The 57,671-nt window shown below is 60.9% G+C and carries 48 protein-coding genes (1 of these 48 running past the window's edge); 35 read left to right on the plus strand and 13 right to left on the minus strand.

Annotation, left to right across the window (positions count from 1 at the left end):
• Positions 1 to 189: 189 nt before the first annotated feature.
• Entirely contained in the window at positions 190 to 1,383 is a 1,194-nt protein-coding gene (locus H7B90_RS28525) for an oxalate decarboxylase family bicupin (RefSeq protein WP_185139299.1), read from the minus strand.
• 548 nt (positions 1,384 to 1,931) lie between these two features.
• Here H7B90_RS28525 and H7B90_RS28530 point away from each other — a divergent pair.
• On the plus strand, positions 1,932 to 2,744 hold the full coding sequence (locus H7B90_RS28530) for a hypothetical protein (RefSeq protein WP_185139300.1): 813 nt from the start codon (positions 1,932 to 1,934) through the stop codon (positions 2,742 to 2,744).
• A gap of 107 nt (positions 2,745 to 2,851) precedes the next feature.
• On the opposite strand, the gene H7B90_RS28535 is transcribed toward H7B90_RS28530, so the two are convergent.
• Both H7B90_RS28535 and H7B90_RS28540 read right to left on the minus strand, forming a co-directional pair.
• The gene (locus H7B90_RS28535) at positions 2,852 to 3,337 is read right to left on the minus strand and encodes a hypothetical protein (protein WP_185139301.1); all 486 of its coding nucleotides are present in this window, start codon (positions 3,335 to 3,337) and stop codon (positions 2,852 to 2,854) included.
• Between the two features lie 229 nt (positions 3,338 to 3,566).
• Positions 3,567 to 3,953: a hypothetical protein gene (locus H7B90_RS28540; RefSeq protein ID WP_185139302.1), complete on the minus strand. Its 387-nt coding sequence runs from the start codon at positions 3,951 to 3,953 to the stop codon at positions 3,567 to 3,569.
• 105 nt (positions 3,954 to 4,058) lie between these two features.
• Between H7B90_RS28540 and gloA2 the strand changes: the two genes are divergently transcribed.
• Entirely contained in the window at positions 4,059 to 4,445 is a 387-nt protein-coding gene (gloA2, locus tag H7B90_RS28545; RefSeq protein ID WP_185139303.1) for an SMU1112c/YaeR family gloxylase I-like metalloprotein, read from the plus strand.
• 10 nt (positions 4,446 to 4,455) lie between these two features.
• Here the strand turns inward: gloA2 and H7B90_RS28550 are convergent, their stop codons facing one another.
• Positions 4,456 to 5,223 carry a MerR family transcriptional regulator gene (locus H7B90_RS28550; protein WP_185139304.1) on the minus strand — a complete coding sequence of 256 codons (768 nt, stop codon included), beginning with the start codon at positions 5,221 to 5,223 and terminating at the stop codon, positions 4,456 to 4,458.
• A gap of 128 nt (positions 5,224 to 5,351) precedes the next feature.
• Here H7B90_RS28550 and H7B90_RS28555 point away from each other — a divergent pair, with 128 nt between their 5' ends.
• From H7B90_RS28555 to H7B90_RS28580, 6 genes are all read left to right on the plus strand, one after another.
• Positions 5,352 to 6,584: an MFS transporter gene (locus tag H7B90_RS28555; RefSeq protein ID WP_185139305.1), complete on the plus strand. Its 1,233-nt coding sequence runs from the start codon at positions 5,352 to 5,354 to the stop codon at positions 6,582 to 6,584.
• Between the two features lie 34 nt (positions 6,585 to 6,618).
• On the plus strand, positions 6,619 to 7,524 hold the full coding sequence (locus tag H7B90_RS28560; RefSeq protein WP_246578815.1) for a DNA-3-methyladenine glycosylase 2: 906 nt from the start codon (positions 6,619 to 6,621) through the stop codon (positions 7,522 to 7,524).
• A 31-nt stretch (positions 7,525 to 7,555) separates the two neighbouring features.
• On the plus strand, positions 7,556 to 8,290 hold the full coding sequence (locus H7B90_RS28565; protein ID WP_185139306.1) for a hypothetical protein: 735 nt from the start codon (positions 7,556 to 7,558) through the stop codon (positions 8,288 to 8,290).
• 92 nt (positions 8,291 to 8,382) lie between these two features.
• Positions 8,383 to 9,096, plus strand: a complete 714-nt coding sequence (locus H7B90_RS28570) for a glycosyltransferase family 2 protein (RefSeq protein WP_185139307.1) — start codon at positions 8,383 to 8,385, stop codon at positions 9,094 to 9,096.
• A gap of 1 nt (position 9,097) precedes the next feature.
• The gene (locus tag H7B90_RS28575) at positions 9,098 to 9,577 is read left to right on the plus strand and encodes a lipid-A-disaccharide synthase N-terminal domain-containing protein (protein ID WP_185139308.1); all 480 of its coding nucleotides are present in this window, start codon (positions 9,098 to 9,100) and stop codon (positions 9,575 to 9,577) included.
• 163 nt (positions 9,578 to 9,740) lie between these two features.
• Complete coding sequence (locus H7B90_RS28580) at positions 9,741 to 10,667, plus strand: S66 peptidase family protein (protein ID WP_185139341.1); 927 nt, start codon at positions 9,741 to 9,743, stop codon at positions 10,665 to 10,667.
• Between the two features lie 146 nt (positions 10,668 to 10,813).
• Here the strand turns inward: H7B90_RS28580 and H7B90_RS28585 are convergent, their stop codons facing one another.
• A complete protein-coding gene (locus H7B90_RS28585; RefSeq protein ID WP_185139309.1) occupies positions 10,814 to 11,323 on the minus strand; it encodes a hypothetical protein in 510 nt (169 codons plus the stop codon).
• 666 nt (positions 11,324 to 11,989) lie between these two features.
• On the opposite strand from H7B90_RS28585, the gene glmS reads away from it, so the two are divergent.
• The 6 genes from glmS to H7B90_RS28615 all read left to right on the plus strand — a co-directional run bounded on the left by glmS (position 11,990) and on the right by H7B90_RS28615 (position 21,441).
• Positions 11,990 to 13,822, plus strand: a complete 1,833-nt coding sequence (gene glmS / locus H7B90_RS28590; protein ID WP_185139310.1) for a glutamine--fructose-6-phosphate transaminase (isomerizing) — start codon at positions 11,990 to 11,992, stop codon at positions 13,820 to 13,822.
• A gap of 15 nt (positions 13,823 to 13,837) precedes the next feature.
• Entirely contained in the window at positions 13,838 to 16,081 is a 2,244-nt protein-coding gene (locus H7B90_RS28595) for a hypothetical protein (protein WP_185139311.1), read from the plus strand.
• Positions 16,082 to 16,088: 7 nt separating this feature from the next.
• Positions 16,089 to 17,258, plus strand: a complete 1,170-nt coding sequence (locus tag H7B90_RS33525) for a HEAT repeat domain-containing protein (RefSeq protein WP_185139312.1) — start codon at positions 16,089 to 16,091, stop codon at positions 17,256 to 17,258.
• Between the two features lie 13 nt (positions 17,259 to 17,271).
• Positions 17,272 to 18,723 carry a glycosyltransferase family 2 protein gene (locus H7B90_RS28605; RefSeq protein ID WP_185139313.1) on the plus strand — a complete coding sequence of 484 codons (1,452 nt, stop codon included), beginning with the start codon at positions 17,272 to 17,274 and terminating at the stop codon, positions 18,721 to 18,723.
• 120 nt (positions 18,724 to 18,843) lie between these two features.
• Positions 18,844 to 19,656, plus strand: a complete 813-nt coding sequence (locus H7B90_RS28610; RefSeq protein WP_185139314.1) for a response regulator — start codon at positions 18,844 to 18,846, stop codon at positions 19,654 to 19,656.
• A 423-nt stretch (positions 19,657 to 20,079) separates the two neighbouring features.
• On the plus strand, positions 20,080 to 21,441 hold the full coding sequence (locus tag H7B90_RS28615) for a nucleotide sugar dehydrogenase (RefSeq protein WP_185139315.1): 1,362 nt from the start codon (positions 20,080 to 20,082) through the stop codon (positions 21,439 to 21,441).
• A 206-nt stretch (positions 21,442 to 21,647) separates the two neighbouring features.
• On the opposite strand, the gene H7B90_RS28620 is transcribed toward H7B90_RS28615, so the two are convergent.
• On the minus strand, positions 21,648 to 22,649 hold the full coding sequence (locus tag H7B90_RS28620) for a hypothetical protein (RefSeq protein ID WP_185139316.1): 1,002 nt from the start codon (positions 22,647 to 22,649) through the stop codon (positions 21,648 to 21,650).
• 202 nt (positions 22,650 to 22,851) lie between these two features.
• Between H7B90_RS28620 and H7B90_RS28625 the strand changes: the two genes are divergently transcribed.
• From H7B90_RS28625 to phnE (H7B90_RS28645), 5 genes are all read left to right on the plus strand, one after another.
• Positions 22,852 to 23,658, plus strand: coding sequence for a hypothetical protein (locus tag H7B90_RS28625; RefSeq protein ID WP_246578871.1), 807 nt, complete (start codon positions 22,852 to 22,854; stop codon positions 23,656 to 23,658).
• A 544-nt stretch (positions 23,659 to 24,202) separates the two neighbouring features.
• Complete coding sequence (locus tag H7B90_RS28630) at positions 24,203 to 25,321, plus strand: phosphate/phosphite/phosphonate ABC transporter substrate-binding protein (protein ID WP_373315995.1); 1,119 nt, start codon at positions 24,203 to 24,205, stop codon at positions 25,319 to 25,321.
• Between the two features lie 121 nt (positions 25,322 to 25,442).
• The gene (gene phnC / locus H7B90_RS28635) at positions 25,443 to 26,228 is read left to right on the plus strand and encodes a phosphonate ABC transporter ATP-binding protein (RefSeq protein ID WP_185139317.1); all 786 of its coding nucleotides are present in this window, start codon (positions 25,443 to 25,445) and stop codon (positions 26,226 to 26,228) included.
• Positions 26,218 to 27,033, plus strand: a complete 816-nt coding sequence (gene phnE, locus H7B90_RS28640; RefSeq protein WP_185139318.1) for a phosphonate ABC transporter, permease protein PhnE — start codon at positions 26,218 to 26,220, stop codon at positions 27,031 to 27,033. The genes phnC and phnE (H7B90_RS28640) overlap by 11 nt, the downstream gene beginning before the upstream one ends.
• Before the next feature lie 16 nt (positions 27,034 to 27,049).
• The gene (phnE, locus tag H7B90_RS28645; RefSeq protein ID WP_185139319.1) at positions 27,050 to 27,856 is read left to right on the plus strand and encodes a phosphonate ABC transporter, permease protein PhnE; all 807 of its coding nucleotides are present in this window, start codon (positions 27,050 to 27,052) and stop codon (positions 27,854 to 27,856) included.
• 367 nt (positions 27,857 to 28,223) lie between these two features.
• Here phnE (H7B90_RS28645) and H7B90_RS28650 read toward each other — a convergent pair whose 3' ends face one another.
• Positions 28,224 to 29,825 carry a bifunctional metallophosphatase/5'-nucleotidase gene (locus H7B90_RS28650; RefSeq protein WP_185139320.1) on the minus strand — a complete coding sequence of 534 codons (1,602 nt, stop codon included), beginning with the start codon at positions 29,823 to 29,825 and terminating at the stop codon, positions 28,224 to 28,226.
• Positions 29,826 to 30,049: 224 nt separating this feature from the next.
• Here H7B90_RS28650 and H7B90_RS28655 point away from each other — a divergent pair, with 224 nt between their 5' ends.
• From H7B90_RS28655 to H7B90_RS28720, 14 genes are all read left to right on the plus strand, one after another.
• A complete protein-coding gene (locus tag H7B90_RS28655) occupies positions 30,050 to 30,394 on the plus strand; it encodes a YojF family protein (RefSeq protein ID WP_185139321.1) in 345 nt (114 codons plus the stop codon).
• Positions 30,395 to 30,415: 21 nt separating this feature from the next.
• The gene (gene bshB2 / locus H7B90_RS28660; RefSeq protein WP_185139322.1) at positions 30,416 to 31,075 is read left to right on the plus strand and encodes a bacillithiol biosynthesis deacetylase BshB2; all 660 of its coding nucleotides are present in this window, start codon (positions 30,416 to 30,418) and stop codon (positions 31,073 to 31,075) included.
• Positions 31,076 to 31,280: 205 nt separating this feature from the next.
• Positions 31,281 to 31,802, plus strand: a complete 522-nt coding sequence (locus H7B90_RS28665; protein ID WP_185139323.1) for an RNA polymerase sigma factor — start codon at positions 31,281 to 31,283, stop codon at positions 31,800 to 31,802.
• Entirely contained in the window at positions 31,795 to 33,432 is a 1,638-nt protein-coding gene (locus tag H7B90_RS28670) for a hypothetical protein (protein WP_185139324.1), read from the plus strand. The genes H7B90_RS28665 and H7B90_RS28670 overlap by 8 nt, the downstream gene beginning before the upstream one ends.
• Before the next feature lie 182 nt (positions 33,433 to 33,614).
• Positions 33,615 to 34,607: a peptide-methionine (R)-S-oxide reductase MsrB gene (gene msrB / locus H7B90_RS28675; protein ID WP_185139325.1), complete on the plus strand. Its 993-nt coding sequence runs from the start codon at positions 33,615 to 33,617 to the stop codon at positions 34,605 to 34,607.
• Between the two features lie 312 nt (positions 34,608 to 34,919).
• On the plus strand, positions 34,920 to 35,288 hold the full coding sequence (locus tag H7B90_RS28680) for a winged helix-turn-helix transcriptional regulator (RefSeq protein WP_185139326.1): 369 nt from the start codon (positions 34,920 to 34,922) through the stop codon (positions 35,286 to 35,288).
• A gap of 169 nt (positions 35,289 to 35,457) precedes the next feature.
• The gene (locus H7B90_RS28685; protein WP_185139327.1) at positions 35,458 to 36,807 is read left to right on the plus strand and encodes an LLM class flavin-dependent oxidoreductase; all 1,350 of its coding nucleotides are present in this window, start codon (positions 35,458 to 35,460) and stop codon (positions 36,805 to 36,807) included.
• Between the two features lie 143 nt (positions 36,808 to 36,950).
• Positions 36,951 to 39,143: an alpha-galactosidase gene (locus H7B90_RS28690; protein WP_185139328.1), complete on the plus strand. Its 2,193-nt coding sequence runs from the start codon at positions 36,951 to 36,953 to the stop codon at positions 39,141 to 39,143.
• Positions 39,144 to 39,672: 529 nt separating this feature from the next.
• Positions 39,673 to 39,990: a cysteine-rich CWC family protein gene (locus H7B90_RS28695; protein ID WP_185139329.1), complete on the plus strand. Its 318-nt coding sequence runs from the start codon at positions 39,673 to 39,675 to the stop codon at positions 39,988 to 39,990.
• Between the two features lie 142 nt (positions 39,991 to 40,132).
• Positions 40,133 to 41,959, plus strand: a complete 1,827-nt coding sequence (locus H7B90_RS28700) for a cache domain-containing sensor histidine kinase (protein ID WP_311772833.1) — start codon at positions 40,133 to 40,135, stop codon at positions 41,957 to 41,959.
• 16 nt (positions 41,960 to 41,975) lie between these two features.
• On the plus strand, positions 41,976 to 43,289 hold the full coding sequence (locus H7B90_RS28705; RefSeq protein ID WP_185139330.1) for a response regulator transcription factor: 1,314 nt from the start codon (positions 41,976 to 41,978) through the stop codon (positions 43,287 to 43,289).
• 97 nt (positions 43,290 to 43,386) lie between these two features.
• Positions 43,387 to 44,307 (plus strand): carbohydrate ABC transporter permease, encoded by a 921-nt coding sequence (locus H7B90_RS28710; RefSeq protein ID WP_185139331.1) that lies wholly within the window; start codon positions 43,387 to 43,389, stop codon positions 44,305 to 44,307.
• 2 nt (positions 44,308 to 44,309) lie between these two features.
• A complete protein-coding gene (locus H7B90_RS28715) occupies positions 44,310 to 45,182 on the plus strand; it encodes a carbohydrate ABC transporter permease (RefSeq protein WP_185139332.1) in 873 nt (290 codons plus the stop codon).
• Between the two features lie 168 nt (positions 45,183 to 45,350).
• Positions 45,351 to 46,808 (plus strand): ABC transporter substrate-binding protein, encoded by a 1,458-nt coding sequence (locus tag H7B90_RS28720; RefSeq protein WP_246578870.1) that lies wholly within the window; start codon positions 45,351 to 45,353, stop codon positions 46,806 to 46,808.
• 776 nt (positions 46,809 to 47,584) lie between these two features.
• Here H7B90_RS28720 and H7B90_RS28725 read toward each other — a convergent pair.
• Genes H7B90_RS28725 through H7B90_RS28735 form a run of 3 tightly spaced genes read right to left on the minus strand, consistent with a single transcriptional unit; the run spans position 47,585 to position 50,497 of the window.
• The gene (locus tag H7B90_RS28725) at positions 47,585 to 49,393 is read right to left on the minus strand and encodes an ABC transporter ATP-binding protein (protein WP_185139333.1); all 1,809 of its coding nucleotides are present in this window, start codon (positions 49,391 to 49,393) and stop codon (positions 47,585 to 47,587) included.
• Positions 49,394 to 49,397: 4 nt separating this feature from the next.
• Positions 49,398 to 49,964 (minus strand): TlpA family protein disulfide reductase, encoded by a 567-nt coding sequence (locus H7B90_RS28730; RefSeq protein ID WP_185139334.1) that lies wholly within the window; start codon positions 49,962 to 49,964, stop codon positions 49,398 to 49,400.
• Positions 49,965 to 49,978: 14 nt separating this feature from the next.
• On the minus strand, positions 49,979 to 50,497 hold the full coding sequence (locus H7B90_RS28735; RefSeq protein WP_185139335.1) for a MauE/DoxX family redox-associated membrane protein: 519 nt from the start codon (positions 50,495 to 50,497) through the stop codon (positions 49,979 to 49,981).
• A gap of 381 nt (positions 50,498 to 50,878) precedes the next feature.
• Between H7B90_RS28735 and H7B90_RS28740 the strand changes: the two genes are divergently transcribed.
• Positions 50,879 to 53,308, plus strand: a complete 2,430-nt coding sequence (locus H7B90_RS28740) for a glycoside hydrolase family 31 protein (protein ID WP_185139336.1) — start codon at positions 50,879 to 50,881, stop codon at positions 53,306 to 53,308.
• A 64-nt stretch (positions 53,309 to 53,372) separates the two neighbouring features.
• Here H7B90_RS28740 and H7B90_RS28745 read toward each other — a convergent pair whose 3' ends face one another.
• Genes H7B90_RS28745 through H7B90_RS28755 form a run of 3 tightly spaced genes read right to left on the minus strand, consistent with a single transcriptional unit; the run spans position 53,373 to position 56,046 of the window.
• The gene (locus H7B90_RS28745) at positions 53,373 to 54,158 is read right to left on the minus strand and encodes an ABC transporter ATP-binding protein (protein ID WP_185139337.1); all 786 of its coding nucleotides are present in this window, start codon (positions 54,156 to 54,158) and stop codon (positions 53,373 to 53,375) included.
• Between the two features lie 6 nt (positions 54,159 to 54,164).
• The gene (locus tag H7B90_RS28750) at positions 54,165 to 54,986 is read right to left on the minus strand and encodes an ABC transporter permease (protein ID WP_212962302.1); all 822 of its coding nucleotides are present in this window, start codon (positions 54,984 to 54,986) and stop codon (positions 54,165 to 54,167) included.
• Positions 54,987 to 54,996: 10 nt separating this feature from the next.
• The gene (locus H7B90_RS28755; RefSeq protein WP_185139338.1) at positions 54,997 to 56,046 is read right to left on the minus strand and encodes an ABC transporter substrate-binding protein; all 1,050 of its coding nucleotides are present in this window, start codon (positions 56,044 to 56,046) and stop codon (positions 54,997 to 54,999) included.
• Positions 56,047 to 56,393: 347 nt separating this feature from the next.
• Here H7B90_RS28755 and H7B90_RS28760 point away from each other — a divergent pair, with 347 nt between their 5' ends.
• Positions 56,394 to 57,671 carry the beginning of an RICIN domain-containing protein gene (locus H7B90_RS28760; protein WP_185139339.1) on the plus strand. It continues 5,646 nt past the right edge of the window, so the window shows 1,278 of its 6,924 coding nt (coding positions 1-1,278); its start codon is at positions 56,394 to 56,396; the stop codon falls past the right edge of the window.

Consider the following 57,671-nt stretch of genomic DNA (forward strand, 5'->3'; position numbering starts at 1 on the left):
CGCTCCTGTTTTTTTCAAAGGCGGATTCTTAGCCTATACAGGAATGTTTAGCGCACGTTAGCGCCTACCGTCCGCCTTCGGAAACCGGAATAGACAAAATCCCGTTGGATCCCGCCAATCTGTATGTGAATTGGACATTCGTAGAAAAAAAAGACAGGGCGTTCTCACGCCCTGCCTGCCCTTCGCGCGTCAAGGCGCTGGGGTATCGGGGTATTTGACGACCGGCCATTTGATTTTCCTCAGCGAGTTCATGAGCTCTTCGCTCGCGTTCAGATTGCTGCGGACGAGGTCGGAGGGGGTGAGCGCCATCCACTGGTTGAGCGAGACGTCGGCGAACCGGTCGCTCTTGAACATCTCCAGGAACCAGACGCTCGTGTCGCCGGTATTCTGGATGTAGTGGCCGTAAGCGAAGGGGACGTAGCCGACGGTGCCGGCGCGGACGTCGAACGTCCGGGCCGCCCCTTCCGCGGCGAAGACGGTCATGCGGGCGGTTCCCGTCAAGAAGTACTGCCATTCGTCGTTGTTCGGGTGCCAGTGCAGCTCCCGCATGCCTCCCGGGACGATCTCGACGAGAGCGGCCGCGATCCGCGTCGAGATCGGGAAGTTCCGCGAATCGACGATCCGCACCGTCCCGCCGGGATACCGCTGGGGCTCCTGAGCCATCAGCCGGTGCGTGAAGCCGAGAGGCACGGACCCTTGCGGGCTGGAGACGGCTTGCTCGGCCAAGGGGCCGGGAATCTCCCCTTGATAGATGTAGACCTGCTCCTTGGGAATGCCGGCGAACGCGCTCTCGGGGACGCCGAAGTTGGCGGAGAGCACTTCGGGCGGCGTATGGGCGAACCAGTCCGAGATCGAGAACGTATCGATGTCGGAGAACGATCCGTCGTCGAAGACGAGCAGGAACTCGCAGCCTTCGGCGAGCCCTTGGATGGAATGGGGAATGCCCGGCGGGAAGTACCAGAGGTCGCCCGGCCCCACGTCCGCGATGAAGTTGCGCCCGTCCTGATCGACGGCGGTAATGCGGGCTCTCCCGAGAAGCATGTACGCCCATTCGACCTGCTGATGCCAGTGCAGCTCCCGTACGCCCCCGGGGGTCAGGCTCATGTTCACCCCGGCCAGCGTCTTCGCGATCGGCAGCTCCCTCTCCGTCACCTCGCGGGACCAGCCGCCGCGGTTCAGCTGCATGTGGGCGTCGGAGAAGGAGAAGACCAGGTTCGGCACCGTGCCGGCATCGGTCGCGGGCGGGACGAGAAGATCGGGATTTTGCCGGTCTCTCCAAATATCGCGGGGGCCGAAGTCGATTCCGCCGGCCCCGTCGGCGCGGATCGGCTGGGGCGCGGAATCGGGGTCCGGCGTCGTCTTCCGTCTGTCGGTTGAACTCATCGGTTGTCCTCCTGTCATGTCGGGAAATTTCGAGCGGCCATTCAAGTCGCCGTAGTAGCCTATGGCCGGCGAACGTCGCGTATGCCCATCTTCGCGAGAAAAAACGAGAGATTAGAAGATATAGGCGGATCTCGCGGAACGGATCACGGATTCTGTCGATTTATGGAGAAGTTTAAATAATCAGAATATTTGCTCTATAAAGCGCTGTCATCTATAATGAAGGCAACCACAAGGAAAGGGGATAGTCCAATGGGCTAGGAAAGCGAAGCATATCCGGGGCAACATCCAGGCAAGGCGAAGTCGGATCGGAGAATCGGGAAGCCGCCAATCTGGCCAGGCGGCGACGGATATGCGGGATTCCGGGTCGATCGTCGGACAGTCTCTAACTTGGAAGATGGGAGTGTAACGATACAATTGAATAGCTTGTGCAAGGCAAGGTAGGACTTCCGGTTATCAGCGGTTAACCGGGGGTCCTATTCTTGTTGTATAATAGAGGAAGCTGTCTACATAGAGGAACGGCACTGCCGAACGCGAAGGAGAATCGCCCCTTGATTCGATTGCCGGAAGTCGATATTCGGTCCAAAAGCGGGATAGCCGTCGTCCTGGCGATCATGCTCGCCTCGCTGGGATTATCCGTTCTGTTGTTCCGAACGGACTGGAACGGGGGAGGCCCCGACCCGGAAGCGAACATGCCGCGCCGGTACGTCTACGGAACGGAGACCGCCTCGAACGGAATGCTTCTGTCTTACTTGAGAACCCGTCCGTCCAACGTGACGCTGGAGGCCGTCCATAACAACGTCACGCTCTCCCCCTTCTACGGAATCAACGGGGGATTCTTCTACGAGGACGCGCTCGTGAGCCTGGCCGTCGTGAACGACCGTCCGGTGAACGGGGACCCCGGAGCGTACGGAGCGGGCGGAGAGAACGTGAAGTACGCGCGCGGCACGCTCGTCTGGGACGGAAGCCTGGACCGTCTGAGCGTGCAGGTCGTCCGCCAGGCTTCGGAGCTTCGCGTGACGGATCGCGCCCGCTTCTGGGCGCAAGGCGGAATCAGCATGAGCTTGGGCGAAGACGAGCGATGGGCTGCCCAAGCCGCCGCGGAGAACGCCCCGTTCCCCGACGATAACCGGCTTCGTTCCGCGGCCGTCTACGACAAGGAAGGGAACGTCTATCTCGTCGTCAGCCGGAATAAGGGCAGTCTGGCCGCCTTCCGCGAAGCCATCGTCGAGAAGATCGGCCCCGGCACGCTGGCGGACGGCATCTTCCTCGACGGCGACGGCTCCTCGCAGCTTCGCAGCCGCGAGGCCAAGCTGCGGGGCGACAGCCGGCCGGTCGTGCAGATGCTGAGGATTATGGAGTAGGCTGGAAGCGTGTGGAGACAATAGAGCGAGAAAAAAAGGGAGACCCGGACGGCGAATCCGTCCGAGGAGCTCCCTTTGACGCGTCTATGGCGCGAAACGAGCTTGAATTAGCGGGGCTGGGCGGGCTTCAGACCCGAATGCTGCGAAGAATTCGGCGTAGCGGGATTCACCAGCACGAGCGGTCCGGAAGCGCCTTCCGAGCTCGAGGAGGCCGATTCGCCGCTCGTCGCCGCTTCCCCGCTGGTCGCGGGATCGGCCGCGCCGGAAGCGGGAGCTTCGGCGGCCGGTTCGGGCAGAAGGGTAGCGGGCTGGGGCGTCTCTTCGGTTCCGGCGCCCGGAGTCCCTTCCGCGCTAGCGGGAGCTTGCGCGCCCGAAGAAGCTTCGGGGCTGGACGAAGCGTTCGCGCTTGGAGAGGCGTCGGGGCTCGGCGACGCCGAAGGGGACGCGCTCGGGGACGCGCTCGGGGATTGGGACGAAGTCTCCGACGAGGACGGGCTCGGGTCGGTATCCCCGTTATTGCCGTTCGAGCATGCGCTTAACAGGATGCCCGTGGCGATCGTGAGCGACAGCAGCATTGCGATCCGTTTCTTCATTGCGTATAGTCTCCTCCATCTGTGTATTGTCCTTGCAGAGGCTAGTGACGCAACGGAATTGGATAATGTTACACTTTCGGCTCATTTTAAGTCCGCGGAACTAGAGACGCGCGCGGACCGCGACCGCCATCGCCGTCCGGTTCGGCTCGGCTCGGCCCGGCGACCGGCAACGTATGCGAAAGACCGTCATCCGGTCGGACGACGGTCTAGTTCCCCTGCCTATGCGAGATTAATCGCCGCCACCGCCGCCGCCGTCGGAGCTTCCGCCGTCCGAACCGCCCGAGTATCCGCTGTCCGAACCGCCCGAGTATCCGCTATCCGAACTGCCGGAATATCCGCTGTCCGAGCTGCCGGAGCCGTGGTCGTGATGCCCGCCTCCGTTGTGGTGATGGTGGTGATGGTCGTGATGATGCTTATGGGGATGGTGAGGGTCGTGCAAGGAACCCGGCGTCCCGTCGTCCGCGAATCCGGCGAATCCGGTCGTCGCGCCGTAATCGGAGGAGCCGTGGTGCGGCGGACGCGGGTTGCGGGGACGGCTGTTCTTCCGGCCGCTGGCGATCGAGATTCCGACGAACACGATGAAGACGATGACGAATAGACCGAAGATACCGCCCATGCGAGACCTCCTTGCGGCGATCAATCGCCTTTTCCCCATTATAACCGACGCCCATATAAGCTGTATAATCTTCTTATGCCTAAGATGGAAGAGGAGGTTCGTCCCATGAAGCTGAACCGGATTCACCATGTCGCCGTCATCGCTTCCGATTACGAGCGGTCCAAGCGATTTTACGCGGAGGTGCTGGGGCTTACAGTCGTCGCCGAGACGTACCGGGAGGAGAGGGACTCCTGGAAGCTGGATCTCGCCGTCGGCGGGGATTACCAGATCGAGCTGTTCACCTTCCCCGGCGCGCCGGAGCGTCCGAGCTACCCGGAAGCGAGAGGGCTGCGGCACCTCGCGTTCGAGGTCGACGACGTAGACGCGGCGGCCGCGGAGCTGCGGGGCAAGGGGATCGAGGCGGAAGCCGTCCGCGTCGATCCCGTCACCGGCAAGAAGTTCGTCTTCTTCGCCGATCCGGACGGCTTGCCGCTGGAGCTGTACGAGAGATAGACGGCGCGGTTTATCGGCCCGAGGAGGCTTCCGCGTGCGCTTCGGCCGCCAACGTCAAATAATACGCGAGCCCGGTCTGCTGCGACTCGAGCATGGCGCGATGGAAGTCGTCGCCGAGGAAGAACCGGCACGTCGCCGCGAACGCCGAGGCGTCCGCGGCGTGGCCGTGCGCCGCCTGGAACTCGAGGTGCCGCCCGATAAGCGAACGCACCTCCTCGGCGTCGTGCCTCTTGCCGCTACGCAGCGCCTCCGCCATCTCTCCCATGAACCGGGCGGCCTCCGCCGCTTGCTCGTTCATGGCCTCCGGGTCGATCGGCCCTTGTTCGTTCAGATCGTACCCGTAATTCGCCTTCAGATGCTCGTTCTGCTCGCTTAACGCTTCCTTCCACTCCGCTTCGCTGCCGAAGCCTTTGAACAGTCGGTCCACTTCGATCTCTTCCCCTTTCTTGGCGCCGTCCGCCGATTCTTCGATCGTACGGATAAGGCGCTCCAATCTCGTCTTGCGGGCGAGAAGCAGCTCCCTCTGTTCGGATAAGATCGCGAGCCGCTCCGGCTCCGCCGCGAGCAATTCCTTGATGCGGTCGAGCGGGAAGTCCAGCTCGCGGTAGAACCGAATCTGCTGAAGCCGCTCCAGCTCCCGTCTCCCGTACAGCCGGTAGCCGGCCTCGCTGATCCCGCTTGGGACGAGCAGCCCGATTTTGTGGTAGTGGTGCAGCGTTTTGACCGTCACGCCGGAGAGCGCGGCCGCTTCTTTGACCGTCAGAAGTTCTCTTCGCATCCCGTCCGCCTCCTTTCCGACTTGAGCTTAAGGCCTGACCCAAGGGGAGAGTCAACCGTAATCTTCGGGGAATATATGTTATGATGGGAGTACCCGACGTAGGGACCAAGCTACAGGAAGTGACTCTCATGGCATTCTCTTGGAAAAGAAATCTGTACGTATTGTGGCTCGGCGTTTTTTTCTGCAGTTCGGCTTATTCGATCTCGATCCCGTTCATTCCTCTATTCTTGCACAACGAGCTCGGCGTCGACAGCCATCTGGAGCTGTGGTCCGGCTTCGCGTTCGGCATCACGTTCCTGGCCAGCGCGCTGATCGCTCCTTACTGGGGCTCGCTCGCCGACAAATACGGGCGCAAGCCCATGCTGATCCGCTCCGGCTACAGCCTGGCGGTTCTTTATTTGCTCACTTTTTTTATCCATAATCCGTACGTGTTCCTCGTGCTTCGCGTGTTCCAAGGCTTGCTCGCCGGCTACGTGCCCGCGTCCATCGCCCTCGTCGCGACGAACACGCCGGAGAAGCAGACCGGCTACGCGCTCGGCATCATGGCGACGGCCAGCGCGACGGGCGGCATCGTCGGCCCGGTGCTCGGAGGCCTCGTCAGCCATCTGACGAGCAACCGCGAGGCGTTCCTGTTCTCGGCCGGCGTCGTGCTCGTCGCCGCGCTGATCGCGACCTTCTTCGTGCACGAGGAGAATTACGACCGGAAGGCGAAGCGCTCCCCGATTCGCGACGACCTGAAGACCGCTTGGGCGAACCGCACGTTCGTGACGCTGCTCGGCCTTGTGGGGCTCAGCACGTTCTCCGTCATGATTCTGGAGCCGCTGATCACGGTGTACGTGCTGGAGCTCGGCGCGAACACGAGCGACGCCTCCTTGCAGTCGGGTCTCGTGTTCTCGGCCGTCGGCATCGCCACGCTGATCGCGGCGCCCCAGTGGGGACGCATCGGGGGGAAGATCGGCTACGTCAAGGTGCTCGTCATCGGGCTGCTGGGCGGCGGGATCGGGAACCTGCTGCAGTTCTTCGTCGGGCATTACGCCGAGTTCGGAGGGCTGCGGTTCGTGTACGGCTTGTTCTTCGCGGGCGTCTATCCGGCGCTGAACGCGATGATCGTCAAGGTGACGGACGCGGACTTCCGCGGGCGGGCGTTCAGCCTGAACCAGTCGTCGACGCAGCTGGCGACGATGCTCGGGCCGATTATCGGCGGCGCCTTGGGCGGCTGGATCCCGATCCGGTGGGTGTTCGTCCTGAACGGATGCATGCTGATCTTGTCCGCGATGCTCCTGCTGCTCCGCAGGCGGCGGCTGGAGGAAGGCGCGCCGGAGGGCGGCGGGAAGAAGGTCGCCGGGGCGACGAACGAATGAGCGAGAGAGGAGGACAGAGAGAAGAATGGATAAGATGACGGAGAGGATGACGAGCGGCGGATGGACGGTTCAGGTTCCTCCCGATTTTAGCTTCTCCCAGAACCTGGGCTATCTCTCCCGCTCTCCGAACGAGTGCATGCACCATATCGCGGGAGGCGTCGTGTCGAAGCGGATCGAGGCCGGGGGCGTTCGGCGGATCATCGCGGCGAGCGAGGCGGAGGGCGGCTTGCTCGTCCGTTCGAACGCGCCGCTGGAGGATGCCGGAGAGAGGCGGGAGGTCGAGCGTTACGTGCGCGACTGGTTCGATCTCGACGCCGATCTCGCCCCGTTCTATGCGATGGCGGACGCCGATCCGCTCCTTCGCCAAGTGACGGAGCGGTTCCGGGGGCTGCGGACGATGGGCATTCCCGATCTGTTCGAGGCGCTGTGCTGGGGGATTATCGGCCAGCAGATCAATCTGGCGTTCGCCTATACGCTTAAGCGGAGGCTCGTCGAGGCGTTCGGCGAGAGCGAGGAGTGGGACGGGACGCGTTACTGGCTGTTCCCGTCTCCGGAGCGGATCGCGGGGCTGTCGCCCGCCGACTTGACGGGATTGCAGCTGACGGGGAAGAAGGCCGAGTATTTGATCGGCACGGCCGCGCTCATGGCCGAAGGGAAGCTGACCAAGGAGGGGCTGCTAGGGGCCGGAGGGTACCGCGAAGCGGAGCGGGCGTTGGTCGGGATCCGGGGCATCGGGCCGTGGACGGCCAACTACGTGCTCATGCGCTGCCTGCGCTTCCCCTCGGCGCTGCCGATCCAGGACGTCGGCCTGCACAACGCGATCAAGGCGCTGCTCGGGATGGACCGCAAGCCGACGCTGGAGGAGATCCGCGAGCTGGCGAAGCCGTGGGCCGGATGGGAATCGTACGCGACCTTCTATTTGTGGCGCGCTTTGTATTGATTTTTTTAATCGGAAAATGGGGACAAGGATGATGAAGCTTCGGCAACTAAGCGTGACTCTGCTGCTCTTCGCTTGCGCTCTTCTGCTCTCCTCCTGCGCGCAAGGGCAAGCCCACGTCACGATTCACCGCAACGGAACCGCGGATCTCGCCATGGGAATCGCCATGAGCGAGAAGACGCTGGCGGCGATCGGCAAGCCCGATCTGATGGACAATCTGGCGGATACGCTTCGCAAGTACGACCTTCGCGTCGAGGCCGGAGAGGAGGAGGGCAAGGCGACGCTGCAGGCGTCCCGCACCTTCGATCTGAAGGACATGGAAGATCGGTCGCTCGAGCTTCCGGACGGACTCGAGGTGGAACGGACGACGACGAAGCATTTTTTCTATACCCGTTACGACGTGGCCGTCACGATGGACATGAACCGGCTGATGGCCGGCGGGGACGGGGAGTGGAGCCGGGTCGTCGGCGCGCTGCCGACGCTGGCGAAGAAGCTTCTGCAGAGCCAGCTCGACTTCGATTTTCTGCTGACCATGCCTCTGAAGCCGGGGGCCAACAACGCGGACGACCTTCAGGACGGCGGCCGGACGCAGCGGTGGCATCTCGACCTGTTCGGCACGAACCGGTTCGAGACGAGCTTCCGCGTGCCCGATATTCGCCATATCGCGTACGCGGCGGGGGCCGCGCTCGTCGTTCTGGCGGCGGCGGTCTGGTTCGCGGTCCGGAGCGTCCGCCGGCGCCGGCGCCGGGGGAAGGGGCGGCCGGATTAGCGGGATTCCCGGGAACGATTGGTCAACAATCGCGGCCGGGTTCATAGCCTAGAGATAGAACGCGAGGTTCGCGAGAGGGGACTTAGGAGGCTATGGATACGGTCGAGATATCGATTGTCGTTCCCGTGTACAACGAAGCGGAAGGCGTAGAGAGGCTGCATCGGACCGTCGCCGAGACGATGCGGGGCCGGGAGAGCCGCTACGAGCTCATCCTCGTCGACGACGGGAGCACGGACGGAAGCGCGGAGAAGCTGGATCGGATCGCGGCGGGGGACGAACGGGTCCGGGTGCTGCATTTCGAGCGCAACTGCGGGCAGACGTCCGCCATCTCCGCGGGGCTCAAGGAAGCGCGCGGCCGGTACGTCGCGCTGATCGACGCGGATCTTCAGACGGATCCGGCCGATATTTTCACGTTGCTGCCTTATATGGACCGGTACGACTTCGCGAACGGTACCCGCGCGAGGAGGAGGGACAGTCTGGTGAAGAGGGTCTCCTCGCGGATCGCGAACGGCTTCCGCAATTGGATCACGAGGGACTCCATCGCCGACACCGGCTGCCCGATGAAGCTGTTCAAGCGGGAAGTGGCCCTGAGCTTCCACCTGTACGAGGGGTTCCACCGCTTCCTGCCGACATTGGCGAGGATGAACGGGTTCAGCGTCGTCGAAGTGCCCGTGAGCCACCGGAGAAGAGAGCAGGGAGAGTCGAAGTACGGCGTGTTCAACCGGCTGTTCGTCAGTTTGATGGACGCGTTCGTCATCGGCTGGCTGAGGCGGCGGGTCATCCATTACAAGATTCGGGGCCATTGACATGTGGGGGAAGCTGACCTCGCAGCTGGAGACCGGAGAGCTGCTGTGGATTCTGTTCGGCCTCGTCGGCCAGATCATGTTCACGGGGCGGTTCGTCGTGCAGTGGATCGCCAGCGAGCGGGCGAAGAAGAGCGTCGTGACCCGCTCGTTCTGGCTGTTCAGCATTATGGGGAGCAGCATCCTGTCGGTCTACGCGATTTACCGCCGCGACCCGGTGTTCATTCTCGGGCAGTTGCCGGGCATCTTCATCTACTTCCGCAACCTGGTCATCATGCGCAACCACGAGAAGCGGGAGGCTTCGGCCACGGCCACGGCTTCGACTTCATCCGCGCCCGAGGCATCGGCATTGGCGTCGACCTCCTACGGGCCCACGGCTTCGGCCTCGGTCTCGACTCCGCCCTCCTCCGTACCCGCGGCCACGGTATCCGCCTCGCTCTCACCCGCTCCCGCGGCTTCGGAGGAGGCTCGGGAGGAGGCGTGAGGGGAGCGAGGGGGCGAAGTCTGGGGCATGCGAGGACCGCGCGGCTGCAACCCGACAATATCGGGTTAGAGGAGCCTCAAGCAACGAAGAGAATGCCTAACTCCGAGCCTCCGCACATATCCATGAACGAGGAGATTCCGACATGGAAGCGGAGGCGAGCGGCATGGCCATACGACCGGCGGCGCTTCGCATGGGAGACACGATCGGCATCGTCACGCTGGGGAGCCCTTTGGAGCCGGAGACGATCCGGACGCGAATCGCTTATTTGCAAGGAATGGGATTCAACGTCGTGCTCGGGCGGCACGTGTTCGATCAGAACGGCTATCTCGCCGGCACGGCCCAGGAGCGGGCCGAGGATTTGATGGGCATGTTCGCCGACCCGAGGGTGAAGATGATTTTGCCCGTCCGGGGCGGAGTCGGCGTGGAAGGCATTCTGCCTTTTCTCGATTACGGGTTCATACGGGATCATCCGAAGCTGCTGAGCGGGTACAGCGACATCACGGTGCTGCTTAACGCGCTGTATCGATTCGCCGGAGTGATCGCGCTGCACAGCTTGCTGCTGCTCGACTTCAGGCCGGAGACGCCCGCCTACAACTTCGAGCAGTTCTTCTCCGCGACCTCTTCACTCGCGGCGCCGAGGCCCATCGCCAATCCGCCCGAGATGCCGCCCCTGGTGGGGCGGGGCACGGGAACCGTCTGCGGGCCGATCGTCGGGGGGAACCTCACCTCGTTCGTCGGCTCTCTCGGCACGCCGTTCGAAGCGGATACGCGCGGCAAAATCCTGCTGCTCGAAGAGACGCACGAGCCGGTGAACACTGTGTACCGTTACGTGGAGCAGCTCCGGCTCGCCGGCAAGTTCCGCGATTGCCTCGGCATCGTCATGGGGGAATGCACCAACTGCATCGACGCCTACGGGAAAACGTACCAGAATCTGATCGACGAAGTGATCGCGCCGCTCGGCAAACCTCTCGTCACCGGGCTCGCTTCGGGCCACGGAACGTACAAGGCCGCCATCCCGATCGGCGCCTGCGTGCTGATGGACGCCGACAACGGGCGGCTGACGCTGATGGAGCCAGCCGTAACGGCGTAGAAGAGAGCCGCATGCTTTGGCCCGAAACAAGCGGAAAAAACCGTCTTGTTGCCAACCAACCAACCTGGCGCCGCCCTCCCCCCAAAGCCCAAAAAAAGCACAGGAGCCCTCGAAGGCTCCTGTGCTTCTTTAAAATGCGCGCCTCGTCAAGGCACGAACTGCTGAACGATCTTCACGATCTTCCCGTCCTTCACCGTGAGATGGTACGGGAAGCCTTCCATCAGCTCGGCGTCCTGCGGCGTGAACAGGCCGGCGAACTTCGCGGCGTCGATCCTCTCGTTCCAGCTCACGTCCGCCGTGCTCCAATCGCCCGTGCGGTTGTAGTATTGCATGCGCACTTCCGCGCCGGGAGCGAGCTCGTACGTGTGCAGATCGACTTCGTCGTTCACGATGTAATACCCGTCCGGCGCTTCCGTCATCTCGGGATCCTGCTCCCGCTCGCGGAAGATCTTGTTCGCTTCTTCCCCTTCATACCATTGGATCGTGTCAACGGTGAGGTACGTATGGCCGTCGTGACGATCTAAGCCCGTGATGTACACGGTCTGCACGTCTTGGCCCCGCTCGGCGGGCTCGTACCGGTTCTCGTCCGCCACGACCGCTTGAAGCGGCACGAGGCAGATGGCGGCGAGCATGATTCCCCAGGTGAGTTTGCGCATGCTTCCCACGTTCCCTTCATGACTTCCTTACTTATTAAGACGGCGAGACAGGCCAATAGGTTTCCGTCCAACAAGGGGATAGCCGAAATTATTTATTCACTACCCCGCACGAGGACAACCTAAACGTGCCCGAGCCTCCCTCATTCCCGAAACCGACGCGAACCGGCGGCCGAACAAGACGGGCACCCCCGTGGCCGATCGCCGATCGGCAGCGAAATCCACACTTTTTCGCAGCGACGTTCCCGTTTGAGACCGTACCTGCCCCAAATACCCGCCCCGCCCTCCCCTTAAACTGAGAATCGTCATGATAAAATTTTAACTCCCGCGCTCGGGCTCTCATTTTACGCAGGCAATCTTATCCAGGTACCAAAAGGCCTATTCCGCCGGGAATCCCGCAAGATCGGCAACCTCCGAATCCCGCCGAATCGCCCGTCAAGCCCTCATCGAAACCAATCGGTTTTCTGAGAAAAAGCCCCCCGGGGGTTAAGATTTTCTAAGGTTCGCCTTCCAGAGGCAGGGTTATAGTGAATACGTCGGGCCGAGGTTCGGCCGGAGAGCGCGCTTGGGGCGCCTATCGTCCGCCGCCCTCGCTTCGAGCTTCGAGCGCATAGCGCCGAGCCCGTAATCGTATTTCGAACGCAGACGCCAATGGAGGAGTGATCGAGTTTGTGCGGCATTATCGGTTATATCGGCGGCAAGCCGTCTGAGCGTATCCTGCTGGAAGGGCTCAAAAAGCTGGAATACCGCGGCTATGATTCCGCCGGAATCGCGGTTTGCTCCGATCAAGGATTGAAGGTGGTCAAGGCCAAGGGCCGGATCGCCGAACTGGAGAACAAGCTCCGCTCGCAGGACATGCCGTCCGCGACGATCGGAATCGGGCACACCCGCTGGGCGACCCACGGGAAGCCTTCCGACTTGAACTCCCATCCCCACACGGACACCCATATGAAAATATCCGTCGTACACAACGGCATCATCGAGAATTACATGGAGCTGAGAGACGAGCTGGCGGCGCAAGGGGCGCGCTTCGTCTCCGAGACGGACACCGAAGTCGTCTCCCATCTGATCGCCTCCCTCTACGAAGGAGACATCGTCCAGGCCGTGCAGCGGGCGACCAAGCGGATGAGGGGCGCCTACGCGCTCGCCGTCCTGTCGGAGCTCGAGCCGGACAAGCTGATCGCGGTTCGCCTGCACAGCCCGCTCATTATCGGCATCGGCGAAGGCGAGCACTTCATCGGCTCCGATATCCCCGCCATTCTGGAGCATACCCGCGACGTCTACATTCTCGACGACGGCGAGATGGCCGTGCTGACGCGGGAAGAAGCGACGCTGATGACGATCGAGGGCAACCTGATCACGAAGCAGCTGTTCCGCGTCAACTGGGATTTGGCCGTCGCCGAGAAGGCCGGGTACGACCACTTCATGCTCAAGGAGATCCACGACCAGCCGCAGGCTTACCGCGACACGCTGAGCGGGCGCTTGTTCAAGGGCTACCCGTGGGTATACCTTCCGGAGCTGAAGCTGACGCCCGAGCAAATCAAACAGTTCCGCAACATCCATATCGTCGCTTGCGGAACGGCCTATCACGCCGGACTCGTCGGCAAGACGGCGATCGAACGCTGGGCGCGACTGCCCGTCGAAGCGGAAGTCGCTTCCGAGTACCGCTACCGTTCGCCGCTCATCACGCCGGAGACGCTCGTCATCGTCGTCAGCCAGTCCGGCGAGACGGCCGACACGCTCGCCGCGCTCCGCGAAGCGAAGCGCCACGGGGCCCGCGTGCTCGCCGTCACCAACGTCGTCGGCAGCACGGCCGCCCGCGAGGCGGACGACGTGCTGTTCACTTGGGCGGGTCCGGAGATCTCGGTCGCGTCGACCAAAGCGTATTCGACGCAGCTGCTGGCCTTTTACGCGTTCGCGATCCATCTGGCCCGCATCCGGGGCACGCTCCCGGACGAGGAGATCGGGCCGATCGTCCATGCGCTGACGAAGCTGCCCGAGCAGGTAGAGAGCATCCTTCAGCGCAAGGACGAGATTAAATCCTACGCGGAAGAGATCGCAAGCCGCGAGCATCTGTTCTTCATCGGCCGCGGCGTCGACTACGCCGTCGTCCAGGAAGGCTCGCTCAAGCTGAAGGAGATCTCCTACATCCATTCCGAGGCCTACGCCGCCGGCGAGTTGAAGCACGGCACGCTGGCGCTGATCGAGGAAGGGACGCCGGTCGTGGCGCTGGCCACGCAGCCGGACCTGTACGAGAAGACCGTCAGCAACATCCGCGAAGTGATGGCGCGCGGAGCGGGCGTCCTCGGCATCGCGACCGAGGAGACGGCCGGCCTGGCCGGATCCGTCGACCGTCTGCTTCTGATCCCGTCGACGCACCCGATGATCGCTCCCGCGTTGACGGTCATTCCGCTGCAGCTTCTCGCCTATTACGCTTCCGTCGCCCGCGGCTACGATGTGGACAAGCCCCGCAATCTGGCCAAGAGCGTCACGGTCGAATAGGAGGCGGGGGCACCGATGAACGGACATCGTCCCTGGTGGAGAAGCGGCAAAGGGATCGCGGCCGGCGTCGTTCTCCTCGGGGCGCTGCTGGCGGGAGGCTTCTATCTGAAGGAGCATAATGCCTTCGCCGGCCGCGCCGTGGAGAGCGAGACGCAAGCGGACGGAACGATGCTGAAGTTCAAGACCGCGGGCGAGAACGTCGAGGTGTTCAAGGACGGCAAGTGGCAGCCCTTCTTCGCCCAAGGCGTGAACCTCGGGGCGACGCTTCCGGGGCACTTCCCGGGCGAATTCCCGATCGAACGCGCCGACTACCTGCGCTGGTTCGGCCAGATCAAGGAGATGGGAGCGAACGTCATCCGCGTCTACACCCGGCACCAGCCGGTGTTCTACGAGGCTCTCGTCGACTTCAACCGGAAGCACGCGGACGACCCGCTCTACTTCATCCAGGGCATCTGGTCGCCGGAGGAGCAGCTGATCGAGAAGCAGGACGCTTACGACTCCGAGATCGAGAAGGCGTTCCGCGAAGAGATCGAGAACGACGTCAAGGCCGTGTACGGCGATCTGACGATGCCCGGCACGCAGGGCAAGTCGTCCGGCACGTACAAAGCGAACGCGGGCCCTTACCTGCTCGGCTGGAGCATCGGCACCGAATGGGACCCGGAGATGGTGGCCAATACGAACAAGCGGCATAAGGACAAAGCGAGCTACGTCGGGCCGTTCTTCGCGACGACCGCCAAGGCGACTCCGTTCGAGGCGTGGCTCGCGCAGATGGTCGACTACGCGGCGAAGACCGAGCAGGCTTACGGCTGGCGCCATCCGATGAGCTTCACGAACTGGGTGACGACCGACGTGTTGTCGCATCCGAACGAGCCGCTTTTCACCGAAGATCTCGTCAGCGTCGACGCGACTCACCTGAAGCCGGTGCAATGGAACGCGGGGTACTTCGCTTCTTATCACGTGTATCCGTACTATCCGGACTTCTTCCGGTTCGACGACAAGGACGGCAAGGGGCGGACGGACACCTACACCCCGTACCTGAAGAAGCTGAAGGCCTACCACAAGGGAATGCCGATCATGGTCACCGAATACGGAGTCCCGTCGTCGGCCGGCGTCTCCCACCTCGCTCCGCTCGGCCGTTCGCAGGGCGGCCACAACGAGACGGAGCAAGGGAAGATCGACGCCGAGCTGACGAAGATCATCCATGATCAAGGATATTCGGGAGCGCTGCTGTTCATGTGGCAGGACGAGTGGTTCAAGAAGACGTGGAACACGATGCCGATGGAGCTTCCGGAAGACCGCAGAGCCTACTGGCTCAACGTGCTGACGAACGAGAAGCAGTTCGGGGTGCTGGGCATGTACGCGGGCCTCGAGGACAAGCTCGTCATCGACGGCGAAGACGGCGACTGGGACAAGCTCAAGAGTTCGCGGAAGACGAAGCTGCAAGCGGACGTTCCCGGCATCGAGAGCATCGAAGCGGCCCACGACGAAGCGTACGTCTACCTCGGCATTCGTCTCGACCATCCGTTCGATCCTTCCAAGGAGAAGATCGAGATCGGAACGGACTCCCTGCCGGGCGGCAACCGCCGCGGCGACGCGCTGCCCGGCAAGACGCTGGACGAAGGGCTCGAGACGCTCGTCACGATCGGCGACGACAAGGAGACCGGGGTGAAGATCGCGGCCAGGTACGATATGGAGAAAAGGCTGTACGGCTACGTGTACGGAATGATCGACATGTCCGCACAGGAGCTGAAGGACGATTCGGGGCTGTTCAACGACTGGCATCTGCCGGTCAGCCTGAAGATGGAGCCGCCGGATACGAAGACCGCCCACCCGTACGAGAACATCGACGTCGGGACGCTGAAGCGGGGAACGAACAACCCGGCCAGCGCCTCTTACGACTCGCTCGCGATGTGGCAGTACCAAGGCGGCTTCATCGAGCTGCGCATCCCGTGGATGCTGCTCGGGCTCGCCGATCCCAGCTCGAAGCGGGCGGTCAGCTACGAGATGCCGAAGAAGGCGTTCTCGACCGAAGCCATCGAGGGCATCCGCTTCGTGCCGTGGATCGTGGACAAGGAGACGAACGAGGTCGTCGGGCTCGAAGCGGAGACCGCTTCCGGAAGCTACCCCGTTACCCAAGTTCCGAAGTACACATGGGACGGATGGGACGCGGTGACCTATACGGAACGGCTGAAGCCGAGCTATACGGCCATGCAGGAAGTTTACACGGAGATCGGACAAAGGCCGAAGACGGGAGGTTGATCGAAGGGTGCATTCGAATTTGCAAGCCGCTTATTGGTTTATCGGCGTGCTGGTCGCCGTCATCGCGGTCGGTCTCGCGGCGCTGTATACGCTGAAGCTGCGGGACATCCGCCGGCGGCAGGCGGCGGAGGCTTACCAGGCCAAGCACGGCGACTGGTTCACTTACGTCCTCGCCAATCTGGACGGCGAGGAGCCGCTCTACCCGCCGCCGGGTTCGCTGAAGCCGGCGGAGCTCCGGGTGATCCAGGACAAGCTTATCGTCTGGATCGAGCAGCTGCGCGGAGCCCAGCAGGCGAAGCTGATCGCCCTGTGCGAGCGGATGGGCCTCGTCGAGCGCCAGCTGAAGCGGCTGGAGAGCCCGTTCGAATGGGTGAAGCTCGACGCGGCTTACTACCTGGGCTGCATGCGGTCGCATCAAGCGGTGCCGGGCATGATGAAGCTGCTCGCTTCGATGCGGTTCAGCCCGATGGTGTTCATCGTCGGGCGGGCGATCGCCAAGTGCGCCCGGCATACGGAGGAGCTGCGCGACATGGTCCATCTGCTGCTCTCGCACAAGAAGGAATCGCAGCCGCTCGTCGCCGACATTCTGGCCGAGTCGGATCTCGATTACTCGGCGATGCTGGAGACGTTCCTTCGCGGCGGAGACGCGGACCGCGTTCGCCTCGCGCTCGCGGCGATGCAGAAGCATTCGCTCGCCGGCTCGGGCGACCTGCTGTTCAAGCTGACCGCGTCGGACAACGCGGACATCCGGCTCGAGGCGAGCAAGCTGCTGCTGCGCGACGCCGCCGTCGTCACGGAGGAGCGGGCGCGCAAGCTGCTCGCCCATCCGGACGCCGACGTCCGGGCGCAGGCGGCCCAGGCGCTCGGGCGTCTCGGCTTGAAGCCTTGCGTCAAGCTGCTGCGTACTTCGCTCGCCGATGCGGAGTGGCAGGTGCGCTACAACAGCGCCAAGAGCCTCGCCAAGCTCGGCGAGGAAGGCTTCACCGCCCTGTGCGAAGCGGCGGAGGAGGAGACCGGAGCGGTCGCCGAGACGGCGCGGACCGTCATTCAAGAAGAGATGAAGAGCCACGAATCGCCGTCGCTCGGCCGGAGCGTCGAATGGGTGGCCGTCAGGGACATGCAGCGGTTCGTATACGGGAATTTCTTCGGCCAGAAGGAGCTGTTAAGCGACAGGTAACGGAGGTTATGAGATGAGAGAGCTTCTGCTCGGATACGGGTCGGTCGCCATGTATTACGTCATGGCGGTAACCCTCATTTATTTTACGATTTTGTTTTTCTCTTACAAGGGCGTGTACTCGATGATCAAGGGGGCGGTCTACTCCCGCTTCCAGTCGCTGTCGGGCTCGGAATCGGCGCCGCCGGTGTCGCTGCTCGTGCCTGCTTACAACGAGGAGCTGACGATCATCGAGAACGTGAAGTCGCTGCTGACGCTGAACTACCATACGTACGAGGTTATCGTCGTGAACGACGGTTCGAAGGACAACACGCTCCAGGTGCTGATCGACGCGTTCCGGCTCGTGCCGAAGGAGGACGAGACGATCCGCTATTCGATCGACTGCACTCCGATCCGCCAGGTGTACCACAATCCGGCGTATCCGAACCTGTACGTCGTCGACAAGCCCAACGGCGGCAAGGCCGACTCGCTGAACGCGGGCATCAACCTGTCGCACTACCCGCTCATCTCGTCGATCGACGCCGACTCCTTGCTGGAGAAGGACGCCTTGATCCGGATGGCGCGGGTGTACATGGAGAATCCGGCGGAGACGGTCGCCATCGGCGGCAACGTGCGCATCGCCAACGGGTGCACGATCCGCGACGGCGTCGTGGCGGACGTGAAGCTGCCGAAGAAGATCTGGCCGATGTTCCAGACGCTCGAGTACATGAAGGCGTTCCTCGGCGGCCGGATCGGCTGGAGCCATATCAACGGCCTCATCATCGTGTCCGGCGCGTTCGGCATGTTCCGCAAGTCGGCGGTTATCGACGTCGGCGGCTACCGGGACGGCTATCCCGGCGAGGACATGAACATCATCATCAAGCTGCACCGCCACATGCTGGAGAACAAGCTGCCCTACCGGGTCGCGTACTGTCCCGACGCCGTCTGCTGGACGCAGGCTCCGGACACGTACCGCATCCTGAGCAGCCAGCGCAAGCGCTGGGGCCGCGGCAACCTGAAGAACATGCTGGAGAACCGCGACATGCTGCTTCGCCCGAAGTACAAGGTGTTCGGCCTTCTTACGATGCCTTATAACGTCATTTTCGAGACGCTGAATCCGTACTTCAAGCTGACGGGGCTGCTGGCGCTGATCGGCTACGTGGCCATGGACATGACGCAGTGGCGGGTGCTGCTGACGTTCGCGCTCATCAACTTCCTGAACGGCTTCGTCATGGCCGTCGGGTCGCTCGTGCTCGAGGAGCTGGCGTTCCGCCGCTACACGCGGATGCGGGACCTCGTCAAGATGACCGCGTTCTCCGCGCTTATGTTCCTCGGCTACTATCAGCTCGGCGTGCTGTGGAGGCTGCAGGGCCATATCGAATTCCTGCGCAAGAACAACTCGTGGGGCGTGATGACGCGGCAGAGCTGGAACCAGGAGCCTTCCGGCGGCGACGCGCAGGCCGTGGCCCAGAGCGGCAAGATCGCTTGATCCGGGCCGCGGGTCCTGCGTTCCGGCAAGCTTCAACATTCCGGAGAGTCTTCATCCGACGCGCTCAACGTGCGATGCAGCGGACGGAGCTCCCGTTGATATAGGAGGAGAGGTAAAAGGATGAGCAAACGGCTCGAAGCCAAGCGGCTGAACGAAGTCATGTACGAGAAAGTCGTGGAACGGTTCTGGAGGTCCGACGAATCGGCGCGGGGGGAGCCTTGCGGCATCCTGCTCGTCCGCTGCCCGCAGTCGTTCGAGGAGACGACGCGCGAGATCCGGACGCGGCTCGAGGCCGAGCTGGAGCGTTCCGTCGAAGCGGTGACGGTCGCGAATCGCGAAGCCGCGTTCCTGCTGTTCGGCGTCGCCTGGAGCCGGACGCATTATTTGGCGCTGCGGGTGAAGCAGGAGCTGATGCGGCTCGTTCCCGGGGAGTTCGCGATTATGATCGCCGACGCGGGCGAGCACGCGGAACGCAACCCGCGGGCGTTCGAGAAGATGGCGGACCTGTTCGCGCAGCTTCCGGAGGCTCCGGAGATCGTCATTTTCCAGGAGCACGTGCAGCCCGGCGGCACCCAATCGGTGCTGCTCGTCGACGGCGACGAGGAGATGCGCCGCTACCTGGAGCTCCGCTTCCGGCTGAAGGGCTACCGGGTGCTCGCGGCCGAGAACGGCCCGCAGGGACTGGACCTGTTCCGCAAGATGAAGCCGGACGTCGTCGTGACCGACTTGAACCTGACGGGCATGGACGGCTTCCATCTGCTCACGCGGCTGCACCGGGAAGATCCGAACGCGAGCAGCAAAATCGTCGTGTTCACCGACAACCGGGTGGAAGAGTCCATCAACAAGTGCTTCGAGCTCGGGGTGGCGGACTACATCACCCGGCCGTTCTCGCCGGTCGAGCTCGAAGAGCGCATCGAGAAGCTTCTGCAATAGCGCCGACGGGCTTGGCCGCCGCGGCGAATGTCCGTGCTCCGCGCCGGGCGATTGCGCAAGCCGAACGATGGATCGCGGACGGGCAGGGGCGACGCCGATTACAGAGGCGAATTCGCCGCGAGCGGTCGCCGTAACCGCCAAAATGGCGGTTGCAGAGGCGAACCCGCCGCGAATGGTTGCCGTAACCGCCAAAACGGCGGTTGCAGAGGCGAACCCGCCGCGAATGGTTGCCGTAACCGCCAAAACGGCGGTTGCAGAAGCGAATCAGCCGCGAACGGTTGCCGTAACCGCCAAAATGGCGGTTACATACTGGGCGCCCCCGGGCGGCCCGGACTTATCGACTCCCGATTGCAGCAGGAGGTCATTGCCGTCGCTTTTTCCCATTCGATCCACTAGCCTAACCTATAAAGGAGGACATTCGTTATGAACGTCAATTACATGCGCCTGCACCACGCCATCGAGAACAAGCAGGCGAAGCTCGGCGTCGTCGGTCTCGGGTACGTGGGACTTCCGCTCGCCGTCGAGATGGTGCGCCAAGGGTTCGCGGTGTACGGCATCGACGTGGACGAGCGCAAAGTCGCGATGCTGCGCCAAGGCCAATCCTACGTTCAGGACGTCTCCTCGGAGAAGCTCGCCGAAGCGCTGGCGGACGGCCGGTTCGTGCCGACGACGGACTACGCCGTCCTGTCCGAGCTCGATGCCGTCTCGATCTGCGTGCCGACTCCGCTCAGCGCCAACCAGGATCCCGACACCTCCTACATCGTCTACGTCGTCAACCAGATCAAGAAGTATATGAAGAAAGGCTTGCTCATCGTCCTGGAGAGCACGACGTACCCGGGCACGACCGAGGAGCTGATCGAGCAGGAGCTGGAGAGGCTCGGCCACGTCGCCGGGCGCGACTACTTCCTCTGCTTCTCGCCGGAGCGGGTCGATCCGTCCAACGAGAAGTTCGCTACCTACAACACCCCGAAGGTGCTCGGCGGCACGACGCCGGAGTGCGCCAAGCTGGGCTGCCTGCTATACGAGAACATCGTCGAGAAGGTCGTTCCCGTCTCGTCCCCGAAGGTGGCGGAGATGTCCAAGCTGCTCGAGAACACGTTCCGCAGCGTCAATATCGCCTTCATCAACGAGATGGCGATGATGTGCGAGCGGATGGGCATCGACATCTGGGAGGTCATCAAGGCGGCGAGCACGAAGCCGTTCGGCTTCATGCCGTTCTACCCGGGTCCGGGAATCGGCGGCCACTGCATTCCGCTCGATCCGATGTACTTGTCCTGGAAAGCGAAGGGGTACCGGTTCTACAGCAGCTTCATCGAGCTGGCGCAATCGGTCAACTCGAACATGCCGTATTACGTGGTGAACAAGACGGCGAACATCCTCAACGAAGACTCCAAGTCGCTGCGCAAATCCCGCATCCTGATCCTCGGCATGGCGTACAAGCCGAACGTGGACGACCTGCGGGAGTCGCCGGGGCTGGAGGTGTACGAGCTGTTCCGAGAAGGCGGCGCGATCGTGGACTACTACGATCCGTTCGCGACGTCGTTCCGCGACCAGCACGGCGAGACGGTCCATTCCGTGCCGTATAATCTCGAACAGTTCCGTACTTACGATTGCTTCGTGCTCATCACCGACCACGACGCGTTCGACTACGGCGAGCTGGCTTCGCTGGGCGTCCCGATCGTGGACACGCGCAACGCTCTGAAGGCGTACGAGCTGCCGCACATCTACAAGCTCGGCGCGCCGGTCGAGCACAAGCTGGAGCCCGTCCAGACGTCCGCGGGCTGACCCGAGGTCGAAGAAGCCGCCCTTGCATGGAAGACCTTCCATCGCGGGGGCGGCTTCTTTTGGGGGCGCTTAAGATGAAGGGCAGCTGACAAATGGAGGGAGTCGGAGGGACGAGCCAAAGCGACTCGGCGGCTGAGGTACATCCGAGGAGAAGACGAGGCGGCTGGCGACCGCAGAAATAAAGAGGCATCAAGGAGGCAGACCGTCTAGTCTGCCTCCTTGGTGCCGGCGCCTTCGAGCTGCATCCAGGCGGCGAGGTCGTGGACCGCGATGCCGCCGAAGCCGGCGTTGCCCGCGTAGGCACGCTGAATGCGGGAGACGGCGTCGCGGAAGCGGTCCGCGCCAAGCCCGCGGAACGTCAGCTTCGGCTCGGTATCCTTGGCGACGTTCAGTCCGACGAGCACGACGGCGCCCGTTCCGCGCGCATGCTCGATCTCTTGCTTCACGAGATCGAGCACGCCGCCCGAGCCTTCGGCCTCGTTGCGATAGGACATCAGCGTCACCGAATCCGCCGAGCGCATCATCCACTGGTCCAGCGTCTCCGAAGCCTCTTCGGCGCCGGAACCGGAGTTCCGCGGCGTTCCCGAATTCTCCGAAGCCTCGCCGCTCCCGGAATCGCCGCCGAAGGCCGGAATCTCGTCGAGCCAGAAGGGAATGTCGACGCCCGAGCGAAGGCCGTGCGCCCGGGCGAAATCGCTCATCTCCTCGACCGTCGTCCGCCACCCGCGGATCGTCCCTTCGCGGTCCTCGTCCCATATCGGCAGCGAGTAGGGCTCCACGTCCAGATGAACGCCCGCGAAGCGTTCCGTCTCCGCGACGGCCGCGTTGTAATCGGCGACCATCCCGAGAAATTCGCGCATCCCCGCCCGCCCCTCGGCCAGCGCCCAGTTCCTCTCGCCGCCGAGCGCCTGCACTTCGATGCCTTCGGCGGAGGCCGCGCGATTGAACGCGCGGTACAGTCCTGCCTCCTCGCCGAGCATCGCCGCTCCGACGTGCAAGTAGACGGTCCGCACTTGTCGTTCCTTCATGAATTCCGTCACGCGCGGGACGTTCGCTTCATCGCCGTCCAGCAGCGCGTTCAGATCCCATACCCATGTCGCCGTGTCCCGATTCACCGTTTTGCCGCGTCCTTCCGTTAGGACCATGATCGATACCGCCGCCAATGCCAAGACGATCGCTCCGACGGCGGCGTAGTGCCATTTTCTCATCCATGTAGCCTTTCCGTATACCAAATTAGTCTATCCCATCGCGCAGGATTGGGGCCTGCGGCCGATTCGGAGCCTTCCGGGTTCGTCCATACTTGAAGTACACCACGAGAGAAAGGACTGTTGCCTGTTGCGTTACCGCATTCTCGCTCCCCTGTCGTTATTCCTCGTCATCGCGATATTTTTCGGAATGGGGTGGAAGCCTGTGCCGGCAAGCGCGCAAACGCCTTTTACCAAAGCCACCTGGCTCTGGGAGACGCCTCTCATTCGAACTTCTTCCTCCGAGATCTTATCGTTCTGCAAGGAGAACGGAGTCAACGTCATCTATCTGCAGATCAACCGGGACGTCAAGCCGGCGGAATATGCCGCGTTCATTCGCCAAGCCGGGGAGAGAGGGATCGAGGTGCACGCCCTGGACGGCCGGGCCTCCTGGGGCTTCGAGATCAACCGCCCGAACATCGATCGTTCCTTCGATTGGCTCGCCGAGTACCAGAAGAATGCCGCGGAAGGCGAGAGGTTCGCCGGCATTCACGTCGATATCGAGCCGTACGCCTTGCCGTATTGGAGCAAGGAAGGCTCCACCTTTATCGCCCAATGGCAGAACAACGTCCGATACATCGTGGACCGGGCCGAGCAGCTGAAGCTGCCGATCGCCGCGGACATTCCGTTCTGGCTCTGCAACTACCGGACGCCGGACGGATCCGAGACGCTCAGCCGCTGGATGATGCGCAAGTACGGGGCGGTCACCATCCTCGCTTACCGGGATTCGGCGCAGGCGATCGCCAACATGGCCGCGGCCCAGCTGTCGGAAGCCGCCGATCTGGGCATTCCGGCCGCCATCGGCGTGGAGACCATCAACAGTCCGGAAGGGGCGAACATTACGTTCTATGAAGAAGGCCGCGTGAAAATGTCGGAGCAGCTCGCGAAGGCGAGCGCGTTAATGGCCAAGCACGGAACGTTCTCCGGCATCGCGATCCACGATTACAAATCCTGGAAGTCAATGAAGGCATAAAGCTGTGAACCCGGAAACCCGGAAACCCGGAAACCCGGAAACCCGGAAACCCGGAAACCCGGAAACCCGGAAACCCCTTATGGGGACTTACCCTTAGCAGGGAAGCCTTAAACGCCATAAGCCGTGCCAAATCAAGGAAGTCCCTTGCGCCGCGAGCGCGAGGGACTTTCCGTTTATGCGGGCCGAGCCCGAACCCCCGGTCAATGGTTGTTGCCGGAGCTGTTGCCCTTCTTGTCGGACGTCTTGGTCTGGGTATTCTTGTTCGCGTGTCCTTGCTGCTTCGCCATGCCTGTCATCCTCCTTCCGGCGCGGATGGAGGTAGTGTGCGATATTCGGGGCTCGTTATGCGGACAAAACAGTTGAAGCCATGCGGTCCGTCAACGCCCGGCCCTAAACGTTGGCAAAAAACTACTAATTAAGTTAACACCTAGTTAATCGCGGTTTAACAGAGCGCTTGTATGATGAGTTATGTTTCCGGGAACAGGCTTGTCCTGCTTCTTGAAGACTAGAAATCAAGGATAAAAATGGTGGGGAGTTGTCGAAATTGAAAAACAAATTCATGCTTTTGGCCGTATCCGCCTTGGCGATCGGACTCGTCTCGGGCTGCGGTTCCAGCAACAACAATAACGGGAACGCAAGCGCCAGCCCTTCGGACAGCGCATCCCCGTCTCCTTCGGTATCGGCCAGCGCGAGCCCTTCCGAGAGCGCAAGTCCCGCGGCTGCCGAGATCAAGGAGCTGAAAATCAGCTTCGTTCCGTCCAAAGACCCGGATCAAATCATTACGGCAACCGACCCGCTCAAGGATCTGCTTAAGAAGCAGCTGGCTACCCAAGGCTACAATGTCGGCACGGTCAGCATCGACGTCGGCACGACGTACGAAGCCGTAGGAGAAGCGCTGACGGCCGGCACGACGGATATCGGCCTCATTCCGGGCGGCACTTACGTCCTGTACGAAGACGGAGCGGACGTGATTCTGACCGCTACCCGCGCGGGCCTGTCGAACGATTCCGATAATCCGAAGGACTGGAACGACAACAAGCCGACGCAGCCGACCGCCGACCAAGCGACGTATTACCGCTCTCTGCTCATTGCCGGTCCTTCCAAGAAAGGCCAAGAGCTCGCCGCCAAGGTGAACAAGGGCGAGAAGCTGACTTGGGACGACCTGAACGGCGCGAACTGGGCCGTCATGTCGACCTCCTCGTCCGCCGGCTACATCTACCCGACCCTGTGGCTGCAAAGCAACTATCAGAAGAGCCTGACGGATCTGGCTCATGTCGTAACGTCCGATTCCTACGGCAGCTCCTTCGCCCGTCTGGCCGCCGGCCAAGTCGACGTCCTCGTGACCTATGCGGACGCGAGAAGAGACAATGAAGCGAAGTGGACGACGGACTACGGCCGCAAGGCGTCGATCTGGGACGAGACGAACGTTATCGGCGTAACCGACGGAATCTACAACGACACGATCAGCGTCAGCAAGAACGATCCGCTCATGACCGACGAGTTCAAGAAGGCGCTCCAAGACGCCTTCATCGCCATCGCCCAAACGGAAGAAGGCAAGAAAGTCATCTCGATCTACAGCCATGAAGGCTACAAGCCGGCCCAATCCTCCGATTACGACTCCGAGCGCAAGGCGCAAGAGCTGATCAAGAGCCTGAAGAAGTAATCGCAGCGGACAAGCTTCAAGAACGCATCGGCGCTTCAAGCAAGTAACGGGATGAGAGCATCAAGGTCCAATGATGTTCTCATCTTTGTCGTTCTAGAAACTACAAGATCGGGGAAGTTCCATGATACAGTTTATCGATGTGCAGAAAACCTATCCGAACGGGACGATCGCGCTGCAGAACGTCAACCTGAATATCGAGCAGGGCGAATTCGTCGCGGTCATCGGCCTGTCCGGCGCGGGCAAGTCCACGCTTATTCGCTGCATCAACCGGATGCACGACATTACCGGCGGCCGGTTGATCGTGGACGACGTCGAAGTAACCAGGCTCAGAGGCAAGCAAATCCGCCGCTTCCGCCGCCGAATCGGCATGATCTTCCAATCGTTCAACCTGGTGACGCGGACGACCGTGATCAAGAACGTGCTCGTCTCGTTCGTGCCGGATCTGCCGCTGTGGCGCAAGCTGACCGGCCTCTTCACCAAGGAGCAGAAGATCAAAGCCTTGGAAGCGCTGGACAAGGTGGGCATCCTGGACAAAGCCTACGTCCGCGTCGATCAGCTGTCGGGCGGCCAGCAGCAGCGGGTGGCGCTGGCGCGCACGCTGGCGCAGAATCCCGACATCATTCTGGCCGACGAGCCGATCGCTTCGCTGGACCCGGTCACCTCGAGAATGGTCATGAACGACTTCAAGCGGATCAATCAAGAGATGAACATCTCCGTCATCATGAATATCCACCACGTGGAAGTCGCGCTCGAATACGCGGACCGGATCATCGGCATCCGCAAGGGAGAGGTCGTCTTCGACGGGGAGTCCCGCCGGGTGACGAAGGAGATTCTCGAAGACATCTACGGCGGCAACATCGAAGCGTTGGCGTCCTCGCCGGAGGAGAAGCTGGCCCATGTACGATAAACTTTTTCCTCCGAAAAAAGTTCTGCTCCCAAGCGGCAAAGTCGTAGCGGAGAAGCGGTCGCGGACTCCGCTCGTTCTGCTGATCTTGGTCGCGGCGACCGTGCTGTCCGTCCGGTTCACCGATTTCAGCCTGAAAGTGCTGTTTACGCGCATCGGCAAATTTTTCGGCATTATCGGCGAGATGATTCCCCCGAAGTGGGATTCCTTCCCCGCTCTGTGGCAAGCTCTGGTCTCGACTCTGCAGATGTCGCTGCTCGGTTCGATGATCGGAGCGTTAATCGCCCTTCCGTTCGCCGTGCTGGCTTCCGCCAACATCGTCCGCAGCAAGGCCGTCGTGGCCGTCTTCAAAATCATCTTGAGCCTGTTAAGAACGCTGCCTACTCTGGTGACCGCTCTGATCGCGACCTTCGTCTTCGGACTGGGTCCGATGGCGGGCGTGGTCGCCATCCTGCTGTTTACTCTCTCGTACGTAGGCAAATTGTTGTACGAACAGATCGAGAACGTCGACATGGGACCCTTCGAAGCGATGGAATCGATCGGCATGACGCGAATCCAAGCGTTCCGCTACGCGATCGTTCCGCAGGTGCTCCCGGGTTATTTGTCCACCTCGCTGTTCTGCTTCGAAGGCAACGTTCGCTACGCGGCCATTCTGGGCTATGTGGGAGCAGGAGGTGTCGGACTTCTGATCAAAGAAAATATCGGCTTTCGCGAGTACCCGAGCGTAGGGATGATCATTCTGGCGTTGGTCGTAACGGTATATCTGATCGAGACGGTTAGCGAACACTTCCGCAAAAAGTTAATCTAAGGAGAAGGCAGCGCTTATGACGACAGTAGAGAAGCAGCTTCTGGCTTCGCCCCGCAATCTTCGGTATCTCCTGACCGTCGCGATCCTTGTCCTCGGGCTGTTCGCATGGTCGCTCACCGCCGTCAATTTCGCCGACGTGAATAAGGGCGGATTGCAAATCTCGTTCAATATTATCAAGGGCATCGTCAATCCGGACCTGGACCTGCTGCTCAACGTCTCGAAGCAGAGCGTCTTGTATTTGCTCGTGCAGACGTTGGCTATCGCGTTCATGGGGACGATCGTCGGCGCGGTCTTGTCCGTCCCGCTCGCGTTCCTCGCCGCGTCCAATATCGTCCCGAAGCCGGCGGCTTGGCTCACTCGGCTGCTGCTCATCGTCATCCGGACGATTCCGGCGCTCGTGTACGGGCTGATGTTCATCCGCGTGTCGGGTCCCGGACCGTTCGCAGGGGTGCTGACGATCGGGATCACCTCCGTCGGGATGCTCGCCAAGCTGTACGTGGATGCGATCGAGGAGCTGGACACGAGGGTGCTGGAGTCGATGACGTCCATCGGCTGTACGACCTTCGAGAAGATCCGCTACGGGATTTTCCCGCAATTGCTGTCGGTCTTTCTGTCGGTCACGATCTACCGGTTCGACATGAACATGCGCGAAGCTTCGATTCTGGGTCTGGTCGGCGCCGGCGGCGTCGGGGCTCCGCTCATCTTCGCCATGAACAGCTACAAGTGGAACCAGGTCGGCTCCCTGCTAATCGGCCTGGTCGTGCTGATCTTGCTGATCGAGCTGCTGTCCAACAAGCTCCGCGGCAAGTTGATCAAGGGTTAAGATATCGGCATGCGAAAATGAGGAGCCCAATCTCGCCGACATGGCGGGCTTTGCCGCAGGCAGGCGGATTCATTTGTATGATTTTTCGAATACGCACCGTCGGGAAAAACTAGGCAGATGCATTTTGTATGATTTTTCGTACACCATTCAAGCAAGGCGAGTTCTTGAAGGAGTTTTTGTATGATTTTTCGTACACCATTCAAGCAAAACGCCTTCCTGAAGCAGAATTTGTATGATTTTTCGTACACCATTCAGCAAGGTGCCTTTCTGAAGCAGAATCTAGTGCAATTCAAATGTGCCAGGACAAAGTTCCGGTAGCGAATGGGTCATCCATAGAAAAAAGATCCGCCCGCGCGGATCTTTTTTCTCATCTTCCGGGGTTATAAACGACCCGCCAGTTATGGTCGCAGGAGGCTCGGATCGTTCCGCGCTTCCGAATGTAATCGGCCAGAATCTCCGTCATGTCCGTCGGAATCTCGCGTACGACCGGCTTGTCCTTCAGCATGTCGAAGTTGCCCCCGCCTCCCGCGCGATAGCTGTTCATGACGACTTCGAACTCGGCGTTCGGATCGAGGGGCTCGCCGTTCCGCTCGAGCTTGACGACGCGCCGTCCTTCCGGCTTCGAGATGTCGAGGACGTATTCGACGCCCTCCCACATGTCGTAATTGAAGTGCTGCGGCTTCGGCTCGAGGTAGGCCGCCGACACGCGCAAGCCGCCCGTCTGCTCGTCCGGCGCGAAGTAGCGGGCGTTCTGTTCGAGCGCCGCGCGGATGTCGCGGCCGGTCAGGCGAACGACCTTCAGCGTGTTGGGATAGATGTAGTTGGACACGACATCCCGCATCGTAATCCGCTCCGAGAAGCCTCTGGCTTCGTTGGTGAAGATAGCCGCGCAGGAGATCTCCGCTCCGGTGACCTCCATCTGCACCCGGTTGACGAATTCGGCGAACGCGTGGTCGGCCTGGCGCGCGGCGAACGGGTCGGGGATCGTCATGTCGCCCTCCGCCGCTCCGATCGGCTGGTCCAGCCACTGCTGGGTTCTGCGCTCGTCTTCGGCGAACAGGGCGAGCAGCTCCGCATCGGCCGGCGTCTCCTCCTCCACCGGAAGCAGGCTCGCCGTCTTGCGGAGAATCGCCCATCCGCCTTCGTCCGTCCGCTCGAACTCCAGCTCGATCTTCGCGATCGCCTGACCGGCGCTGCCCGGCTGCGCGACCGCGACGCCGTTCACTTCCCCGGCCAGCAGCCGATGCTGGTGCCCGGTGAGAAGCACATCCACGCCCTCGAGGCGGAAGCACATCTCGTAGCCTTGATTCTCCCCGGTCGGCGGCTCGGTCGGTTCGCCGGTGGCCAGGTCCCGCTCGAAGCCGCCGTGGTAGCAGACGACGACCGCGTCCGGACGTTCGGCGGCGCGAATATGCGCGACCCAGCGCCGGGCGGATTCCAAGGCGTCCTCGAAGGCGAGCCCTTGAATATGGGACGGATCTTCCCAACGCGGGATATAATGCGTCGTCACGCCGAGTACGGCGATCCGAACGCCCTCGGGCAGGGCGAACACCCGGTAGGGCTGCCCGAACGCCGGCCGGCCGTCGGATTCGCCGACGATATTGGCGGAGAGCCAGGGGCAGCCGGAATCCCGGATCGCCCGGTTCAGCAGGTCCAGTCCGTAGTTGAATTCATGATTGCCGAGCACGGCCGCATCGTACTTCAGCGCCTTCAGCGCTCTTGCGGCGGGGTGAACGCCGGTCCCGTCGTATTTCGCGTAATGGTACATGAACGGGGTGCCCTGCAGAGAGTCGCCATTATCGAGAAGAAGCAGGGACGGATGGGCGCTTCTCTCCCGGCGGATGATGCTCGACAGCTTCGCGAGCCCGAGCGGCTTGTCCCCGGGGCCCCGATAGTCCGTCGGGTAGACGTGACCGTGCACGTCGCTGGTCTCCAATATCGCGACAACGACCGATTGAGGGGAATTCAATGTATCGCAACCTCCTGAAGTCCGAGATGAACGCACCGGACGAGGGCGCGCGGTAAAAATATAGCATACTTCCGCCGGCTCTTGTGCTTATCATTGTAAAGCGGCGACGGCATCTTCGGCGCAGAGCGCCGCGAATCGGCGGACGATGCCCTTTATTCCGCAGAGCGGCACCGCGGGTGTATACTAGAGAGGAACGATCGAAACTTCGCGAGGGAGGAGCTCTTATGCAGCTTATCGATACAGCGGACGTGCAGAGAAGAATCGACGCTCTGCGGGACCGGGACTTGTACGTCCATCTGGAGATGACTTCGGGGGCGTACACGGCCTATTACGACAGCACGAAGCACCCGGCCGCGAACTTCATCACCAACGCGGTCGTCCGCTTCTCCCATGGAGGCATCTCCGGGAGCGGACCGTACCGGGTCGGGCTCAAGATGGAGAACGGCTGGATCTATACGGAGGGGCTGACCCATTACGAAGGCACGGAGACGGACCGGCTGATTATGGCCGGACACGATACGCAAGGCAAGCTGATCGTATCGCTGCAGCTTAGCCCGGAGCCGTTCTGAGGAGAGGAGACGAACCATCGCATGAATAAAAAGATTCTAGTCGTCCTGCCGCATCCCGACGACGAATCCTTCGGCCTGTCGGGGACTCTGGCGAAGCATGTCCAGGACGGAGACCGTATCACCTACGCTTGCTTGACGCTCGGGGAGATGGGGCGCAACATGGGCAATCCCCCGTTCGCCAGCCGGGTGACGCTGCCCGCCGTCCGCAAGCTGGAGCTGGAGGAGTCGTGCCGCGCCATCGGCATTCAGGACCTTCGGCTGCTCGGCTTCCGGGACAAGACGATCGAGTTCGAGGAAGAGGAGCTGCTGGACGGCCGGATCGGCGAGCTGCTCGAGGAGCTTCGGCCGTCGGTCGTCTACACGTTCTATCCGGGATACGCCGTGCATCCGGATCACGACGCCTGCGGGGAGGCGGTCGTCCGGACGGTCGGCAGGCTGCCCCGGGAGAGCCGGCCTCCGGTTCGGTGCATGGCGTTCGCGCGAGACCACGAGGACGCGATCGGGAAGCCGGACGTCGTTCATGACGTGCGGGAGTTCCTGAAGCCGAAGCTGGCGTCCATCCGGGCGCACCGTTCGCAGTTCAACGTTCCCGGCATCGATTCGGACAAGGCGTACAAGTCGCGGGAGCTGCAAGAGCGGTTCGGAACCGAGCGCTTCTGGACGTACCGGTTCGACCGATAATTTTCGCCGTCGCCCATTCGGGAATCGATAAATAAATCGTTATACACCCTAAGATTGCGGGCTGTTCCGGTGTCTAAGCTCTTTAGACCGATCGGAACAGCCCTATTTTTCTAGGCGATTGAGCTCGGGGCTCTGCAGGCCCAATGAACCTTTTTCCCGCGTTGATGGTTTTATAGGCAGTACAATGGGAAGGGGGGAAAAGAGCGTGACCGATAAAGAGCTGTTCGAGGCTTACAGCCGCGACGTCTATCGACTTTGTTTATCCATGCTTAACAATAGAGCGGACGCGGAGGACTTGTGCCAGGATGTGTTCGTTAAGGCATTTCGGTACGAGAGGGCTGGACACGACTATTTGAAGCCCTGGTTGCTCCGAATCGCGATGAATTTGTGCCGTACGCATCTGAAACGAGCGGGGAATGGAAGGCGTAAAGAACGTCTCTTCTTTACGCTTACGCGTTTTCGATCGGCATCTGGGCCGGACGAAGAGGCGGAACGGAAGGAAGCCGACAGCGAGCTTGACCGTCTCTTCCGCAAGCTGCCAGGGCGAATTCGGGACGTGCTGCTTCTTCGGTATATCGGGGAACTCAGCCTGCCGGAGATCGCCTCCGTGCTGGAGATTCCTCTGGGAACCGTCAAGTCGCGATTGCATAAGGGGCACCAGAACGTGAAGGTTCTTCTTCAAGACGCCGAGGCTTACACAATCAAAGGAGTGGAGTGCATTGACTGAACCGATAGAGCTGGAATTGAAGCGCATCGCCGATCGCAGCCGCCCGGCCGACCCGGATATGGAGGCGATGTGGAGCGCGATATCGAACCGGGTCGCGAAGAGCGAGGGGGCCGGCTTCAGGCGACGTTCGTTCTCTCTTCGCCCAAGAAAATGGGCGGCTCCGGCGCTTATCGCGCTATGCCTGGCCGTCGCGGTGCCGGCATTCGCCGCGCCAGCGCTCAACTGGGACTGGTTCGCCCAGCGAGCCGCCAAATCCTTGGAGAGCGGCGACGGCGTGCGCATCGACCGGACGATAACGAGCGGAGGCTACTCCTTCCATCTGCTGGGCGCGGTATCGGACGATTATCGGACGGACCTGTTATTCCAATTGAGCGGATCCGATCTGTCCTCGTTCGATTACGTTGCGTTCGGCTCGGCCGAATTAACGGACGGCCGGGGCGGACTCCTCCGCTTGAGCGATCACATGACCGCGGAGGAGGGCGGAACGCTAAACGGGCTGCTGGAAGCGAACGCTCCGATGGAGCGGGGGATGCGGAACTATTCGCTGAACGTGAAGGACCTTATTTTGTATAAGGAAGTCTCTGTTCCGGTCGATCTGAGAGCCATGGGTCCTAACGGACAAACGGCGAAGGTGGACGATGAAGAAGTTGCGGAAGCGACGATTGAATCCATCGTACGGACAGGCGGCGTCTATACGGTCCGCTATCGGCTCGCGGCGGCCTCTGCTCGCATAAACGCCGCCCTGAATCCGCGCCTGATACTTCGTTCGGACGGTCAGCCGATGAATCCGACCCGGTCGACGTTACTCCCGCCGCCCGGCGATAATTCCGTTCTCATGGAGGAAACCTACGAGCTGTCCGACGCCCAACTGGCGTCGGCCGAGTTTGCCCTTTCGAGGCTGGCCGAGAGCCGCCGTATAAACGCGGAATGGAATTTCTCCTTCCAAGCGGAAGGCCAGAAGGCGGAACAAGCGATTTATCGCCGGAAGCTGGATTCTCGTTCGGTCGCTAACGCGGCGGGAGCGGATTTCAAGGAACTGGTCGTGACGCCTCTGGAGATTCGGTTAACTTATGAAGAACCGGTTCGGAGCTTTAAGGATTATCCTTACTTAGACTATGAACAAGCCACGCTGCTGCTGAACGGGAAGGAAATCGAAGGAGGCATGTTCATGAACGGGAATGGGCGGGATCGTTATTACCGCTTCTTGTCTCCCGAATGGTATCGCGATTGGTCCGACGTCCCCATGCAGGTCCGTCTCCGTTCTTTGAAGGTTCAAGCCAAGGCAAGCCCGGATCAGCTATTGGAGCTTGCCGGCCCAACGGACGCGAAGCGAACGATCGAGACGGAAGTAGGCGGCTTCCCGGTCGCGTTCACTTATTACAAGGACGGAGCCGATTTGATCGTCGAATCGAACTGGCGCAGCGAGACGGAGGGCGGCATTACCCAGACGTATATCGCGGCGGGCGACAAGCGGCTGCTTGCCGAATATGTACCGGAGGCGCCGGGAGGCAACGGAACGAGACGGAAGGTGGAACGCTACCGCAATGTTCCGCAAGGCGAGCTGAAATTGAATCCGTTCCTATACCACTGGACGGATAAAGAGAAGACCGAGACCCTTACGGTGAATTAATTCTCGGATAACGACCTTCGGAATAAAAGCCGGGGGCCTCCCCGAAGGAGACCGGAATTCGCGGTCGTCATTCGGAGAGGCCCTTTTAATGACGCCGTCCAATCCTTGTGGTTAAATCGCGAATCATTCTCTGGTACAATGGGTAATAAACATTCTAGAAGATCGAGCTGAGGAGGTACGATATGAGCGGTCAGAACTCCACCCATCCGCGTTACGAGACGGCGATCTTCGCCGGAGGCTGCTTCTGGTGCATGGTGACGCCGTTCGAGGAGCTGCCCGGCATTATCCGGGTCGTCTCGGGCTACACGGGCGGTCACACCAAATCGCCGACCTACGAGGAAGTCTGCTCGGAGACGACCGGGCATGCGGAGGCGGTGCAGATCACATACGATCCGGAGCTTATGCCGTACGAGAAGCTGCTGAACATCTTCTGGCAGCAGATCGATCCGACGGACGAAGGAGGCCAGTTCCACGACCGCGGCTCCTCGTACCGGACGGCGATCTTCTATTCGACCGAGGAGCAGCGCGAGAAGGCCGAGCGTTCCAAGCAAGAGCTGGAGGCGAGCGGGCGCTTCGACCGTCCGATCGTGACGCCGATCGAACCGGCTTCCGAATTTTACCCCGCCGAGGATTATCATCAGGATTTTCATAAGAAGAACCCTCTTCGCTATCGGATGTACCGGAAGGGCTCCGGCCGCGACGCCTTCATCGCCGCGCATTGGAACACGGCGAAGGACAAGGAGAAGCTTCGCGAGAAGCTGACCGACCTTCAGTTCGAGGTGACCCAGAACAACGGCACGGAGCCGCCGTTCCGCAACGAGTACTGGGACAACCACCGGGAAGGCATCTACGTCGACATCGTCTCCGGAGAGCCGCTGTTCAGCTCGCTCGACAAGTACGATTCCGGCTGCGGCTGGCCAAGCTTCACGAAGCCGATCGATTCCGGGATCATCAAGGAGAAGGAAGATTACAGCCACTTCATGACGCGCACGGAAGTGCGCAGCCGCGAGGCGGATTCCCATCTGGGCCACGTGTTCCCGGACGGGCCGGCGCCGACCGGGCTGCGCTACTGCATCAATTCGGCGGCGCTCCGGTTCGTTCCGAAGGAGGACCTGGAGAAGGAAGGCTACGGCCGGTATCTCGAGCTGTTCGCGGAGCGGGAGCCGTCGCGTTAAGACGAAGCGGAAGGGTCGCCCTGCGGGGCGGCCTTTTTTTTTCTATCTCGTTCCTGGTGGCAATCGGAATCCGCATCGGATTCACAGCTCAACCGGGCACGATCCCCGCAATGAGAAGCGACTCTGAGCCCGGGTAACAAGTCTGCATGCGAATTGGTCAGCCGTCGTTTTTTTCAGCGTCCCCGAGCTCTTCCCGCCCGGGAATCGGAGACGGCTCCGGCGCCTCGTGCCGATATAGGGATTTGTTCTCATTTCCCGCCTGTCTATTGCAGGTCCGCTGTGCTACAATGCAAGTATGACGAGGTGACTGCAATGGAGATCTTCCAACTCCAGACCCAAATCTGCCCGCGCTTCGAGAAGGCGATGAACATCCTTAGCAAACGTTGGGCGGGTCTTATTATTTTCCAACTGTTGTCCGGCCCCCAGCGCTTCTGCGCGATCGAGTCCTCCCTTCCCAATATTAGCGGCCGGCTGCTCTCGGAGAGGCTCAAGGATCTCGAGCACGAAGGCATCGTCCGGCGCGACGTTTACCCCGAGACCCCGGTGCGGATCGAATATTCGCTCACGGACAAGGGGCGCGCGCTGCAAGGAATTTTCGCGGAGCTGTCCGCCTGGTCCCAGGAATGGGTTCCGTTCCCGGACGCCCGGAACGGCTGCGGGATTGACGCTGCGGACGAATGATGATACAGTAGGAGCATATATTCATACTAAACAACTCGGATTTATAGAGCCCGCCAGCCGATTGGACGACCAAAGGCGCCTATTCCTTCCGCCGCGAAGGATTAGGCGCCTTTCGCCGTTTTTAAGGCGTGCGGGAGGGGCTCGCGATCCGCGAGGAGGAACCTTGGCGATGGCAGCGCGCAGGCAAATCAAATTATCGGCTTATCTGGTCGGCACGGGGATGCACGTCGCGTCCTGGAGACTTCCGTCGGCGAAGGCGGACGCCAGCATCGACATCGATTATTATCGGAGATTGGCGCAGACGGCGGAGCGCGGCAAGTTCGACATCGCTTTTCTCGCCGACAGCCTGGCCATCAACGAGCAATCCCACCCCAACATTCTGAACCGCTACGAACCGATCACGCTCATCGCGGCGCTCGCGAGCTCCACGTCCCGGATCGGCGTCGTGGCGACGGCCTCGACCTCCTATTCGGAGCCGTTCAACTTCGCCCGCCAGTTCATGTCGGTCGACCATATCAGCAAGGGAAGGGCCGGCTGGAACATCGTCACGACGCGCGACCTGTCGGGCAACACGGCCCGCAACTTCGGCGCGGCGGAGCATTACGAGCACAGCTTCCGCTACGAGAGGGCGGCGGAGTATCTGGAGGTGGTCCGGGGGCTGTGGAGCTCGTGGGAGGACGACGCGTTCGTGCGCGACAAGGAGAGCGGGGTGTTCTTCGACCCGAGCAAGCTGCACCGCATCTACCACAAAGGGAAGTTCTTCTCCGTGGAAGGCCCGCTCAACATCGGCCGGTCGCCGCAGGGGCATCCGGTGTTCGTGCAGGCGGGCACGTCGGACGCCGGGCAGCAGTTCGCCGCTTCCGTGGCCGAGGTCGTTTTCTCCATCAAATATAATAAGGAAGACGCGCAAGCGTATTACCGGGAATTCAAGCAGAAGGTCGTCGCGGCCGGACGGGCCGAGGAGGACGTCGTCATTCTCCAGGGGATCTCCCCGATTATCGGGCGCACCGAGCGCGAGGCGAAGGAGAAGCTGGAGACGCTGGAGTCGCTCATCACGGAAGAGACGGGCATCTCGTTCCTCTCCGACTATTTCCCGGGCGTCGACTTCCGCGGGGTCACGCTCGATTCTCGCGCGGCGGACGTCGGCCTGGACCGGCTGGAGTTGAGCAAGTCCGACTATAAAAAGCATCAGCCCGTCATTGCCCGGGAAAACCCGACGCTGAGACAGGTCTATTCGCTGCTGACGGGTTCGTTCAGCGGGGACCACCTGGTCGGGACGCCGGACAAAATCGCCGATACGCTCCAGGAGTGGTTCGAGGATCGCGCGGCGGACGGCTTCATGCTTATGGCTCCGCAGCAGCCGGAAGGGATCGAGGAGTTCGTCGATCTGGTCGTTCCGATTCTGCAGGAGCGGGGACTGTTCCGCACGGAATACGAGGGAGCGACGCTGCGGGAGAATCTCGGGCTGAAGGTTCCGGAGAACCGGTTCGCGGCGGCCCGGGCGGCCGTTCGGGGCTGACGGCGGCGGGCGGGGGATGCGATTCGCGCGGTCTCGCCTTCTTCGGGTTTGACATCGGGCTTGAAGTCCAGTATACGTATTAGGGACAGGGCATTCGTATTTTTTTTCGATTCCCGATTCCCGATACGAGAGGTGTGGAGCAAGTGGCCATTCGCTACGACGAGTCAACCCGTACGTTCCATCTGCAATCCGGCAACGTCAGCTACGTGATGCAGATCGTCAAAGACGGTTACCTGGCTCATCTATACTGGGGCAGCCGCATTCGCGGAACCGCGATTCACGACATGATGCCGAAGTCGTTCCGTCCATCCTTCAACCCGAATCCGTTCCCGGAGGACGAGACGTTCTCGCTCGACACGCTCCCTCAGGAATATCCGGGGTACGGCACGAGCGACTTCCGCTCGCCGGCTTACCAGGTTCGACTCGCCAATGGCACGACGATCGCCGAATTCAAGGTGACCGGCCACCGGATCGTTCCGGGCAAGCCGGCTCTGGAAGGCCTCCCGGCCGTCTACGCCGAGAACGACGGAGAAGCCGAGACGCTGGAGATCGAGCTGGAGGACGCGGCCGCCAAGCTGAAGCTGATCGCGAGCTACACCGCGTTCCGGAACAGCGACGCCATCGCCCGCTCGGCGAAGCTCGTGAACCTGGGCGGCGAGCCGGTCCGCGTGCAGCGGCTGCTGAGCGCCAGCGTCGACCTGCCGCACTCGCGGTTCGACGCGGTGCACCTGTGGGGCACCTGGGCGCGGGAGCGCCATCTGGCGCGCCGGGCGCTCATGCCGGGCGTGCAGGCGATCGAGAGCCGCCGGGGCTCCAGCAGCCATCAGCACAACCCGTTCTTCGCGGTCGTCTCCCCGGACGCGAACGAGGACCACGGCGAAGTGTACGCGATGAACCTCGTGTACAGCGGCAGCTTCCTCGCCCAGGCCGAAGTCGACCAATTCGCTTCGACGCGCCTGTCGATCGGGCTCAACCCGTTCGACTTCGAATGGCTGCTCGAGAGCGGCCAGTCGCTGCAATCGCCGGAAGCCGTGCTCGTCTTCTCGCGCGAAGGGCTCGGCGGCATGTCGCGGACGTTCCACAAGCTGTACCGCACCCGCCTGTGCCGCGGCGCGTTCCGCGACAAGGAGCGCCCGATCCTGATCAACAACTGGGAAGCGACCTACTTCGACTTCGATTCGGAGAAGCTGCTCCGGATCGTGAGCGCCGCGAAGGAGCTCGGCCTCGAGCTGTTCGTGCTCGACGACGGCTGGTTCGGCCAGCGCAACGACGACAAGCGTTCGCTCGGCGACTGGTTCGTCAACACGGACAAGCTGCCGGAAGGCCTCGACGGCCTCGCCGCGAAGGTGAACGAGCAGGGGCTCAGCTTCGGCCTGTGGGTCGAGCCGGAGATGATCTCGCCGGACAGCGACCTGTACCGCGCCCATCCGGACTGGTGCCTGCACGTGCCGGATCACCGCCGGACGCTCGCGCGTACGCAGCTCATCCTCGACTTCTCGCGCCAGGACGTCCGCGATTATATCGTCGAGCGTTTGACGGCGATTTTCTCGAGCGCGCCCATCTCCTACGTGAAGTGGGACATGAACCGCAACATGACCGAGATCGGCTCCGCCTTGCTGCCGCCGGAGAGGCAGCGCGAGACGGCGCACCGCTACATGCTCGGCCTGTACGAGGTGCTGGAGAAGATCACGTCGTCCTTCCCGGACATTCTGTTCGAGAGCTGCTCGGGCGGCGGCGGCCGGTTCGACCCGGGCATGCTCTACTACATGCCGCAGACGTGGACGAGCGACGACACGGACGCGATCGAACGGTTGAAAATCCAGTACGGCACAAGCCTCGTCTATCCGGTGAGCTCGATGGGCAGCCACGTCTCCGCCGTGCCGAACCATCAGGTGCACCGGATCACCTCGCTGACGACTCGCGGCCATGTCGCGATGTCGGGCAACTTCGGTTACGAGCTCGATCTGTCCAAGCTCGCCGACGAGGAGAAGGCGGAGATCGCCCGCCAGGTCGCGGAGTACAAGGAGATTCGCGGACTCGTGCAGCAGGGCGACTTCTACCGGCTGCTCAACCCGTTCGAGGGGAACGAGACGGCTTGGCAGTTCGTCTCGGAGGACAAGGCCGAGGCCTACGCCATCTACGTGCGCACGCTCGCCATCCCGAACGGCCCGCTCGGCCGGCTCCGCCTGAAGGGGCTCGACCCGGACAAGACGTACGCCCTGCGCGGCACGGACCGCGTCTACGGCGGCGACGAGCTCATGCACGCCGGCCTGCCGCTGCCGGTGCTGGAAGGCGACTTCCGCAGCCTGGCCTTCTACTTCACGGAAGCGAAGTAAGGGGAGCACCGAAGCGGGAGATGCTCTAAAATCTAGAACAACTCCGGCAAAACGGAGCTCCAAAGCGGGAGATGCTCTAAAATCTAGAACAACTCCGACAAAACGGAGCTCCGAAGCGGGAGATGCTCTAAAATCTAGAACAACTCCGGCAAAACGGAGCTCCGAAGCGGGAGATGCTCTAAAATCTAGAACAACTCCGGCAAAACGGAGCTCGTGCACCTCCACTCAAATCAGAACAAAAAAATCCCGTCTTGCCGCTTAGGGCAGACGGGATTTTTTGCTGAAGAAAAGGAATTTCCGCAAGGACAATTGGATGCAAAAATCAAAAAAGAACCTGGGCAGCTCTTCTTTTGTCAGCCGCTTAGCTCTTTTTTTGAAGTGTCCTTGACAAGGGGCCAGTTCAGTTTCTTCGAAAACCTCGCTTCCTTTTTTGTATCCCCAAATGCGATCTCTATTGTCAGCCTGCCGGATTGAAGGTACGATCTTGCTAAGACAAGACAAGAACTGGATGAAAGCGGGGAACAGCGTCATGACCCAACCTACGGAGAAACCATCTCAATCGCCGGAAGAGCCGATCGTACCGAGTCAAGGAACTTCGGGTCGTTCGGCGTCGCCGCTCCTTGATTCCGAAGTTGACCCTTCCCGTTGCCCTCTGTGCGGGCAGCCGAACGGGTGCGCCGTTACGGCCGGCGAGCCGCCCGGCGATTGCTGGTGCATGACGGCGCGAATTCCCGAAGCCGTGCTAAGCCGGATTCCCGCGGAACTGCGCCGCAAGGCGTGCGTCTGCTCCCGGTGCGCAGCCGAAGACGATAAACCGATGGAAGCACCTTCCGGGGGCGGCAAGTGATCATAGACCGTTCGAATAATCGCTTCGCCCGTGAGCGATTCCACGCAATTCAGGCGCAAAATTACGCATTTTCCTGTTAGCGCTTACGGTTGCCGCAACAAGCGATCATACTTGAATTGTCATCCGCCGGAGGTGCGCCGCCTTGTTCAAACTTCGCTTTCGCAACCCGCTGACGAGGATGAAGCTGAACCGCCAACTGATCCTGCTGTTTCTTATTCTCGTCAGTCCGGTATTCGTGTTGAATCTGTACGCCAACAACCAGGCCGAGAGCATTCTGAAGCGGCACGTCACGAATGCTTATATGGAGCTCAACAAGCAGAACCATCTTCTGATCAACCGGGACATCGACACCGTCAATCGCGTCATGTCGACGATCATCGTCAATCCGAACGTACAGCAACTGCAGGCGGGCGCCGAGGACGTCTACGACCGGTTGAAAGTATACGAGACCGCCGACAAGCTTCTGCCGACGTTCACGATGGGCACGTCCGGAGGGGACTCGATCGCCTATTATTTGTACGTATACGATCCGCTCCAGAAGTACAGCTTCGCCCCGCAGACTTCGTCCAAGTTCCGCAACGGCGGCGTCTTCTTCTACTCGGATCTGAACAAGCCTTCCTGGACGGACGAAGCGATCTCCCGGAAGGGCAGAGGATTCTTGAGGATCATCGACGGCATCGGAACCGGCCGTTCGCAGACGTTAGCGTACATTCGCGCGGTGAACAGCACGATCAGCGGCAAGCTGATCGTCGGCGTGCTGGTCGCGAGCAACATGGACAAGAAAATCGAGCAGTCGCTCAATTCGGTCTCCCTGCCGGATAACGGGGAGATGTTCCTGACGGATTACGACAACACGATTCTCGCTTCTACCGTGCACGACAGCATGGGCGAGAAGCTGGATCTGCCCCCGTCGATGGTCGTCGGGACGAAGAACGAGAACACGACCGACGATATTTACAAAGATTACATCTATGTGCAGCACGCCGACTACGAGATCAAGCAGAAGCTGGTCTACCGGATCTCCGCGGCCTCGATGCTGCGGCAGCAGAGCGAAGTGAAGCACGCCATCCAATTGATCTCGGTCGCGTACTCGCTCTTCGCGATCATCGTCATGGCGTATTTCTGGCGGTCGCTGCTGTTCCCGCTGCAGAAGCTGGCCGGCTTCGCCCGGGTCTACGAGCCCGGGCGCAAGGTGCCGACGGAAGTGATCGACCGCAACGACGAGGTCGGCGTGCTCATTCATTCGGTGTATAACATGGCGCGCCGGCTGAACGTTCTCATCCAAGAACAATACGTGCTGGACATCAAGCAGAAGGAAGCGCAATTGCAGCTGCTCTACCAGCAGATCAATCCGCACTTGCTCTACAACACGCTGGAAAGTATCTATTGGAAGTCGACGCTGGAGGGCAACTCGGATTCGGCGGAGATGATCAAAGAGCTGTCGAAGCTGATGCGGATCAGCCTAAGCCGCGGGCGCGAGCTTATCACGCTTCAGGAGGAACTGGAGCATGCGACGGCTTATACGCTGCTGCAGCAGAAGCGGTACGAGTACGAATTCCAAGTCCACTGGGAGACGGACGAGGAAGCGTTGACGAGCCTCATTCCGAAAATCTCGCTGCAGCCGCTGATCGAGAACGCGATCATCCACGGCGTGCGCAACATGGGCGAAGACGGCGTCATCGTCGTCCGGATGCTGCGGCAAGAAGATGAGGTCGTCGTCCAAGTGGAGGACAACGGCTACAAGCCGATCGACCACGAAGCGCTCAACCGGATGATCCGCGAGCCGCGGCTTGAAGACCGTTCCGGCTATGGCGTTCACAACGTTCACGAACGGATCCAGCTGCACTTCGGCGAGGTCTACGGCATTCAATATTCGATGCCGCAGGGCGGAGGCACGCTCGTGACGATTCATCTGCCGTTCCGTCTTCAGGAAGAGAAGCCGAACGCGGCGGATGCAGGAATAAGTTAAGCGGGAGGGACCTGATATGTACACGATTCTGCTCGTCGACGACGAACCGCTCATTTGCAAGGGCCTCAGCAATCTGCTCCGTACTTCCGGTCTTGCGATCGGAACGATTCTGACCGCCGGCAACGGACAAGAAGCGCTCGACTACTTGCGCCTGGAAGACGTTGACCTGATCGTGACGGACATCCAGATGGGAACGATGAACGGCATCGAGCTGATGCATCAGGCTAAGATCATCAAGCCGTGGGTGGAGACGATCGTCATCTCCGCGCATGAGACGTTCCAATACGCCCAGATGGCGATGCGGCTCGGCGCGAAGGATTACCTGATCAAGCCGCTCAACAACGAACACTTCCTGAACACGGTTCGCAACGTGCTGCTCAAGATCGAGCGGCCCGCCCCCGTCGGCGAAGAAGAGATGTCGCTCATGCGGGCCAACTTCCAGATGGAGCAGCCCGACGAGGACCGCCATCGGCTGCTGAATCGGCTCATGAACTGCGAGGATCGGGAAGCGGAGACGGTCGCGTCCGAATTGAGAAGCCGGTTCGGCGTCGACATCGGCGGTCCCTACTTCGCCGTTATACGGGCGCGCCTGCTGCTGGACGGCGTCGCCGATAAGGACAAAGGGCTGTTCGAATACGCGGCCTTGAACATCGCCAGCGAGCTTCTCGGCCAAGATTGGAGCCATCACGCGTTCTATTCGCCGAACCACGAGCTGTGCGTGCTGCTCGCCTGGAGCGAGCGGGCGTACGAGGAGACGAACGCGAACCGGATCGAGCAGCTCGAATTCATCGGGCGAAGCCTCTTCTTCAACATCGAACGCTACTTGCGCATGAAGAGTATCGTCGGCATCAGCCAGATCTTGCGCGAAGCGACGTTCATTCCGATGTTGAGCCTGCAAGCGCACAGGGCGATGAAGTGGAATGCCGAGCATCGGGATCACTACATTTTCTATTACGGGGATTACAAATGGGCGATGAACGCGGAGACGTCCTCGGAAGACGAATGGGTCGCTCAGAGCAATGTGATCGTCGAGCAGGCCAAGCGTTATATCGACGAGAACTACGGCAAGAAAGGGATCACGCTGAACGAAGTCGCCCAGCACAACCACGTCAGCCCCAACTATCTAAGCTATCTGTTCAAGAAGTACATGCAATGCAACCTGTGGGAGTACGTCATCAAGCTGCGCATGGAGGAGAGCCGCCGCCTCTTGATGACGACGGATATGCGACGCTACGAGATCGCGGACCGCGTCGGCTACGAATCTCCGGAGCATTTCAGCAAGATCTTCAAGAAATATTACGGCATCAGCCCTAGCGAACTCAAGAAGTAAGATCGAACACGATCGTCATAGAAACGCACATGTTCACTCCCCCCTCCGCTTCTCTACAATTATAAAGACACATATACAGAGGGAAAGAGGGAGCGCCATGGACCACACCACCGTTGTGCCGGCTCGTCCGCCGGCAGCAACCAACAGCAGGAGACCATCCAGAATCAGAAAGCATGGGTCGGGGTATTTATTCCTCTTGCCGGCGATCGTTATCTTCGTGCTGTTCTTGTGGCTTCCGATCGTCAAGGGAGTCATCTTCAGCTTCCAGGACGTCGACTTCGTCAAGGGCAATTCCTGGGTCGGCTTCGACAATTACAAGACGGTCTTCCACGACTCCACGATCGGCCAATCGATCAAAAATACGTTGTATTATATGGCGCTCTGCCTAATCATCGGGTTCTGGGTGCCGATTCTGTTCGCGGTCGCGATCTCCGAGGTTCGGCGCCTTCAGGGCGCGCTGCGCGTCATGGCTTACTTGCCGAACGTGATCCCGCTCGTCGTGCTCTACGGCCTGTGGCGCTGGATCTACGATCCGGTCGGGCCGATCAACGCCGCACTGCAATGGATCGGCCTCGATCAGATCATGTTCATGACGGATCCGAAGTGGTCGATGGCTTCGCTCGTCATCATGGAGACTTGGCAATCGTTCGGTTCCGCCATGCTGATCTACCTGGCGGCCGTGCTCAGCGTCCCTAAAGACTGGTACGAAGCGGCGGAGATCGACGGGGCCGGCATCTGGGCGCGCATCCGCCATATTACGCTGCCTTCGATCAAGGGCTTGATCGGCTTGATGCTGATCATGCAACTGATCGCGACGTCGCAAGGCTATCAATCGCAGCTCGCGATGCTCGACGGCGGACCGGTCAACGCGACGATGACTTACGGGCTCAAGATCGTGAAGTATGCTTTCACGCAGCTCAATTACGGCGTCGCTTCCGCGATGGGCGTCTTGATGTTCATCGTGCTCAGCGTGCTCGCCATCATCCAATTCAGACTGAACAACCAGGGGGACAGATAATCATGAGAGCAGCCGAACGCGGTATTCTGTCCACCCATGACTATAAGAAGTCCGCGACCCGAATTCTGATCGTCGTCATGTCGATCGTCATACTGGCGATGGTCCTCAGCATGCTGTACCCGATCGCCGTCACGTTCCTGAACGCGTTCAAGTCCACGATCGACGTCAACTCGTTCCCGCCCAAGCTGTTGCCTAGAGAGTGGGTCACGACGAACTTCAAGGAAGGCTGGGACCTCATGAACTTGCCGTTGTTCATGCGGAACTCGCTGTTCGTCTTCCTCGGCAATCTGATCGTAACGGTGGCGGCGCTCGGCGGAGCCGCCTTCGCCTTGTCCAAGCTGAACTTGCCCGGCCGGAAGCTGATCTTCCTCTTCTTCCTGTCGACGCTGTTCATTCCGCCGTCGACGTATATCGTGCCGAACTTCGTCAACCTGAAGGACCTCGGGCTGATGAACTCGTTCTTCGCGCTCTGGCTGCCGGCCGGCGCGAGCGCCTTCAACATGCTGCTGCTTAAGAGCTTCTTCGACGACATCAACAACGAGATCTTCGAAGCTTCCCGCATCGACGGGGCGTCCAACTGGTACGGCTTCACGCGAATCGCGCTGCCGCTGGCGATGCCGATCATCTCCACGCTGGCGATCTTCATCTTCTCGTCCGCCTGGAACGACTGGTTCTGGCCTTCGTTGATCATGCATGACGACCAGCATTATCCGGTCGCTTCGGCGATTTACAAGAACGTCATCAACGCGAGAGGCATCAAGCTGAACATCAAATTCGCCATTCTGGCGATGGTCGCCGTGCCGCCGATGGTCATCTTCCTGTTGTTCCAGAGGTTCATCATGCGCGGGCTTCATCTGGGCGGCGTGAAGGGATAACGGGATTCGACGAAACGTAAAGGTGTACAAGCGCAGATCGTCATGCTGCGCGCGCGACGAATCGTAATGTTGCACACGATGCGAATAGGAATACACATCGCCCTAGTGAATGCGCCTCCATTATGATGAGGTCGTAGCATAAATTCCACACGGATAAGGGGAGTTACAATGCAAAAGACAAAATTGCCGGCTCTGCTGATTGGCGTGGCCATGCTCAGCGCATTGGCGACCGCATGCGGCAGCAACAACACCAACGGTTCGGTCGCCAGCCCGTCGCCTTCGAGCTCGGGTTCTTCGCCGGCGGCGTCGCCTTCGGATTCCGCGGCATCGCCGTCCGTCGATCCGAACGCGGAGAAGGTAACGATCAAGATTCACTATCCGACGGCCGACAAGCAAGAACTCCGCACGATCGAAGACGCGAAGATCAAGCGGTTCCAGGAGAAGTATCCGAACGTCAAGATCGAGAAGGACGACTGGCAGTACAAGGTCGACGAGATCGGTCCGAAGATGGCCGCCAACGAGGCGCCGACCTTCTTCAACACCTACGCGACGGAAGCGAAGATGCTGGTCGAGAAGGGCTGGGCCGCGGACATTACGGATCTGTGGAACAATTACGAGCATAAGGACGACATCAACCCGGTTCTTCAGAACCAGTTCATCCTCGACGGCAAAGTCTACGGCGTCGCCCAGCAAGGTTACGTCAGCGAAGTCGTGATCAACAAGAAGATGCTGGCCGACAAAGGCATCGCGCTTCCTTCCTACGACTGGACGTGGGATGACTTCTACAATATCGCCAAGCAAGCGACCGATCCGAAGAAGGGCATCGCGGGCGTCGCTCTGATGGCCAAAGTCGGCGACGGCGGCTGGAACTGGACGAACTTCCTGTTCGAAGCGGGCGGCGAGATTCAGAACGTCGCCGATGGCAAAGTAACCGCGGCCTTCAACTCCGACGCCGGCGTCAAAGCTCTTGAACTCTACAAGAAGCTGCGTTGGGAAGCGAACGCGGTTCCGCAAGACTGGGCGCTCGACTGGGGCGGCGCCACCGGGGCGTTCGCGCAAGGTCGCGCAGCCATGGTTATCGCAGGCGCCGACGGCCCTCTGCAGCAAGCGCTGCAAGCGAGCATGAAGCCGGAAGACTTGGCGGTCTATCCGATGCCGGCCGCTCAAGCAGGCGGCAAGCACACCGGCGTCCTCGGCGGCGACTACCTGATCATCAACCCGAACGCCAGCAAGGCCGAGCAGCAAGCCGCATTCAACTATATCGTGTTCGACTACTACTCCGACGACGCGCTGGCATCGCTGGAGCAAAGCATCCAACAACTGAAGAGCGAAGGCAAGTACTACGTGCCTCCGCACATGAACTACTACAAGGAAGATTCCGAGTACGGCAAGAAGGTGCAAGAGCTGCTCGCCAAGTACGACAACGCGTACAAGTACGACCCGTCTGAAGCCGCTCTGCTCGACGGCAAGCCGGAAGCGCAATACAACACGCAAGACTACTACAGCACGATGACGAACGTCATCCAAGAAGTCTTCACGAAGAAGGATGCCGATCCGAAGAAGCTGCTCGACAGCGCGGCGAAGCTGATGCAAGAAAAGTATTACAACAATATCAAGGTTAACTAATCGTTAGAGCAGAGAGGGCTGTCCCGGCGCGGAGCGCATCCGCCGAGGGGCAGCCCTCCTCTCTCATGCAGCGACGTATGGACCTATTCTCGTTGGATATATCGATATAGAGCTTCATGAAATAATAAAAAGCAACGGGGCTGTCCCAAAGGTCATCAACAATGACTGAGGGACGGCCCCTGCTTTGTAGTTAGCGATGGATACAGACCCCCTATTTATTTCATCGCCTCTTCGAAATCGACATCGCGTTTGTTATGCGAAACAGCCAGCGTAAGCCGGGCTACAATGTGCAGGTCGGAACGGAAAATCAGTTTATTCTCGGTTACAGCTTGCATCGGCGACCAGCGGATACTCGTTGCTTGCACCTCATTCGGAGAAGGTCGAAGCGACTCTTGGCCAGTTGCCGGGAACCGTGCGGCGATTCGGAATCGACATGATCGAAGCGAGACTGAGAAGGGTCCCGCTGAGCAGCAATGGACCCAAACGTGCAATGGCGGCGCAGGGATAACTCTCCCTACGCCGCCATTCAGTGATTTCTACCCCATTTTGCGAGCGGGTTGTTCCCAAAGCGAGCAAAAAATTTACTTATGGGACAGCTCCCTTGTCAGTCCTGCATTAGCAGCAGCCTACTTGCGACTCCGACCAGGAGCCGTTCGCTTGGTTCAGGCAGCGCTTGTAGTAGGCGCTTCCCGTGGAGTTCGTGCAGCCATAACCGCAATAATAATAGCAGCTCATCGTTTGGTTCACCTCCTTTCAGGGCATGGGGGTCATCGGCTTTAGCGATAAGTTTCCGCTTGGGTTCGGAACATCCGCGCATATTCGCCTTGCAGATCCATAAGCGCTTCATGGCTGCCTTGCTCGATGATGCGGCCGTTCTTCATGACGAGAATCAGATCGGCCTTCCGGCATATACCCAACCGGTGCGAAGTGAAGAAGGTGGTGCGGCCTTCGCTCAGATCGGCGAGCCGATCGAACAAGGCGGCTTCGGCCATCGGATCGAGGGCGGAGGTGGGCTCGTCCAGCACCAGGATGTCGGCGTTGCGGAAGAACGCCCGGCTGATCGCGATTCGCTGCCACTGTCCGTACGACAGCTCGTATCCTCCGAGGAACCGGTAGCCGAGTTCCGTGTCGAATCCATGCGGCAGCTGCGAAGCCAACTCGTCGGCGCCGGAACTGGCGGCGGCCTCGAGCAGCCTGTCGGGATCCTCCCGATGCCGAAGGCTTCCGAATGCGATGTTGTCCTTGAGCGACAGCTGATATTGCACGAAGTCCTGGAAGATCGCGGCTACTCCGGCCCGCAGCGCGTTCGGGTCGATGCGGTCGACGGGGATTCCGTCGAAGGCGATCCGTCCGGCTGTCGTTGGATACAGGCCAAGCAAGCATTTGATCAGCGTGCTCTTGCCGGCTCCGTTCTCCCCTACGATCGCGACCTTATCGCCGGGACGAACGCGGAAGGAGATGCCGTCCAGCGCCGGCTGTTCGGCTCCCGGGTAACGGAACGCGAGTCCGGCGACATCGATACCCTGCTTCAAGGGGAAGGGGGACTCCTCTTGTCCCCCGGCCTCGTTCTCCTCTTCCATTCGGAGATAGTCGAACCATTCCTGCGTGTACAAAGCCAGCTCGTATATTCCGGCGATCTGGGCAGACATCGCGCGCAGGTTGCCTTGCACGGACGACAGCGCTTGAAGAAGCGCCACGAACGGCGGCAGTCCAAGACGTCCTGATGCAGCCAGCTTAAGCAGCAGGCTGCCGACGAGCGAGAAGACGGCAGCCCATGCCGTAGCGAAGCCGGCTTTCAGCCAGGACATGCGGCGCTCCAGCTCCAGCTGCTCTTCGCCGTTCTCCCGGTACAATCGCTTCCATTGGCCGAGAAAATGATTCGACAAGCCGAAGATTCGAATCTCCTTCGCCCATTCCCGGTTGGACAGGAGGCCGAAGAAGTATTCCGCCTTCCGCTTCTTGGGCGTCTGCCGGATATCCTGGAAGAACCGGAACCGACTCTCCTTGATGTCGATGTACAGCGAAGGAAGGACCAGGAGCACCAAGCCGACGGCCAATAACGGATGGAAGCCGAGCAGAACGACGATCAACCCCGCCAGCGTCGCGACCGATTGCACGATTCGGGTCATCGAAGAGAAGAATTGCAATCCCCGATGCTCGAGTCCGGCGAATACCCGTTCCTGCAGGTCGTAAAATTCGTGCGATTCCAGACGCATGAGCGGCAGGCGGGTCGACTTGCTGCCGGTCCGATGTCCCATATGCAGCATGAGGCCGAGCTTGATGCGGCTGTTCTGGAATCGGTTCGCGATGTCAAGGCAGCTTTGAAGCCAATAGAGACCGGCTTGCCCCAGAAGAAGGGCCAATGCTCTTCCGTAACCGCCGCCCTGGCCGATAGCGCTTTGGGCGGCGGCGACCAGTTCGGCCGTCATATAGATTTGCGCGACCGGCAGCATGGCCGTTCCGAATTCGCAGGCCGTCAGCGTCGCCATTCTCAGCGGCATTATTCGGAACAGGAGTGCCGTCATGCGCACCATGGCCCCCAGCGTCAACGCCAATTGTCTGCGGGCCGCGTTCCATCCCGCCATTCGGTCAGCCCGCGGGCGAGAGCGAGGGAGCCTGCGGCAAGATCGGCTCGGCCAGCGTCCGCAAATGCGCTTCTTCGTTCACGTGTCCTTTGGCGACGACCCTGCCATTCGAATCGAGGGTATAGGCGAACGGGAACACGGTCGTCCGGTAAACTGTCATTTCCTCCATCCGATGGGGGATGACGGGCAGCGTGATGTCGTATTCCTGCATGACGGCCGGCAGCTCGCCTTCGTTCTCCTCGAACATGAGGATCGCGAGCTTCAGATGGGGGTGCTTGTCCTTGAATTTATGCAGCACGGGATAGAGAAGCTTGCAGACGCCGCACCCCGTAACGGAGAACACGACAACGGTATTCCGCAGCGAGATTTCCTTCCCGGCGGTATCGATCATGTCGAGACGGGGAAATTCGGAGCGAGGCTCCAGTCCGGGCAGTTCGCCCTCCGGAATGCCCGGCGGGAAATTCGGCCGCTTGATCCTGTTCATGCGGCGGAGCATATAAACGACGCATGCGCCCAGACAGAGCGTTAACGCCCACAAGGTGAAATAGGAGACCATAAAAAGCGGATTCATCGACAGGATTCCCCCTAAGGATGAGATTCGGAGCGCATGGACCGGAACATCGCGCGCAGCAGCGCGACGATCGCGAACAGGCCGACCCAGATGAGGATGGCGGCCCCCGCGTCGGCCGGCGAAGCCTTGAGCGGGCTTCTCCCGGAGCCGTCGTACAGCAAGTAGGCCGAGGACAGCGCCAGCATTCCCGCGAGCAGGAGCGTCGGCACGCCAAGGGTTTGCGGGATGGCTTTGCCGAAGCAGTGACACTCGATTCGTTCTTTTCGCGCCAAGGCGATTCCGGCGACGGCGGCGAATCCCGACGCGAGCAGAACGGTCAATCCTTCCCCGAACCAGCGGACGGGCCAGAGCAGCAAGGCCGCGGCCGCGATCTCAAGCGCGGGGACGAGCCATGATGCCGCGCGGACCGATCGTTCGCGCCGAAGGAAGGAACGCATCGTCGCCCGGAACGATGCGGGTCCGGCGAGCTTGGCGATTCCCGCGAATGCGAAGATTATCGCGAGTCCCAGGCGAAGGAATTCCGAGATCGTCATGAACCTCCTCCATTTCGCCGCAATCGGCATAAAGTTGTCCAAGCGGCGGAGCGCATAGAGGAAATCTCTCAAGATCCGCCGGGAGTTGCCCTCATAATAATTAATTTGGTTATATCTAGGAAATGCTCATTTCTATTGGAAATAGGAGAAATATTACTATTTTAGCAGAGACCTGCAGAGGGGAGCCTTGCGTTCCCGGCAAGATCGAAGAATCTCACACGGTATCCATAACAATGCGCATTCTTTTGGCCGGACCGTTCTTCCATAATGATATGAGCTATCGGGTCTTAAGCGAGGGGGAGCAGCATGGGCCGAATCGTCGGCGATCTGGCGGAGCGGCTCCAAGAGACTCAGGCATCTTAATGCAGAGGTGAAGATAACATGTTAACGAGCGAGACGATCCACCCCGACCGTAACGACAAGAGAGAGGCGCGGGCCGCCGTCCACCGGATCGGACGCGTCGCGCGGTGGGAACTCGCGGAAGAAGGCGTGCGGTTGTACGGGGAGAAGGCGAATCTCTCGCTGACCTTCCTCGCAGATGGTGCCGTGCGCATCCGCCTGTTCTTCGGTGTCGCGCCGGATCTGGCGACGACGCCCGCCGTGCTGCCGCAGACGAAGGCCGGCGCCGTCTCGCTGGAAGAGACGGCGCGCGATTATCGCGCGGTTGCCGCCGGCGGGGTCGCCGTCGCCGTCGACCGGGAACGGGGCATCTTCTCCGTCTTCCGCGCGAACGGGGAGACGCTGCTCGCGGGCGTCGACCTGTTCTGGGACCGGGACCGCAGCGCGACGCTGACGGCGGGCATGGACGAGAACTCGCACTTCTACGGCTTGGGGGAGAAGACCGGCTTCCTGGACAAGAAGGGCGAGCGCTACGAGATGTGGAACAGCGACGTCTACGAGCCGCACGTCCCGGACATTAGCGCGTTGTACCAATCGATTCCGCTGCTGATCCACTTCCGTTCCGGCGGGACGGGGGCGGCCTACGGCGTCTTCCTCGACGATCCGGGCCGCGCGGCGTTCGACATGCGGACGTCGCCGGACCGGTACGCCATCCAGTCCGAGAACGGCAATCTCGACTTGTACGTGCTGGAAGGGCCGACGCTGAAGGACGTCGTGAAGCGCTACGCCGGCTTGACCGGCAAGCCGCCGATGCCGCCGCGCTGGGCGATCGGCTACCAGCAGTCGCGCTACAGCTACATGAACGAGGAAGAAGTGCTCGGCATCGCCCGGACGATGCGGGAGAAGCGGATTCCTTGCGACGTCATCTACCTGGACATCCACTACATGGACGAATACCGGGTGTTCACCTGGGATCCGGAGCGGTTCCCCGATCCGAAGGGGATGATGCGGCAGCTGAAGGAGATGGGCTTCCGCGTCGTGCCGATCGTCGACCCCGGCGTCAAGCAGGACCCCAAGTACCCGGTCTACGTGGAAGGAGTGCGGGAAGGATACTTCTGCAAGAAGCTCGAGGGCGAGACGTTCATCGGCAACGTGTGGCCCGGACCGAGCGCCTTCACGGACTATACGGACGAACGCGCCGCCAAGTGGTGGGGAGACTTGCACCAGTTCTATATCGACCACGGCATCGAAGGCATCTGGAACGACATGAACGAGCCTTCCGTCTTCAACACCGCGTCCAAGACGATGGACGTCGACGTCGTTCATGCCAATGGCGGCCGTCCGAAAACGCACGGCGAATGGCATAACCTGTACGGCATGCTCATGTCGAAGGCCACCTACGAGGGGATGGCGCGAGGGCTCGGCGGGGAGCGTCCGTTCGTGCTGACCCGGGCCGGGTACGCGGGCATTCAGCGCTACGCGGCCGTATGGACGGGGGACAACCGCAGCTACTGGGAGCACCTGGCGATGAGCATCCCGATGGTGCTCAACCTCGGGTTGTCCGGGGTCGCGTTCGCCGGGCCGGACATCGGCGGCTTCTCCCACCATGCGAGCGGAGAGCTCGTCGCGCGGTGGACGCAGGCGGGCGCGCTGTTCCCGTTCTGCCGCAATCACAGCGCCATCGACACGCCGCACCAGGAGCCGTGGGTATACGGCGAACGCGTCGAAGCGATTTGCCGGGAATACCTCGGGCTTCGGTACCGATTGATGCCGTATCTGTACTCCCTGTTCTACGAAGCGACGTCGACCGGCTTGCCGATCGTCCGTCCGCTGCTGCTGGAATATCCGGAGGATGCGAACGTCGCGAATCTGTGCGACCAGTTCCTGCTCGGCCGCGACCTGCTCGCCGCTCCGATCCTGCGTCCGGGGACGACCGCCCGCTCCGTCTATTTGCCGGAAGGGGTATGGCTCGACTTCTGGACGGGCGAGAGGCTGGAAGGCGGACGGTTCGTTCTGGCGCAGGCGCCGCTGGAAGTGATGCCGCTGTACGTGCGGGCGGGAGCGATCCTTCCCGAGCAGCCTCTTCGCCAGCACGCGGAGGAGGCGGTGGAAGGGCCGACGACGCTTCGCGTCTATGCCGGAGGGGAAGGCAGCTTCCGGTTGTTCGAGGACGATGGCCGGACGTTCGGCTACGAGAGCGGGCGTTACCGGCTGCGGGAATTTGCTTGGACGGAAGCGGACGGCGAACGTACGCTTAGCGCGAGCGTCGTTCACGACGGGTACGAGGGAGACGCGTCCGAGCTGCGCATCGCCGTCGGGAACCTGGACCGCGAGCCGTCGTCGGTGCAGCTGTCCGGCGCCGAGGAGTCGGGCGCTCGGCATTACGACGCGGCGAAGAAGGTCCTGACCGTGTCCGTGCGCGGAGCCGGCGGGGAGTTCCGTCTCTCGCTGCAAGAGCAGGGACTTCGATAACATCCTATAGACGGTAAAAACGGCAGTCCGCCGCCGGCTTCTAGCCGCGGCGGACTGCCGTTCGTTATTCTTGGATCGCCTTCAGGCTCTCCTCGCGGATAAGCTCCGTGAGGCGCTCTTTGTATTGAAGGAACCGCGGATCCACTTTGATCTGGTAGGAGCGGGGGTGCTCCAGCTCAATCGGGATATCCGCTTTGATCTTCCCCGGCCGGGAGGTCATGACGAGTACCCGGCTCGCGAGGTAGATGGATTCCTCCACGTCGTGCGTGATGAAGACGATCGTTTTGTTCGTTTTCTCCCAAATCTCCAATAGCTGCTCCTGCATTAGCGTCCGCGTCTGATTATCGAGAGCGCCGAACGGCTCGTCGAGCAGCAGCACTTCGGGATCGTTCGCCAATGCGCGCGCGATGGCGACCCGCTGCTGCATGCCTCCGGACAGCTGCTTGGCGTAGTGGTTCTCGAACCCTCTCAATCCGACTAAATCGATATATTGGGCAGCGATCTCCTTGCGTTCCCTGGCTCCTATCCTTTTGTTCTTCAGCCCGAATTCGATGTTCTCCGCAACGTTAAGCCACGGGAACAGGGAATAGGCCTGGAACACCATCCCCCGATCGGCGGAAGGGCCGTCGATCTCTTCGCCGTCCAAATACACGCTGCCGGTCGATTGCTCCTCCAGCCCCGCGATAATGCGAAGAAGCGTCGATTTGCCGCAGCCGGAAGGGCCGAGCACGGTGATGAATTCGTTTGTGGCGATGTGAAGGTCGACGGTGTCGAGGGCGAGCACGTCCGGCTTCTTTTTGACTCCGGGGAACCTCTTGCTGACATTGCGAATCTCGAGTTTTGGCTGCATCGGTCATCACCTTCCGTAATTCCACGGGAACATTCCGCGGATGGCCCGCTTCAGGATCAAGTCCGTTATTAACCCCAGAACGCCGATCGTCAAAATTCCGTAAATAATGTTGCTCGTTCTCAGCATCCGCTGAGATTCGATGATGACATGTCCGATTCCCGTCGAAGCGGCGACGAGCTCGGCTACGATGATATACGTCCATGCCCAGCCCAGAACCAGCCTGGCGATCTCCATCATTCCGGGCAGGGAGGCCGGCAGAATGACGGAGCGAAGCACGCCGAGCGGGGAGGAGCCGAGCGTATAAGACGCTTCGAGCAGCTCGCGCCGGACGCCGCCTACTTCCACGGCGGTCATAAGGACGATCGAGAACAGGCTGCCGAAGAAGATGACCGAGATTTTCTCCACGTCCCCGACTCCGATCCACAGGATGAACAAGGGAATAAACGCGGATACCGGCATATAGCGGACGAAGGATATCATAGGTTCGAAGAAGGCTTCCAAGGCTTTATAAGTCCCGATCAGCACGCCGAGCGCGGAACCGGCGAGGAACGCCAAGACGAAGCCGACGAGCACTCGGTAAACCGTTGCGAGAATGTCCTGAATGAAGTCGAATTCGGTAAACAGCGTAATTCCCGACTCGACGATCTTGGAGGGGGACGGCAAGAACAGCTTGTCGACGATGCCGCCATAGGTCAGCAAGGACCAGACGGCGAGAAGAAGGGCGAAGCTGGACAGCGTCAGGGCAAGGTAGAGGCGGGGAGAGATGGAGCTTTGCGGCTCCAGCCATCTCCTTCTCTTCGATTTGCGTCGCATAGCGGGTCTGTTCATGATGTTCTCCTTAACGGATGGCGGAATAGTCGATCAGACTGTCGATGTCGGGAGCCGAATCGATCAGCTTGTGGTCCAGCCAGAACTTCGCTCCGAGCTCCGTCAGCTCGCGAAGAGCTCCCGGTTGTTCCTTGGTGCCGAAATATTCTTGGTTCCTCGCTTGGTCGTAATAACGCACGCCGCTTAATCCGGCCTTGAACTCGTCCGTTGTCTGGTCGAACGCCCTCGCCATGATCTTCACGGCGTCTTCCTCGTTCGTCTTGTAGTACTCGACCGCTTCGAACCAGGATTGGGCGAGCGCTTTAACCGCGTCCGGATTCGCATCCGCGAAGTCCTTGCGCAATCCGATCGTATCGGCGATAACGCCTGGCGTAGCGTCGCTCGAGACCAGGACGCTGCCGAAGTCGGTATCCTTCGCCTTGGAGAGCCATGGCTCCCAAGTAACGGCGGCATCCACCTTCTTGGCGGCGAAGGCCGCTCCCGCGTCGCCCGCCGTCATGCTCTGGAGCTTGATGTCCTTCTCGTCGATTCCTTCTTTGTTGAGCAGGTAGAGGAACCAGAAGAAGCTCGCGCCTCCGTCCGTCTGAACGGCTACCGTCTTGCCGACGAGGTCCTTCAGACTTTTGATTTCCTTCTTCGCGACCAGGCCGTCCCCTCCGTAAGAATCGTCGAGCGCGACTACCTGTACGACTGGCACTCCGCTCGCCGCCGTGACCACATGGGTGTCGACGGTCGAGGTGAAGCCCTGGATCCGGTTCGCGGCCAGCGTGCTTCGACGATCGGCGACGCTCTCCATCTTGACCAGCTCCACATCGAGACCATGTTCCTTGAAGAAGCCTTTCTCTTGCGCGATATAGAGCGGAGCGAAGCCGACCCAGCTCGACAACGCTAACGATAGCTTCGTCGGTTCGCCGGAGCTTCCGTTCCCGCTTCCGGCCTCAGCCCCCGTTGACGCGGTCCCGGGCGAAGCGCCCGCACTCGTGTCACTATTGTTGCCGCATGCCGCCAATCCCGTCGCCAACGCGAGCGTCAGCAAGGCCAAACCCCATTTCTTCGCCATCTCTTTTCCTCCCAGCTCCATATGTTAATAAATATAAAAAACCGGAACAACAGCAAGGAATGCAGCGCAAACCGCATTCTTTGCCCGTACCGGTTTTCTACTCGCTAATAGCTAAATCCGCCAAACACTATGTAAGTATATATAACATATAATTGATTTATCGTCAAACACAACGGATAAATGTTATGTTATATAACATTATAATATCGTGGGAATTGCCCGATATGAACCGCGAATGTCTCTCACCCCGTAGAATCGCACCTATTTCGTTTAAAATTGCACATCGTTATGAAAGCGATTCCAAACTATGATAGATAGGAATGTTATTTCTTGGAGGGGGTTACCGAATGGCAAGGGCTCGAAGATGGCTGGCCTGCTTGATGGCGGCGATCCTGCTGTTCTCCGCGGTTCCCGCCGCGTTCGCGGACGGACCGTCCGTTCCGTCGCCGCAGGAGACGGCGGCGCAGGAGCAAGCGCAGACGCCAACGCCGACGCAGACACCGCAGACGCCGCAGACGCCGCAGACGCCGGCGAACGGCGAAGCGATCGGCGAGGCGGCGACCGACGCAACGGCCGACACAACGACCGACTCGACCGTCGACGCAACCGTCGACGCCATAGCGGAAGCTGCGGCCGACGCGTCGCCGGCCTATATCCGCATCAAAAACAAATGGCAAAGCAACTACCTGTACGAAGCCTCCGACGGAGTGGTCCGCTACGGCTTGACCGCTTCCGAGGATACGTCCTCGCATTGGACGATCGAGGATGGCCCTGATGGCACGAAGCGGATTCAGAACCGCAAGACGGGCCACTACATCACGCTCGAAGGAGTGTCCAAGCGCCGGGACCCGCTGACGGCGAAGGCCGCGGCGGAGAGCGCGCCGGCGGACCGCTGGTACATCGAGCCGGCGAGCCGCGCGGGCTACAGCCTGATCAAGAGCGCGACCGTCCCCTCCTCGGCGAACCTCGTCATCCACGAGGAGGACCAGCTCGGCTTCGCCGAAGCGAGCAACGACATCAACGTGACGTTCGAGAGCCCGCAGTGGGCGTTCGAGCCCGTCGCCGAGCTGCAGCCCGTGCGCATCGTGAACCGGGAGCGCGCCGGCCAAGCCTTGTACGTCAAGGCGAACCCGGAAGCGCCCGACCGTCCGAACGACACGGTCGCCTTCGGCAAGGTCGACCCGGGCGACGCCAAGGCGCAGTGGTACGTGGAGCCGGGAGAGGGAGGCGGAGTGAAGCTTCGCAACCGCGCGACCGGCCAGTCTATCGTTCAGTTCGATCCGGACAACTATTGGCGGAAAATCGAAACGGGAACGTCCGACGATCCGCTCAAGCTGGAATGGACCGTCGCCGACGCCAAGGACGAGCAGGGAGCCTCCGTCCCGGGCTACGTGACGTTCTCCAGCGCGTTCAATGCCTCCTACGTGCTGAACACGCAGTTCCCGGACGATACGTTCGCCCGCTCGAACGACTGGTCCAACGCCGGCCGGGCCAACGCCCACTGGAAGCTGGAGCCGGTATCCGACATCAAGCCGGTCCGCATCGTGAACTTCACGACCGGCAGCGTCGGAACGGACTACCTGTACGAAGACGGAGGCGTCGTGAAGCATGGCGCTCTCGGCACC

This window comes from Cohnella xylanilytica, assembly GCF_014212175.1.
Taxonomy (GTDB): Bacteria; Bacillota; Bacilli; order Paenibacillales; family Paenibacillaceae; genus Cohnella; species Cohnella xylanilytica.

Coding starts and splice junctions, on each gene's coding strand:
- H7B90_RS28525 (WP_185139299.1), bottom strand. CDS start 1,383: ATGAGTTCAACCGACAGACGGAAGACGACGCCGGACCCCGATTCCGCG.
- H7B90_RS28535 (WP_185139301.1), bottom strand. CDS start 3,337: ATGAAGAAACGGATCGCAATGCTGCTGTCGCTCACGATCGCCACGGGC.
- H7B90_RS28540 (WP_185139302.1), bottom strand. CDS start 3,953: ATGGGCGGTATCTTCGGTCTATTCGTCATCGTCTTCATCGTGTTCGTC.
- gloA2 (WP_185139303.1), top strand. CDS start 4,059: ATGAAGCTGAACCGGATTCACCATGTCGCCGTCATCGCTTCCGATTAC.
- H7B90_RS28550 (WP_185139304.1), bottom strand. CDS start 5,223: ATGCGAAGAGAACTTCTGACGGTCAAAGAAGCGGCCGCGCTCTCCGGC.
- H7B90_RS28555 (WP_185139305.1), top strand. CDS start 5,352: ATGGCATTCTCTTGGAAAAGAAATCTGTACGTATTGTGGCTCGGCGTT.
- H7B90_RS28560 (WP_246578815.1), top strand. CDS start 6,619: ATGACGGAGAGGATGACGAGCGGCGGATGGACGGTTCAGGTTCCTCCC.
- H7B90_RS28565 (WP_185139306.1), top strand. CDS start 7,556: ATGAAGCTTCGGCAACTAAGCGTGACTCTGCTGCTCTTCGCTTGCGCT.
- H7B90_RS28570 (WP_185139307.1), top strand. CDS start 8,383: ATGGATACGGTCGAGATATCGATTGTCGTTCCCGTGTACAACGAAGCG.
- H7B90_RS28575 (WP_185139308.1), top strand. CDS start 9,098: ATGTGGGGGAAGCTGACCTCGCAGCTGGAGACCGGAGAGCTGCTGTGG.
- H7B90_RS28580 (WP_185139341.1), top strand. CDS start 9,741: ATGGCCATACGACCGGCGGCGCTTCGCATGGGAGACACGATCGGCATC.
- H7B90_RS28585 (WP_185139309.1), bottom strand. CDS start 11,323: ATGCGCAAACTCACCTGGGGAATCATGCTCGCCGCCATCTGCCTCGTG.
- H7B90_RS28595 (WP_185139311.1), top strand. CDS start 13,838: ATGAACGGACATCGTCCCTGGTGGAGAAGCGGCAAAGGGATCGCGGCC.
- H7B90_RS28605 (WP_185139313.1), top strand. CDS start 17,272: ATGAGAGAGCTTCTGCTCGGATACGGGTCGGTCGCCATGTATTACGTC.
- H7B90_RS28610 (WP_185139314.1), top strand. CDS start 18,844: ATGAGCAAACGGCTCGAAGCCAAGCGGCTGAACGAAGTCATGTACGAG.
- H7B90_RS28615 (WP_185139315.1), top strand. CDS start 20,080: ATGAACGTCAATTACATGCGCCTGCACCACGCCATCGAGAACAAGCAG.
- H7B90_RS28620 (WP_185139316.1), bottom strand. CDS start 22,649: ATGAGAAAATGGCACTACGCCGCCGTCGGAGCGATCGTCTTGGCATTG.
- phnC (WP_185139317.1), top strand. CDS start 25,443: ATGATACAGTTTATCGATGTGCAGAAAACCTATCCGAACGGGACGATC.
- phnE (WP_185139318.1), top strand. CDS start 26,218: ATGTACGATAAACTTTTTCCTCCGAAAAAAGTTCTGCTCCCAAGCGGC.
- phnE (WP_185139319.1), top strand. CDS start 27,050: ATGACGACAGTAGAGAAGCAGCTTCTGGCTTCGCCCCGCAATCTTCGG.
- H7B90_RS28655 (WP_185139321.1), top strand. CDS start 30,050: ATGCAGCTTATCGATACAGCGGACGTGCAGAGAAGAATCGACGCTCTG.
- bshB2 (WP_185139322.1), top strand. CDS start 30,416: ATGAATAAAAAGATTCTAGTCGTCCTGCCGCATCCCGACGACGAATCC.
- msrB (WP_185139325.1), top strand. CDS start 33,615: ATGAGCGGTCAGAACTCCACCCATCCGCGTTACGAGACGGCGATCTTC.
- H7B90_RS28680 (WP_185139326.1), top strand. CDS start 34,920: ATGGAGATCTTCCAACTCCAGACCCAAATCTGCCCGCGCTTCGAGAAG.
- H7B90_RS28685 (WP_185139327.1), top strand. CDS start 35,458: ATGGCAGCGCGCAGGCAAATCAAATTATCGGCTTATCTGGTCGGCACG.
- H7B90_RS28695 (WP_185139329.1), top strand. CDS start 39,673: ATGACCCAACCTACGGAGAAACCATCTCAATCGCCGGAAGAGCCGATC.
- H7B90_RS28705 (WP_185139330.1), top strand. CDS start 41,976: ATGTACACGATTCTGCTCGTCGACGACGAACCGCTCATTTGCAAGGGC.
- H7B90_RS28710 (WP_185139331.1), top strand. CDS start 43,387: ATGGACCACACCACCGTTGTGCCGGCTCGTCCGCCGGCAGCAACCAAC.
- H7B90_RS28715 (WP_185139332.1), top strand. CDS start 44,310: ATGAGAGCAGCCGAACGCGGTATTCTGTCCACCCATGACTATAAGAAG.
- H7B90_RS28720 (WP_246578870.1), top strand. CDS start 45,351: ATGCAAAAGACAAAATTGCCGGCTCTGCTGATTGGCGTGGCCATGCTC.
- H7B90_RS28725 (WP_185139333.1), bottom strand. CDS start 49,393: ATGGCGGGATGGAACGCGGCCCGCAGACAATTGGCGTTGACGCTGGGG.
- H7B90_RS28730 (WP_185139334.1), bottom strand. CDS start 49,964: ATGAATCCGCTTTTTATGGTCTCCTATTTCACCTTGTGGGCGTTAACG.
- H7B90_RS28735 (WP_185139335.1), bottom strand. CDS start 50,497: ATGACGATCTCGGAATTCCTTCGCCTGGGACTCGCGATAATCTTCGCA.
- H7B90_RS28740 (WP_185139336.1), top strand. CDS start 50,879: ATGTTAACGAGCGAGACGATCCACCCCGACCGTAACGACAAGAGAGAG.
- H7B90_RS28745 (WP_185139337.1), bottom strand. CDS start 54,158: ATGCAGCCAAAACTCGAGATTCGCAATGTCAGCAAGAGGTTCCCCGGA.
- H7B90_RS28750 (WP_212962302.1), bottom strand. CDS start 54,986: ATGAACAGACCCGCTATGCGACGCAAATCGAAGAGAAGGAGATGGCTG.
- H7B90_RS28755 (WP_185139338.1), bottom strand. CDS start 56,046: ATGGCGAAGAAATGGGGTTTGGCCTTGCTGACGCTCGCGTTGGCGACG.